We start from the raw sequence: 57,671 nt of genomic DNA, 5'->3' as shown, positions 1-57,671 counted from the left end.
TAGAGTCGCACCAGATCCACCTAGTAACATAAACAGTTGAGCAAATGCTGTATTAACAATATTCGGCAACTCTTGACCCGCTGCGATCGCATCTAAGTTTTCCACACCTAACGGCATCCAAATACTTAAATAAATAGGTAAGATAACAAGCATACCGTGAATTCCAAGTAACCACAGGATGTGAATTACTAATGTCATTGCAATTAATGACCAGAAACCTCCACCTAGATTTTGCATTGGTGTTTGAATAAATGCATAAACAAATTGGTGCATACTTTCAAATGCTGTCATTCTGAAGAGAAAAGCAACAATCGTAAAGAGAACAACAATTAAAATACCTGGAACTAAACCAGTAAACGTTTTGGCAACTGTCGGTGGCACACCATCTGGCATTTTGATTGTAATCCCCTTATTGACAATAAAGACATACAAGCGTGCACTAATCAGACCAACAATAATTGCAACAAACAAACCTTGCGCACCTAAAAATTGAAACGGTAAAACCGTTGCATCTTCCATAACCCCAGTTGGTGTTAATACAAAAAATGACATAAGTGCTATTAATCCAGCTGGTGCGCCATCTTTATCAAATGTACCCGCTAAACGAAAGGCGATAAAGAAGACGGCATAGACTGCTACCATATCGGTGGTATACTGAGCCGGTAATTCCAATAATTCTTTAAGGCCAGTATTTGTAATAAAATTTTGGTAGGCTTCAAATTGCATCCCACTTAATAATGTTGAAAAGGCACCAATAATAAGTGCGGGTAACGCTGACATCAAACCGTCTGAAATGGCTTTTAAATAACGATTTGAGCTAATTTTACCTGCAACAGATTGTAGCTTTTGTTGAAAACCTGTAATAGCCATAATAAATTTCCCCCTTAATTATGTTATAGATTAATTTATTAAATCAAGCGCCCAATCGAGCACTTTTTCACCATTCATTGTGCCGTAGTCTAAACTATTAATGACTTCAACAGGGATACCATTTGCGCCCCCATATTGTTTCGTATAGTCATCTTTTAAATAAGACACTTGTGGACCCAAAAGTAAAACATCTGCATCCTCGATATGTGTCTTAATATCTCCACCTGAGGTAGCCGCAATTTTAATTTCTTCATTTTTTGATTCTGCTGCTTTCTCCATTTTGTTAACTAACATACTTGTTGACATCCCTGCTGCACATACTAATAAAATGTTTTTCATTTTAATTCCCTCCTGAAATTTCATTTATCTTTTTATTTAAATCAATAATTTCTAATGTTAAGTCTCGAACGGTCATCGCATTCATTAAGTGATCTTGTGCATGAACCATTAGCAGTGAAATCTCTGTAGTTTCACCTCTGGATTCTGCTTGAATTAAATCCGTTTGAATCCGATGCGCTTTGTTTAGCTCTTCATTTGCCTCTTCTACTAACTGTTCAGCCTCTTCGAAATTTGCTTTTTTGGCAGCAGCCATTGCTCGCATTGCAGCACTTCTAGCATTGCCTCCATGTATGATTATCCCCATTACCACTTCTTGATTTTCCAACTGCGTATCCTCCCTTGTTAGCTCGTTTATCTATCTTAATTACACTATACAATTAAAACGTTTTCATCTAAAGCGAGTGTTTTTCCACTATAAGAGGAAGTGAGGTAGAGTTAGTCATTTTCCACTATTAGCGGAAGTAAGTTAGGTTAAAGTTAGAAATATTAAATGAATTAAAGCTAACAGCCCTCTCTAAAGATTATTTGATTTAAACCAAACGTTTATATTCGCTATACTTCTTATCTGCTAACATAGCAAAAAAGTAGGCTAGTCATAGACTAACCTACTTATAAGAAAATATTCTTATTGTTCTGCTGCTTTTTCTTCCGCAAGGGCTTGCTTATCAATCACACGGAAAAATGGATAGTAAACTAACGCAGTGACAACAATCATCAAAATTTGCACGATGAGGATAACAAAACCACCTTGCAAAATAGCGTTAAAGAAAGCTGGTGTACCTAGTGGCAAGTGTGCCCCTGCCAATTTCGTAATCATCCCTGATGCCATTAAGAAGTAAGGAATAATGACAGCAGTTAAAGGTGCTAGTACAAATGGAATCGCCAAATATGGGTTTAAGACGATTGGCAAACCAAAGATCAGTGGTTCATTGATTCCAAATATCGAGCCCGGTAAAGCAATCTTACCTAACATTCGATATCGCTTACTTTTCGCCATAAAGGTCATAATTATCGCTAAACCTAGAGTCGCACCAGATCCACCTAGTAACATAAACAGTTGAGCAAATGCTGTATTAACAATATTCGGCAACTCTTGACCCGCTGCCATTGCATCTAAGTTTTCCACACCTAACGGCATCCAAATACTTAAATAAATAGGTAGAATAACTAGCATACCATGGATACCAAGTAACCAAAGGATGTGAATCACTAATGTCATCGCAATTAATGACCAGAAACCACCACCTAGATTTTGCATTGGTGTTTGAATAAAGGAATAGACAAATTGGTGCATACTTTCAAATGCTGTCATTCTGAAAAGAAAGCTGACAATCGTAAAGAGAACAACAATTAAGATCCCTGGTACTAAACCAGTAAATGTTTTGGCAACCGTCGGTGGCACACCATCTGGCATTTTGATTGTAATCCCCTTATTGACAATAAAGACATACAAGCGTGCACTAATTAAACCAACGATAATCGCAACAAACAAACCTTGTGCACCTAAAAATTGAAACGGTAAAACGGATGTATCTTCCATAACCGCAGTTGGTGTTAATACAAAAAATGACATAAGTGCTATTAATCCTGCTGGTGCACCATCTTTATCAAATGCACCTGCTAAACGAAAGGCGATAAAGAAGACGGCATAGACTGCTACCATATCAGTGGTATACTGAGCCGGTAATTCTAATAATTCTTTAAGTCCAGTATTGGTAATAAAATTTTGATAGGCTTCAAATTGCATCCCACTTAATAATGTTGAAAAGGCACCAATAATAAGTGCGGGTAATGCTGACATTAAACCATCTGAAACGGCTTTTAAATACTTATTCGAACTAATTTTACCTGCAACAGACTGTAGCTTTTGTTGAAAACCTGAGATAGCCATAATTTACTTCCTCCTTTTATCATTTATTGATCTATAAGTTCAAGTGCCCAATTCAACACTTTTTCACCATTCATTGTGCCGTAATCTAAACTATTAATCACTTCAACAGGGATACCATTTGCGCCCCCATATTGATTCGTATAGTCATCTTTCAAATAGGAAACTTGTGGGCCCAAAAGTAAGACATCTGCATCACCAATGTAAGATTTAATGTCACCACCTGACGTTGCATTAATGTTAATATCTTCACCTTTTCCTTCAGCTGCTTTTTGCATCTTGTTGACCAACATACTTGTTGACATCCCAGCTGCACAAACTAATAAAATATTTTTCATTTTAGTTTCCTCCTAAAAGTTGATATATTTTTTTATTTAAATTAATGATTTCTAATGCTAAATCTTTAACAGTCATCGCATTCATAAAATGATCTTGTGCGTGAACCATTAAAAGAGATACCTCTGTACTTTCACCTCTAGATTCTGCTTGAATCAAATCCGTCTGAATCCGATGGGCCTTATTCAATTCCTCGTTGACTTGCTCCATCAATTGCTCTGCCTCGCTAAATTTCGCGTTCTTTGCGAGAGCCATTGCTCGCATCGCGTCACTTCTTGCGTTACCTCCATGAATGATTATCCCCATAATAATATCTTGATTCTCCAACGAGAAATCCCTCCTTTTCTTTTCTCCTCTATCTCTTTAACTTAATTTTATTGTATAATGTAAACGCTTACAACTAAAGGGAACAGTTTTCCGCTACAAAGGAAAAAGATAAGGTTGAAATAAAACGCTTACATTAAAACTATATTTTAAATATGGTAGACTTCTATACTAATCAATTTAATGTAATACCTATAGCGACAGCACTTTATTTCAAGCACTAAAGCTATAGGCATTTGCTAAATGATATCTACATCTTTTTAATGATTTTCATGACACTATTTACATCGTTAACTGCTAATACTTCCTCAATAATATGACGATCATCGACAAATCGAATCAAACTTTTATACATCGGTTCAAGACCTTCTTTATTTTCGTCTGCAACATGCAACAAGCAAACAAATTGAACGGGATGACCTTGCCAATCAATTGGCTCGGCTAGTGTTGCTAAGGTCCAAAACGTTCGATCCGATTTTGCTTCTAGGGGGTGTGGAATGGCAACCAAGTTACCATAACTTGTTGAAGCTGCTTTTTCTCTAGCCATAACTGATTCGATAATACCCGCTTTGGCATAACCCTTATTCATTAATTCTTGTCCTAGAAATTCAATCACTTGTTGCGGTGTTTTTAAATCCAAGTTGAGATAAACAAGCTCTTGATCTAAATAACGATCAATGATGGAGTGCGTATTTGAGTCAACCATTTCTTCAATTTTGGCTAATTCACTACCTCCGAGCAGTGTACTAATAACAACATGCGGTATTTGGATGGTGTCAGGGAGTGGTACGGTACTAACAATAAAATCGATGGTGTCTTCGTCATATTGTGACAAATTATGCAATTCAGTTGCCCCAATAATAGTGAGCTGATTCCCAAATTTAGCTCGCATTTTATATAATAAAAGTTGAGAACTGCCTAGACCTGTTGTACAAACAATTAAACAACGTTTTGGTTTTGTTTGTAACTTAGCCCGTTCAATGGCAGCACCAAAGTGTAAAGCAATATAACCAATTTCATTCTCGTCGACTTCTATTTTAAAGGCCTCTTCTATCACTTGACTGGCAATCACACCCGCTTCAAATGCAATCGGATAATTGACTTTAATCGCCTCAAGCATTGGATTACGAATGTTCATATGATGCTTATAGCGGTGAATCGCTGGTTTTAAATGTATAGCGATGGCAGCATGGAGCTCCTGATCATCAAGAATGCCGAATTGCATTTGTTCTTCCACACGTTGGACCATTTGTTGTACAGTGAGCAGAATTTCTTTGTCAAAACTATTTCTCATATCTGTTCCATTCTTATTCAAAAATAATTTTGTACCTAATAAGTGCATCGCTACGTATGAGATTTCTACAGTTGGAAATGTGATATCCAAAGCTTTTTCAATATCTTCGATAATCAATTGAGCGACTTGATATTCTTTCTTATTACGAATATCAGCCTCATCTTGATTAACGAGCTCAACATATTGTTCACTTCTAATCCTCCGACAAGCAATCGCAATGTGGACAACTAAATTATTTAAAGCGATGTCAGATAAATTTAATTGGACGGCCTTTAATCGTTTTAATACAATAGCATGAATAACTTCCATTTGTTCAGCAGGTAATAACCAGCCCTGTTGATGTGGTTCATCGGTTGTCACCGTTGTCCGCCTCAATAACAGTTCAGAAATCGCATAACGAATTTGCTTTTCTTTTCCAGTTAACTTCAATCCATAATTGGGTCGTTTAGCTAGCTGAAGTTGATATTTCTCAAGAATAACTTTCACATCTTTCAAATCATTTTGAAGTGTCGATCGACTAACGAACAATTCATCAGCTAATTGATCAATTTTTAAATATTCGGAACTAAGTAAAAATTTTTTAACAAGATATTGCACACGATCTTCTGGTTCCACGGGGACTGTTTCATCTATCTCAACAACGGTGCGAATAAAATATTTGAACTTGTCCTCGTTATGTACATCAAGTTGATAGCCTTGTCCACGAACAGAGTGAATTGATGCACCCGCATCTTCAGTTGTCAACAATCGGTCAATTTCTTTCAGATCATTGCGTATCGTGCGAGAGGTGACTTGAATCATTTTAGCCAATTGATCACCTGTAATTGGTTTTTGTTCACTGATCAGTTCCTTCAATAGATATTGCTGTCTTGTATTCATTTATCGTCACTCCCCTCTCTTAAATATTACTCTAACTGATTAAGCGGTTTCAAGTCATCATTAATTTATTTCTTTTCCTCTATTAGTGGAAAAAGCTTAATAACTCAATTGATTAGATCGCTAAACATTAAGAAAGCTGGCACCCCAATTAGGTATACCAGCTTAAGCTTGTTCGATCATTTGCAGGGCTTCTTCTAAAACACGGGCGCCATTCATTGTCTGATAATCCTTACTTGAAATAATCTTTATTGGCAACGATAACCGTTCTCCGTAATCCTTTTTTAATTGTCCTTCCACGTAAGCAATCTGAGGTCCAATTAATAACAGGTTAACTTCATCAATAAACTTGTCTATATCGCCCATGCCACATGCATGAACAAGAATATCCTCGTCTTTTTCCGATGCTGCTTTAATCATTCGATTGACAAGAATACTACTAGACATTCCAACAGCACAAACAAGCAAGATATTCTTCATAAGTAGCCCTCCAATAAAACGAATCTTCGATCATTAGATGTTTTACGTTCTCAGCTCACTGATTGCAGGTTCGTTGAATGAATCCGAACATTAGCGTCCGTTGGCACCCACCTCAATCGATTTGCACTACTCTCTATTTTAAGGGGGGTTTACGGACGGTTATCTGTGATAACCGTCGTATTCCTATATATATTATGCCACTTCTTATTAAGAACTAAACCTTTTATTAATCAATGATCACATTTAAATCCTGATGCTGTTCATTAAGTTGAGTTACGATTGCATGCGGTAGGGGTGTATTAACGATTAAATAATCAGCCGTGTTAAGTTCAGACAAAACTGAAAACGCTTGTACCCCTACCTTACTATCATCTAGTAACATAAAGGTTTGTTCACTGGTTTCTAGCATTTTTTGTTTCACTAGGGCTTGTTGTTCATTTGACTCGGTAAAACCGCGTTCTAAGTGCATACCTTTACATGAAATAAAAGCTTTAGTGACATAATATTTTTCCAAGGCCTTAATCGCTAGCGGACCGACAAATGAGGCTGATCGGGTAAGTAACGTTCCCCCTGTACAAATAACTGTAATACGCTCTTTCCTACTTAATTCAGCTGCCACCTTAAGTGAATTCGTCACCACCGTCAAAGGCATGTCTGGAATGATTTGCGCCATATACCAAGCCGTCGAACTTGCATCTAAAATAATTGTATCAGCTTGCTTAACATAACGTATAGCTATTCGTGCCAACCTTTTTTTTGCGTCTATATTCGTAATTTCCCGTTGTTCGAAAGGAATGTCATCTTGTTCTTTTTTTTCATTCAATACTGCTCCACCATGGCTTCTCGTTAAATATCCCTGTTTTTCTAATTTCTCAAGATCACGACGAATCGTCTCTTCTGTTACAGAAAAAAGCTGGCTTAATTCGGCTACTTTAACAATTCGCTTATCCTCTATTTGCTCAACAATCTTTTGATGGCGCTCAGCCACTAGCATAAACATCAACCTCTTTTCTTTTCAAACCGATCTCTTATTCCATTGTATAGTTTTCCTCCTATCATCGCAATCTTTGCTAATCAGTGAAAGTTGAGCTTTCAAAAATTTATAAAACGAATCTTCAATCAGTGTACCATTTCATTGTTCGCCCACTGATTGCAGGTTCGTTAAGTGAATCAGGACATCAGCGTCTGTTATCACCCATCTAAATAGATGCGCCTCTGCTCTCGGCGTTTTACGGACAGTTACTTAAGATAAAGACGCTATAGGGCAACCCTATAACGTCTTAGGATCTAAATATAGTTAGGATTTGGTGTGACATGAAATGCTTCTGCTAAATCAATTAATTCTTGGTCAGTGATCGTTTGCTTGATTCCACCTGGATGCGAAGCTACTAACATATAAACTTGCGCCGCTTTTTCAGCTGTTTCAATTAATCCAAACGCATCATCAATTGACTCCCCAGCACCAAAAATTCCATGATGTGGCCAAACAACAAGGCGATGTGTCTCCATGGCTTGTGCTGTTTCCGTTCCAATTTCATCTGTACCTGGCACCATCCACGGTAGTAAGGCTACGCCTTCCGGAAAGACAACGACACATTCGGTACACATTTGCCATAACGTTTTTGTAAAGGCTTTAGCTGATAAATCGTGTACGAATGTCATCGCAATGACATTCGTGGTGTGCGTATGAATAATGACACGATGCTGCTCATCATTTTCAAGACGTGCAATATGACTCATAAAGTGAGAAGGCAATTCACTGGTTGGGTTTCCGCCATTTGAAAGTCCCCATAACAAATCGACCGATTGTCCATCAGAAGCTACTTTTAAGATCGCTAATGTATCTTCTGGGTCTTTCGCTACATTTTTAAAATATTTACCTGATCCAGTTACAATAAAATAACGATTTGCCAAAGCTTTGACTGGGAATGCTAGTGGAATCGAGCGTTTGACATGATTCAGATCTAAATAGTTTTGTAGTTGTTCTTCTTCTAAAAGATAACTAACATTACCACCATTTCGTTCGTCCCATCCATTACGCCACATGTTCTGTGTCACTTCAATCATATCTTGAACAAATGGTGCATGAATAATCTGTTTTGTTTGTTTCCCCATATTATTTTACCTCATTTCTTTTTGTATATTTTTATTTTAACTTATAAAACCAATTATAACAACATAAACAAAAACAAAACAAGCTTGTAAACTTGTTTTGTTTTTGTTTATCTATTTAATTAATAAGCACTACAAAATTTGCTTAAACATTTTAATTACTTCTTGTTTCGTCGGTGTAAAAGGATTTCCTGGCGCACAAGCATCTTTCATTGCATTCTCCGCTAACTTATCCAGATCAACTTCATCTACCCCTAATTCAGACAACTTAGTCGGGATGCCCACTTGAATAGACAATTGTGTAATCGCATCAATTACCGCATCAGCACATTGTTTCTCTGATTTATTTGCTATATCTAAACCAATCGCTTTAGCAATGGCAGGGAACTTTTTCGGGTCACGTAATGCATTTTCACGCTCAACAATTGGTAATAACATTGCATTGCAGACACCATGTGGTAAGTCATAAACACCACCCAACTGATGCGCCATTGCATGGACATAGCCGAGACCTGCGTTATTAAAAGCTACACCTGCCAAGAACATCACATAGGCCATTTGTTCGCGCGCTTCAATATCATGACCATCTTCAACCACTCGAGGTAAATATGCAAAGATGGTCTCTACTGCTGCCAAAGCTGTTGCATCGGTAATCTTATAAGCGCCCGGTGTCACAATCGCTTCAATCGCATGTGTTAAAGCATCCATTCCAGTTGCAGCTGTTAACGCTTTAGGCTTATCAACCATTAATTCTGGATCATTAACGGATATCTCGACTAAACTATTTTTGTCGACCATTACCATCTTCACTTCACGTTCTTCATCTGTAATCACATAGTTAATCGTATATTCTGCTGATGTACCAGCTGTTGTATTAATAGCAACAGTTGGGATCGATTTTTTCGCTGTTTTATTGACACCTTCGAACGTACGGACATCCCCACCATTTGCAACAACTAAACCGATACCTTTTGCTGCATCTTGGGGCGATCCGCCACCAACTGAGACAATAAAATCACAATTTTCGCGTTTAAATACATCTACCCCATTATGCACATTCGATGTCGTTGGATTGGGTTTAACTTGATCATAAATAACAAAATCCGCATGTGCTTTCTCCAATTGTGCCGTTACCTTTGCAACGATTCCACTTTGATTTAAAAATTGATCGGTTACAACAAGGGCTTTGTTAAAACCTAAATCATCAATAAACGGGGCAAGCTCTTGCAAACAGCCTCTTCCTACTAAATTCGTGCTCGGCACATACAATACAGCCATTTTAAATTCCTCCTTAATAATAATGTTCAACATTTCACATTTTTTTGTAAAACGAACCTCAATCAATGTGCGTTTTCATTCTTTGCTCACTGATTGATAGTGGAGTAAATCAAGATATTAGCGTCTGTTAGCGCCCACCTAAATAGATTCTCCATTTTAAGGTGAGCGTTTTACGGACGGTTATCTGTGAATGAAATATATCTGTATGTAATGACAGATATATTTCATTCAGTTACTAACGGTTTAATAATTCTTGTTTCTCATATTCGCGAACGTCTTGCATCCAATCCATTTCAACCGGCACACCCATCAGTTGGCAATAATAGTCCCAAATCGCACCAAACGGGTAGGTTTTAAATGTTTCTAAAATAGCTAGGCGATCGGTAAAATGACCTTCTTCTTGATAAGCCTTTAATTGCTCATTAGGCATTAATAAGCCATACAGTAATGCTTTTAACATATTGCGTGTACCGATGGTCCATGCCGCAATCCGATTAATACTCGCATCAAAGAAATCAAGTCCAATCATAACTTTGTCGATCGCATCGTTTCGGACAATTTCTAGTCCTATTTCTTTTAGCTCATCGTCAAATGTCACAACATGGTCACTATCCCAACGAACAGGTCTGGACACATGAAGCGCAACCTTATCACTAAATAATAAAAGGGATGAAATCTTATTGGACACCATTTCTGTCGGATGGTAGTGACCGGTATCAAGTAAGCATAATTTATTATTTTTCAAAGCATAGCCGAGATAAAATTCATGTGAACCTACAACATAAGCTTCTGAGCCGATCCCGAATAACTTACTTTCCACTGCATCAATATTGTAGCGCTCATCTATCTCTTCACTAAAAATACGATCAAGTGAAGCTTTCAACCGTTTTCTCGGCGTCAAACGATCAGCGGGCGTATCTTTATAACCATCTGGTATCCAAATATTCGTTAACGTTTGTGATCCTAATTCTTTACCAATATGCTCAGCAATCCGCCGACTCGCTTGGCAATGGCGAATCCAAAAGTCACGTATTTCTTTATTGGGATGGGATAAAGTTAAGCCATCATCCGCTTTTGGGTGTGAAAAGAGGGTTGGGTTAAAATCAAGCCCGAGTTGATGCTTTTTCGCCCAATCTATCCAATTTTGAAAATGTTTTGGTTCTAGCTGATCACGTTCAACTTTCTCCCCATTGGTCTCTGCATAGATCGCATGTAAATTAATACGATGTTTTCCAGGAATAAGTTGTAGTGCTTGTTCGATATCTTTCCGCAATTGCTCTGGTGTGGTTGCTTTACCAGGGTAATTACCGGTCACATCAATCCCACCAGACAGTTCTTGCTGATCAACTTCAAAACCACTAACATCATCACCTTGCCAACAATGAATGGAAATCGGTATTTTCTTTAATGTTTCTAGAGCCGCTTCTACATCTATCCCCCACTTTTGATAGTATTGTTTTGCTAAATGATAACTTTGTTCAATTGACATGGCTCAATTCTCCTTTGGTTGAAATATTTTAATAGGAAAAGATTGCTTAATAAGTTGGCGTGCTTCTGTTAATGTGCTGAGTTGTTTTGCTTCAAGGAGCTGAACAACTACATTTCCTATCGCTGTTGCTTCAATCGGACCAGCATAGACGGTTTTTTTACTAAAATCAGCTAATAACTGATTTAATAATTCATTCTGACAGCCGCCACCAATGATATTGATCTGATTATAGGAACGTGTGGTCAATTTTTCGATTTCCTCTATCGTTTGCTGATAGCTTTTAGCTAAACTGATAAAAATGGTTCGTGCTAATTCACCAGTTGTGGTAGGCTCCGGTTGGCCTGTTTCACGGCAATAACTACGAATCGCTTCAATCATATTTTCTGGACTTAGAAAACGCTGATCATTGACATCAACGATACTATTAAACGACGCAGCTTGTTCTGCCAAACTTACAAAATCAGTAAAACTATAGCGATCATTATATAAACGCTTAACTTCTTGGATCATCCACAATCCCATTATATTTTTCAAAAACCGATAACGATAATCGACGCCACCTTCATTGGTAAAGTTATAAAGTAATGCTTCTTCTGTTGCAATCGGTTCTAATGCTTCAATTCCCATTAATGACCATGTCCCAGAGCTTAGATAAATCGTTTCTTGTTGTTCAGGTAACGCAATAACAGCTGAACCAGTATCATGTGTGGCAGGTAAAACCACTCTAAAATTAACACCCAGCTCTTCAGCTAGACTGTCTTTTATCGAGCCTAATGCTGTTTTTGGCAACTTAATCGGCTGAAATATCTGCTTCGGTAGACCTAACTTATCAATTAAGGCATAATCCCAATCTTTTGTCTCTAGATTGACCAACTGTGTTGATGTTGCATTGGTATATTCATTGGCTTTTTCTCCTGTCAACAAATAATTCAAGTAATCAGGAATCATTAAAAATGTCTGTGCACGTGCTAAAAGATCAGGTTGACTATCTTTCAATGCTTTTAATTGATAAATCGTATTAAAAGGTTGGAATTGAATCCCTGTACGTTGGTAAATATCAGATGGGTCAATTTGTTGGAAAACTTGTTCCATCACGCCATCGGTGCGATGATCACGATAAGCAATCACATCCGTCAGTAAAGCACCATCTTGGTCAAGCAGAACAAAATCGACTGCCCACGTATCAATCGCCAAGCTTACTGGTTTAAACTGTTGCTGCACGGCTTCTTTAACCCCAGTCTTAAGCGATTGATATAGATGATTGATGTCCCAACATAGATGGCCATCTTTTGAAATCATTTGATTCTCAAAACGATACACTTCTTCAAGCTGTAATTTTTCTTGATTGATAAAGCCTGCCATCACTCGTCCACTTGAGGCTCCAATATCGACAGCTAAGTGACATTTTTGCATTTACTACCCTCCCATCATTGAAACCGTTACCTATACATAAATATATTGGAATAACTCATAAAATATAATGACGTGAGTTGTGATAAAACTGTCCTTATTTGCCAGACTAATTGTAAGGTGAAGGTTTTGAAAGAAAGATTGGAAAGAACAATAAAAGAATAAAAAGGTAAGTATTGTAAAGTGAAAAAGCACGTTAATCATAGAAGGTGTAGAGGGAAATTATTGATGTAATCATTATTAGGAGACTTAAAATCTGTAATCATTAAATTATCTTATAGCTGCATTTGGCAAAAAAGAAGATTTGACATGCCATCTACTTGCCAAATACAGTTCTATAAAATTTGCACCCCTAGATTCTCAAATTAACTGGGCACATATTATCATTATTAAACCAGCCATAGCATCCATATCTTTTAGGTTAAATGCGGTACGGTTTCAGCCCATTTCATAAATTTGTCTTTTCCATTTTTATGACCAGTTATATATGGTTATGAAACACCATTACTTCTGAGCATACGCCATTTATAATGATCTTCACCTAACCACATTTCAGCTATTGATGAAAAACTTCGATCTTCTGTTAAAAAACTATCCAACTTGATCATCCTTTTTATTAGATTTAACCGTTTAACTTTAATTTTGTTCTATAATAATAATTTTGATTATAGGCATCCCACAGCCCCCACAAATACATTATGCCAAGCGCTCTATCATAAAAACCATAGCCTGGTCGACAATTTTCATTCCAAATTTGCCTACCATGATCCGGGCGAGCATAACCATGAAATCCGATTTCATGTAAGGTCTTGACGATTTTATTAATATTAAGGTCTCCGTCCTCTGTTCTATGTGACGTTTCAAGGATATCTCCATTTTTGTATCTTCTTAAATTACGAATGTGAACAAAGTGAATTCGCTCAGCAAACGCTTTAATCATTTCTTCTAATTTATTCTCAGGTTTAATTCCCAATGAACCAGTACAAAAGGTAATTCCATTATATTTGTTATCTACTAATTCAACTAATCGGCTAAGATCGTGGCGATCTTTTATAATTCGAGGTAAACCAAATACCGTATACGGTGGATCATCAGGATGAATTGCTAGTTTAATATCATTTTGTTCAGCAATCGGGACCACTTGTTCTAAGAAATACTGTAAATGACTCCATAGATCTTCTTCTGTCACCCCTTCATATAACTTAAAAAGTTCTGCCAAGTGTTTTAATCGCTCAGGTTCCCATCCTGGCATCGAATAACTATTATCATACGAAACCGTTTTAACAAGTTCCATTGGAGCAACACTTTCAATTTGTTGTTTTTCTAAAAACATAGAAGTCGCTCCGTCATTATGGGTTTTGTATAATTCTGTGCGTACCCAGTCAAAGACCGGCATAAAATTATAACAAATGACTTTAACACCATATTTAGCAAGGTTTTTAATGGTTAATTTATAATTTTCAATGTATTGATCTCGTGTTGGCAGACCTAATTTGATATCTTCATGAATATTAACACTTTCAACAACTTCAATATTTAAGTTGTACTGATCAGCATGTTTTTTCACTTCGGCAATTTGATCCAATGGCCAAACATCACCAACTGGCACATCGTGAAGTGCCCAAACTATTCCTTCTAATCCTGGAACTTGTTTAATATGAGTCAATGGAACAGGATCGTTCTCTTTACCAAACCATCTAAACACCATGCGCATTTTTCTTTCTCCTTTCAGCTCATTCATTAAGGGTGGGCTATCCCACCGACTCAACTTTAAATTGCGTAACATAATTTATAATGATCTAAACCGACACTTTAAAACTGGCATCTTATTTATCTTTTTTTACTAGACACAATCAATCACCTCTTAAACACCTGCATAAGCCATAAACCCGCCATCAATGGGGACACTTATACCTGTCACAAAACCACTATAACTGTCATCAGCTAGCCACAATAAGGCCCCATGAAGATCTTCAGGCTTTCCAAGTCGGTCCATTGGCGTTTGTGATAAGATTTTCTTCGTTCTTTCAGTATAAGAACCATCTTCATTCGTTAATAATCGTCGGTTTTGTTCGGTCAAGAAAAAACCTGGCGCCAGCGCATTAACTCTGATTCCTGTCTTACCGAAGTGAACAGCCATCCACTGCGTGAAATTATCAATACCCGCTTTCGCTGCACTATAGGCCGGCACTTTTGTCATCGGAGAAGGGGCACTCATCGATGACATATTAATAATTGAACCTTTGGTTTTTAATAACGCTTTGGTAAATACTTGTGACGGTAAAAGCGTCCCCATCAGATTGAGGTTAAAAACATGATTAAAACCTTCTTGTGTTAAGTCAAAGAAGCTTCGCACTTCTGGGTCCTCAACATCTTCTTGATCGTATACTTCATTTGTCGTAGACCCTTCTGGATGATTACCTCCTGCGCCATTAATTAATAAATCAACACGACCAAATGCCTCTACGACCGCATCCTTTGCCTGTTCAACAATGTCACGCTTAGTTACATCACAAAATATCGAAAGCGCTTCTCCCCCTTTTTCCTTAATAGCCGTTGCGGTCTGATCACCAAATTCCTTAGGATAATTTAAAATCGCAATTTTCATACCATGTTTGGCGAGCTCACGTGCCATCGAACCACAGAGAACACCGCCACCCCCTGTAATCACCGCAACCTTTCCCTTTAGTTGTGGATGTATTGGTCTCATTTTTGTTCCTCCTTCAATTTACTATTAGTCTTTGAATAGCTAATCATAAGTAATTATGACGCATTTAACCATTGTACGGGACCCCTTTACCTAACCTTTCACTGCTCCCGAAACCATTCCTTTAACTACTTGTTCTTGGAATATGATATAAACAATTAAGATCGGAATAATTGAAATAATAATTCCTGCTGATACTAAGCCGTATTGACTCGTGTATGCCGTTTGGAAGTTTGCTAACCCTAACGGTAATGTTGCATTCGCATCAGAAGATAGCAATACAGTAGCAAAAACATATTCATTCCAAGTGGATAAAAAAATTAGAATTCCAGTAGTTGCAAGCATTGGTTTACTTAATGGTAAAATAATCTTCATAAAAATTTGCCAGTAATTACAACCATCCATTAATGCAGATTCTTCCATCTCACGAGGGATGCTTTTCATATAACCAACAAGTAAAAATACTGACCTCGGTAAATTAAGTGCAGTATAAACAATGATGATTCCAAGCAATGAATCACGCAAGCCAAGCTCATGCATTCTGAAAAACATCGGAAAAATTAATGACTGTAACGGAAGGGTAATACCGATTACAAATAAAATGTAAAGAAATTGCCTTCCTTTAAATTGAAAACGTGATAACACATAAGACATCGTCGCACTTAAAGTGAGACAAAACACAATCGTTATCATTGTAACAAGAAAGCTATTCCATAAATATAACGCCATATTCCCTTCTGTTAATACACGAAGGAAATTTTCAAAACTGTACGATTCTGGAAAACCGAATGGACTTGCAAAGATTTCACGATTATCTTTGAATGCAGTCATCAATATCCAAAAAAACAAACCAAAGTTGATCAGAAAAAATCCCCAAACAAAAAAATACTTTATTACTTTTGGCAGTATACGCACCATAAGACTTTTTTTATTTTCTAACATTACTTGTTGCGCCATCTTATAACCTCCCTTATAGTTTTAATCATCAGTTTTGAAAATCTTATTGATAACAAATGCAATGATAACGACAATTACCATCATTGCAACAGCAATAGCATTTCCATACCCGTAATTATTTTCGGAAAAACCTTGGTTATACATATATGAACCAGATACTTCTGTTAAATAAACAGGACCACCACCTGTTAAAAGCAAGACATAGTCAAACTGTTTAAATGCATAAGTAATTGCCAAGATCAAACACATAGATAACACTGGTTTCATAGATGGGAGAATAATATAAATAATCTTTTGCACTGCGTTGACACCATCCACTTCTCCTGCCTCAATTAAATCATCAGGGATGGCTTGTAAACCGGAATATAATATAATCATCATTAACCCTATAAATTGCCAAACAAATGGGATCGCAACAGCTGTTACCGCCGTTGAAGGATTAGATAACCAATCTGTGGTTAAATCACCGAGCCCTATCATATTTAAAAAACTGTTTAAAATCCCAAATTGCGCATTATAAATAAAACTAAAAGCCAACGATATCGCGACACTTGATGTCACTACGGGGACGAAATAAATCGTTCTTAACAAACGAAATCCTTTTACACGTTGGTAAAGAAAATAAGCAAGAAAAAAAGCAATGGGTATTTGAATTAGCACAACTAGAATTACCCAATAAAAAGAATTCCAAAGCGCAGAATAAAAAATCGGATCTTGGAATAACTCAATATAGTTGTTTAAACCAACGAAAAATTGCTCTGAAAGGCCATCCCAATCAAAAAAACTAACATAAAAAGTATTAGCGAGCGGACTTATAAAGAAATAAAAGTAGAATAATAAAGTAGGAATCGCAAAAAACACGAGTGTCCATCGATTTTTTTGTGCCATTTTACTACCTCCTCTATGCACATTTAGGTTAGGAAGTATTAGATTTACTTCCTAACCTATCAAGCGTATTACTCGTCGAATTGTGTATTTGGATGTTCCTCTATAAGTGCATTCATTTCATCCACATATTCTTCCGGTGTTATATTGCCTAATAATAAAGAATCCGTTAACGGCCAATAGTCGCCTTCAACAGCAGAAGCAAATAATTCCTCATCATATGATGGAATAACATTATTTGTTGTTTCGAGATCTTCTAATGCAGCTGCTAATAAAGGACTAATTTCAGATTGATCATAATCAACCTCTAATGCTGAAATATCAGCTACTTCTTCGATAATACGCGTACCAATCTCTGGGCTAGCCATCCATTTCATTAGCTCCCATGCTTTCTCTCGTCTTTCAGGATCTTCATATGCGTCGTTACTCATAAAAATAAATTGACCTGTACCAGAAAGGTTTGTACGTACTGAATCATCATCTCCTAATGGAAATGGGATGATTTCATATTTATCCATCTGCTCACTATCTAAGTGGGCAAGCGTCCAATCTTGTTGATAGAACATTGGTGCCTGTTCAGCATTGAAAATTTCAGCAGATTGTGCTGTTGCCAAGCTCATATAGCCATCTGGAAAAGCACCTAGTGAGGCTAGCTCTTGAACTTTTTCTGCAGCACTTAACATATCATTAGTAAATGGCTCTTCTGCTGTTGCATGAGCGATCATATCCTCTGGTGACTTTTTCTGAGAGAAAAAATTTAATAGCATATAACGTGCACTATGATTATTTGCTGCAAAAGGGACTAACCCATTTTCTTCAAATGTAATCACAGCATCACGTAATTCATCATAAGTTGTAGGAACCTCAACACCATGTTCCTCAAATAATTCCGTATTGACAACAAAAGAATACGTATATGACAATATTGGCAAACCATAAATGCCACCTTGGTAAGTTACTGGATCAAACGAGCCTTCTCGAAACATTTCTTTCATATCTGACTCAGATTCAATAAGTTCGGTAATGTCAGGGATATTACCATTACGAATATAATCTTCTGTTCTTCTCATTCCCCAGTGCGTAAATACATCTGGCGGATCCTCCGCTGACATCTGCACACGTAATACTTGTTCAATATCATTTCCACCGGCCGTTTCAATGCTTAATTGAACATCATCATGTTCCATATCAAAATCTTCAAAAGCTGGCTCAATAACTGGGGCTTGTGGTTGTTCACCAGTAAAACTGTGCAACACGCTTAATGCGATTACATCTTCTAGCACTTCATCTGTTTCATTTCCATTTTCATTATCATCTTGTTGACAACCTAAAATAACTACAGAAAATGTGATCAACGAGATAAATAACCATCTCTTGTTTCTCATAATATGACCTCCAATTTTTTTGAAAACCAAAAACTAGATAAGTATCTAAACACCCTTTTCATCCCTCTGCAAACCATCTTACTCATATTTTAAAGCGCTTACATTAAAGGTGGAAATATAGAGCATAACACCTCCTTTACTGAATAACACATTACATGTCATAAGGGTATAATCACTACATTGGATTTCTAGTATAACTAGTATACTAGTTATTATATAACCATCTTTATAAAAATTCAATAGCTGAACTCGTTTTTTATCTGCTTTTTTATCGATCATAATATCTAGTCATTTACTGAATATAATTTTAATCGTTTTTCTAAAGTAAATAATTTAGTAAAGTAGTGATATACCAGAAAAAATTAGCTGTTAAAACAAGATACATAAAAATAGTTTTATTGAAAATACTTTCTTTATTAGACCTACCTCCATCAATTTCCATAAAAAAACACTCATCAAGTCAAGAAAAACTTACCAGATGAATGTTTTTATTATTAAATATTCTTGAAACAGCTCTTATTTCACTTTAATAAATCATTCGATTATGTTGATCAGAAATACCTGATTTACGATAAAAATAAGTATTGACTTGATCGCGCCATTCAATTGCATTTTGCAACTGTAACTGTAATCGCTCACGCACATTGTTAAATATCGTTTGATCAATTTCACCTTCTAACTTACACCAATTGTCAATAAACCCTTTGACTTGTTCCACTCCATCAAAATGAGTATCATAAATGTGCTGAATAACTGTTTTTCCCGACTGAAGAACATGACGGTATGAGACATGCTGGAAAAACAATAATAGCTCATCGGGACATTTTTCTAAATTATTATAAATCTCAGCATTAGGTGAAAAATATTGACCTGCATAACCCGTTCCTGTATCAACTGTTCGATCAACCCCAATACCATCTCTGTCGGCATAGTGATAAGTTCCCCACTTAGAATATTCGTAGCCATCTATATTCGGGCCATAATGGTGGTTTGGATTAACCATCCAGCCAATTCCCAATGGTGAGCTGTAATTTTCGTAGACTAACCAAGATTTCAACAAAATAGCTTGAATATTCTCAACAACTTGTGAGTTGTGGCCAAACGTTAAGTTAACCCATTCTTGCGTAATTTCTTCAGTGCTTAGATCAGGATCCCAAGTTAAACGACCAAAACCATAGAGGTTAGCTTGCGCTAATGTATGCCCAGTCCAATTCATATTATCTCCAATATTAGATACTGCTGCAATACCACCAAGTCTGTTGCCAAAAACATCACCATTTACTATATCTTTGATTTTCGTTCCTTCACCTTTAGCGTGCGTATCAAAATTTAAAATTTCTTTCCATTGTGGAATTAGATAACACAAATCAATCTGCTGGCCGGTATATTCTTGAGTAATCTGCAATTCTAACATATAATTTGTTTCCTTAAGACCCCCTAGTAAAGGTGAGATCGGTTCACGAACCTGAAAATCCATTGGGCCATTTTTTATTTGCAAAATAACGTTGTCAAGAAATTTACCATCGATTGGCTTAAAGTGATCATAAGCTGCCCGAGCTCGATCTGTTTGACGATCACGCCAATCCTGCAGGTGATTATAAACAAAGCAACGCCAAACGACAATTCCATTAAATGGTTTTAGAACTTGAGCTAACATATTAGCTCCATCAGCATGATCACGATTATAACTAAAAGGACCTGATCTTCCCTCTGAATCGGCTTTTACTACAAAACCACCAAAGTTAGGGATATAGCGATAGATATCTCTTACCTTTTCTTCCCACCAGACCTTCACTCTCTTGTCTAAAGGATCAGCCGTATCAAGTTCGCCCATCGTAATGGGACTTGCATAATTAATGCTAAGGAACATTGAGATGCCATATCGGTTGAAAATATCACTTACTTGACGTACCTTTGGTAAGTATTCTCGTGTAATTAAATTTGTCTCAATATCCCATACATTAACATTGTTAATTGATATAGCATTAATTCCTACCGACGCAAGTAAACGTGCATAGTCCTTGATTCGTTGTATGTTTTCCCTAAAGGTATTATCTTTGAAAAAAATCGAACACCCTGCATAACCTCGCTCGATCGTTCCATCTATATTATCCCATTGATTAATCATCCGAAGTCGGTTTTTCGGTGTCTCAATCGTTGCCCATCGATCTACTGGACGGTGCAATTGCAATGAACGCAGCAGGCTAAAAACCGCATATAAAACACCTTTTTCTGATTGACCAGCTAAAAAAATCTGTGTTTTTTCACTAAAGTTATGATGCACTATGATTTCAAAACCATCTTCTCCTACCTGTGAGAACCTATCTCTATCATCAACTTCAATATCTGTAATCGTTTCCAAAATTATTGTTGCTTCTGCTGGGGATTTCTCTATTGTTGGTCGGCGACCAAGCATTGCTTCTATACCAAGCAAAAGTTCTTTAACTGCTGAATCAACAATATTTGAGTTCGAAACAATATGAATGGATTTTAACATCTTCAGATAAGTGGCTTTTAGAGGTTCATTCGTAATTTGCTTATACTGTAACCACGCTTTATAACTGGATAAATCTTCTTCACTGATCATCATATCCGTGTTTTCTTCTATCATATCCAATTTCCTCCTATATATTTTCATTGCTTAATTATTAAGACTTAGCCCTTATTTCCGGCTTAACTTTACTGAATATCACTATAATACTTCTGATAATTCCATTGCCATATCCACCTTATATAGAGACGTATAGATGCTTAATCTACTAACATACTAAACAATGTCATACGACTATGCTTCTCAAAATTAAGTTTACTAGTATACTAGACAACAGAATTATATCTTGTTTTAAGTTTTTTTTCAACTCAAAGAACTAAAAAAATGACCTATTCAAATTACTCTAATTTACCTACAAAGTGTAAACTAAAGATCTTAAGAATAAGTCACTGACTTGTGGAACACTTTTCAAACACCCAATAGTAATTATTATTGAAGAAAAAATAACACCAGCTCATCGAAACCAAAGTCGGAATGATTAACTACCGATTGTTGTGAACTACTCCCACCACTTATCATCCTTATTTCTTTGGCATAGCCTGAAATGGTATCATCTGTTACTTTCCTTCGATACTTCACAACTAATATGGTAATACATCTAGAATATGAGTGGTTATTACTATCTAATTTCATTGTTATATCAACTCTTCTACTTTATAAGACTGATGATAATGCATTGAGGCAAAAGACAAAATAATGAACCTTTGGTCTATTGCCCAACCGAAATTCATCTTCCCCTTACCGCTGGGCTACATCCTTTACACGCTTGAAGAAGGGAATTATTTCCGGAAGTACGTTAAAATTTTCACATATAAAAGTGCCTACTTAATAAACAATAAAGCAAGCATTTTATTCAAAGCCTATTGTTTAAAATAATCTGGATACCGCTTTTTTAAATCTTCTTTTTCATAGTTGACTAAGTTCAAGTGTCTAACCATTAACTCTTCGGCTCTCTGCTTCTCTTGTTGTTCAATATGCTGGAGCAGTGCTTCGTGTTGACTAACTACCACTTCCCAATCGAGGTTTAATGCTAAACGAAGCACACGCAAGCGATCGAAGTGACTATTCATCTGGCGAATCATATTCCATGTTCGTAACTTACCACAACCTTGAAACAATAAAAAATGAAATTCTTCATCAAGCTCAAATAAACGTTGATATGATCCTTTATTTAGACATAACTTTTGCATTGCAATATTGCTTTCGATACGAAACAGTTGCTCTCCATCCAACATACTACATGCTTGATTAACAATCGCTCGCTCAATATTTTCTCGAACAAAACGACCTTCCTCAACAATATCAAGATCAATTTCAGAAATTATTGTTCCTTTTTGCGGATAAATACCTATCAATTCTTCTTGGGCTAACATTAAAAAAGCTTCTCGTACAGGCGTACGACTTACATTTAATTCTTTTGCAATCTCTGTTTCAGATATTTTTGTTTTTGGTTTTAATTCTAAATCTATAATCTTTTTCTTTACTTGTTGATAGACAACTTCTCGCGTTGAACCGTTATACTTAGGGTTAATTGACATCATAAAATCGCATGACCCCATTTCCTTTTTATTTGGTTATTCTTCTAAGAATATCATGTGAATTAGAAAGACACAAGTTTTGTTAGTATTTGTATTATGTTTCCATTTATTGAAAATCACCTAAAGTAATATGGTATTACTTGGGATGTTTGTATTTCATTAATTGATTTGCCTTAGAGCACTTTTTAACTCATCTAGGTTCTCCTTAGATAAAACGAACCTGCATCAATGGGCGGTTTCGTTCTTCGCCCACTGATTGCAGGTTCGTTGAGGGAATCAAAACTTGTCCGTTATCAATCACCTCAATCGATTGACCTCTGTTCTCTATTTTAAGGGAGGGTTTTACAGACGGGTATCTGTGATAAAGTGAGTTGAATTTTATTATCAAGACCTTCTATAGATAAGATAACCCCATTAGTTATCAAACCTTTTTCGATAGCCACATTTTCTACAAAGCTCTTCAACAGCAACCCTCCGTGAAAATCCATCAACTAAAGCGACCGCTCGTTCACTCGCGACAATCTCTGAAAAGCTCTGCTCATTAATATTACCAAGGTTGATCACGCCTTCGCCATCCAAACAACACGGGACTACCGTTCCATCTGCTAGTATCCCTGCTTGATTGCGAAGACCATAACAAAACCCTTTACCATCACCCTCTACTTCAGCTAGCGATGGCCATTGAAATGCATAATCTTGATTAATGTAAATACGATCTGCTATCTTTATCCCGCTTCCAGGCTTACTCTTTTCTTCAATTTTATAGGTTAAACCAAATTCAGATTCAATCATTTCCAATATATCACGGTTCTTAGATACCTCCACATCTGTCATATTCGCTTGTGAAAGATTCCATAATCTTAATGATACAATTAAATTCGATAAGCAAGTTGCCTCTTTAATAAAAGCGAATACATTTTTTAGATAGCCCTCGTTATTTAGTGGTTCTGCTTGCCCTTGATAACTATGTAAAGAAAAATTAATTTGCCTCAATGCCTGTTTGTTTAATAACTGTTGTTTCTTTTTCGTAATTAACGTTCCATTTGTTGTTATATTGACATAAAATCCTTTTTCAGCACTAATGTCCAATAACTGACCAAGCTTTGGATGAAGAAGTGGCTCACCCTTGACATGTAAATTAATATAGTCTGTATATGGTTTAATTTGATCAAGTCGCTTAGCAAAATCTTCAGGAGAAATAAACTGTTTAGGCCGAAGCGTGGGAGGACAAAAGCTACAAGCAAGGTTACAAGCACTCGTTATTTCTAAATAAAACTTTTTAAATTTCTTCATCGTCTTTCCTCATTTCCAAACTAACTCTATAGTCATTAGAGCACAAAGAAGATAAAAAGAAAATAGGGATTCTATATTTCACTCAATTTTCTCATCTGAAATTTCAGGCTCAGCCAAGCCAGCATAAGGGTAGCGACCGCACGAAAAATGGAGAAATCGCATTCCCGTCTAAGTGGAGATAAGCAAGGGGGGGAAACTTCTGCGGGAATAGGATGAGCTGAAGCCAGCCCCGCGAAAAGCGAATCCATTGCTTTTCGGAACAAATAATGTTCTAAACGTATCAGAAGGTTGGATGACTATTTTCAATGTGCGAAAGTTGAGTTATATAAAGTGAGCGGTGTGGGGACGGTTATCTGTGGTAAAGCGATCCTCATCAGCAACATATAAAACTTCAATTTTAAACTACCTTTCTTTTTTAAAATCTAGTAAAATGAAAAAGAATCACAAAAAAAGGAGCTAAACATCAATGTCATATAAAATGATCGTTCTAGATTTAGATGATACGTTACTTAGAGATGATCATACCATCTCACCACGCACCAAAAAAGCGCTGCTAACCGCTCAGGAAAAAGGGATAAAAGTGGTCTTAGCTTCAGGCCGACCTACATATGCGATGAAAGCAATTGCTGATGAGCTCTGTTTAGCCCAATATGGTAGCTTTATTCTCTCATTTAATGGTGGGAAAATTATCGATTACCAATCCGGTCAAGATATATTTAGCAGTACCTTATCACTAGCTGAAGTAGAAAGCCTTTATCAGCTTAGTCAACGAGAAGATGTTTATATCCATACTTACGTAGGGGATGAAATCATAACCGAGCAATCTAATCCTTATACCGATATTGAATCAGAAATTACCGGACTGCCGATTAAGTTAGTCGATCACTTCACGGAAAATGTAACAGAAGCTCCTGTAAAAGTGCTTATGGTTGATCAACCTGATCATTTGAAAGTTGTCGAAGCAAAGCTTCAAGCTGAACTAGCTGAACAATTTAGTGTGATGCGTTCAAAACCTTACTTCCTTGAATTTACTGAAAAAGGGGTAACGAAAGGGACCAGTTTAAATCATTTAATTCAAATTTGTCAGATAGCTCGTGAAGAGGTGATTGCGATTGGCGATAGTTATAATGACCAAGAAATGATTGAATTTGCCGGTCTCGGTGTGGCTATGGGTAATGCCCCTGATGATATTAAACAAGTCGCCGACCTCGTTACAGATAGCAATATGAATGATGGTGTGGCAAAAGTAGTAGAAGATTACTTGTTGAACGCCACTTCTGTTAATTGTTAAATACGATTTTGGGCAACGATTCTCACCAGACGCTTATAGTTTTTTATTGTTAAGTAGATAATAAAATAGAGGGTTGAGCGATGCTATTGCTCAACCCTCTATTTATTTTTGGATTATTAATCTCTTGGCACAGCTTTCACTTTCGTTTTATACCCCCAAAAGTAAGTCAATACAAAAGCTATAACAAACCCTATTGGCATTTGTCCTACATAACCCCAAAATCCCGTATCGATACCAGCTGGATTGATCGCACCCGGTATAGCAAAAAATCCTGAAGCAGTAAATGCGTATACTCTCGCCTGCAAGAGACCACCAAATACACCTCCAATACTACCAGCAATTATAGCCATAATTAACGGCTTTTTCCTTGGTAATAATATCCCATAGAGTGCAGGTTCGCTTATACCTAATAAACATGTTAATCCAGTAGAATAGGCTAAGCTCTTTTCCTTCTTGGAAGTCATTCTTACACCTACCGCAAAAGCTGCTGCTGCCATCGCAAACTGATTTGCTGCTAATAACCCCATGACATCATCATACCCACCAGTTATCATATTGTTTATAAATAACGGGATGAACGCCCAATGGAGACCGAACATAACCATAACAATCCATGGCCCACCTAAAATTAAACCAGCAATTGCCGGACTAAAATTATATATTGTAAATGTCAAATCAGCTAACATATTACTTAATGTTTGGATAACTGGTCCAACTATGAATAATGTAGTTGGTATAACAACCATAAATAACACAAATGGCAACAAGAAATACTTAAAAGCTTGAGGAATGAGTTTCTGTAATTGCCTCTCAATGAGTGAAGCAAGCCACACTGCGACTATAATCGGAAACACAGTCTGGGTATAATTCATTAAATTCATTGGAATTCCTAAAAAAGCAAACGATTCTCCTGCTTCTGCTGCGCTTACTATATCCGGATAAATAATAACAGTAGCTATTAAAATCCCATAAAAATGATTCATTCCAAAATATTTAGCGGCTGATGAGCCTAGAAAGATAGGAAAAAAGTAAAATAAAGCATCACCAAGAGCATTAAGGACAATATAAGTATCTGAACCTTCACTTAAAAGATTAGTAACACTTAAGATAGCCACAAGTCCTTTCATTAAACCTGAGGCGACTAAAATACCTAGCATAGGTGTAAATACACCCGAAATCATCGTTGAAAATCGATCAAACAATTTCTGATTTTTGTTTTCTTCATTATCTAGCTTAACAGCTTGATCACCGACTAATTTCTCTACTTCCTTAAAAACAGGTTCAACCTCATTCCCAATAACCACTTGGTATTGACCACCTTGTTCAATAACAGATATAACACCTTCAATAGCCTCAACTTTTGCTTTCTCTGGTTTTGTATTGTCTTTTAATTTAAAGCGCAGCCGTGTAATACAATGAAAAACACTATTAACATTTGCTTGGCCACCAATCGTCTCTACAATTTCTTTGGCAACTTTTTTATGATCCATCTAAATCACTCCTACTAAATATATTTAAAATAAAGCGCTTTATTTTTCACCGATGGACGAACTGCTTAAATGCAGTTCGAAGCTTATTTTGCTACTATAGTTATCTTTCCTGTAATGCCTGTCCCTTCAAGCAATAAATACTGAGATAGAAAATCTTTTTGCTGATTAACTAATGTATTGGTTACTTCAATAACTAACCTATTCCTTCCAGTTTCTAAGGCTTTGGAAATATCAAATTGGTACGGTGGAGCGATTGCAACACCTATATTGTTATCATTTAGCCATACTTGACCTATTTCATATAATTCTTCAATTATTAATTGTGTCGCACTAGTAATCTCTCTATCATAAATAAATGTTGTTTCATATCGTATCGTCCCAGAAAAATCAGGAAATTGATCCGGTTGAGCAAGGTCAATTAATTCTGTGATGTTTATTGCATTAGTGAAATTCGGATATGCTTCAGCTGTAGCAAACGAAACCGTCCACTCTCCCATAATTTCAAACGGTTTCAACCCAGTATATTCGTTTTCTGTTTTTATCTCTCCTAAATGGTTGTCAGTAAAAATGTATATCACTGATTGATAAGGTGATAGTGTTAAATCGATTATTTGTTGATCATTGTCTAGGCGCTTAGTTAATGCATAAATTGTATTATTATAAGCATTATAGATATAAGGTTGCGACAATTGATTAAAGGTTACTTTTGTTTCAATTGATTTAGTAGGGTCTTCATTAAAGAACATATAAATATCCAACTCTTTATGTTGATAGTGGTAGTAACGTAGATATGGTTGGCTTTCACTAACTCGAATATCATAAATAGTATGCTCAAATAAATCGGTAACAAGTTGATTTAGCTTAACGCAAATGGTTGAAGTCGACTTCACTAATTGCTCGATCAACCCCCTAACATCTTCCCCTTCGCTCGAACGTATAGGGAACCCATCAATGAAATATATTGAAAAACCGTTTCTAACAGCGTTTGCCAGTTTTTCTAATAAAGCTTTTGGTAACGATTCAGAATAAGGAACAACAAGTGTCTTAAAAGTTTCTTCATTAATTTTTAGCTTATCTTGGTCCAATTGACTATCAATGATAAAATCGCTTGGTACAACATCAAAGTCGATTTGACTTTGCATCAGCTCTCTCGCCACTTTCTGAAATAACATGTATTGTCCTGACCATTCTGCTTCACCGTGATAAAGAATTGCTACTGGAGCTATGTGCTGACCACCGGTTAATAAATGACTCATCCTATTCATATAATGAATTAAATGACTCATATAACGATATTGCGGATTGTGACCACGTCCATAGAAATGTGGTGGGCAGTCATCGTCTGGAAATGCCTTTGGTGAGAAGGCATGAGGAACAAAGTGATTAACTCCTCTAACAAACATATGGTCTGTAAGCCACTTCATTAACTTTAACCCTTCTCCCCAGCCATATGCCCCATACATTTCACACATTGTTCGACCTTGTTTTTTAGGATCAAGATGACCTAGCGAAGCCCCTAGCTTAGCTAAACCATAATGAAAAAATTCCCCGTCCCACCCTGTTGAAGTGAATGATTTGTTATAACCTTTGTCCATACCTGGTAATATTTGATGCAAAACGACATCTATACCGGCCATATCTTGGCCAGCCATACTCCTGAAAAAATGACCTGGGCCATAACCTAGCCGTGCATGAGCATTATTATCCTCAATAATATGACCGATATATTCGACACCGTGATCGTTACACCATTTCCCAATTCGACCTGAGAAGTTTTCATTATATAAATTAGTAATCAAATTCATATATTGATAACGAACCTCATGAGCACGAATTCCCCCATTGACCCATAACAAAGGCAATTCTTGAATGCTAATTTTTGCTTCTGTTTCAAGTAAATTTAACATCCCTTCCTTCCATGGCAATACCATTTCTAGACGTCCTATCGAAGCTTCTGGTCCTTTCACATTACCAAAACGAGGTTCATCTGAGAAAAAGCCTTCAATTGTTTTGCCAAATTCGTCTTTATAACGTTCGAAATGCGCTTGATAAACTTTGTTAATAAGGATATCTGTTGCTTCTGGTATCATTGGATTTAAATAACCTTCTGTTGCTTTCTCTCCACCATTAATGGATTGAACAATAGTGAAGATTCTCCATTCACCCTCCGGAAAATCCCAATACACAATACCATCAGTTAATTGGTCTGTGATATCAATCAAAGAATGTGGATCAATCATTTTAAAGTCTATTTTTTTGGCAGCAACCACTGCAATGACTTGATCTAAACTGTGGCTGCTATGGTCCCGCCTATCTGCTGTTGGGTCCACTCCTACTTGCATTACATGTTCTCTACTCTGTCCAGATATAGCCCATGAAACCATAACTCGACCATTGCTTTTCGGCCCTACAAAATCTTGTTGATGTAATTTTAAAAATTTTTTCCTAAAATGTGGGTAATGCTTTTCAATTTCTCCAACAGCATATCCTGTTGGAAAGTGTGAATCATCTAATATCCAAATTTTCATATCAACTTTTTTTGCTTCACTAATAATAATATCGAGATCACGCCACCAACTCTCTCCAATAAAATCTGGATGTGGTCTTGACTCAACACAGATCGCTTTAATTCCAGTTTGATAAATTTTCTGTACGTAATCACGAAGAATAGCTTCTTCTTCCCCATGTTGCCAAAAAAACGGAAGAACATAGTTAGCTTCTTTTTTGTCAAGCACTTCTGTAATTCTACTCATCAACTCACCCCAATAACAAAATATTATTTCAAAAAACAAATATAAAACAATTATTATTCAAATAATATTATGGTTTACTTTGTTTTTTTGTTGATTTATACTTTATTTAACGCTTACAATCTTATATTAACGTGAAAATATATTTATCGAAATATCAAAACTGTTGATCATAACTAACAAAATATTAGATGGAGAGGATTACATGGACCCTAATCAGTTAGAAAACTATATAAGACCATTAAATGAAAAAGAAATCTATTATAAACAAAATCCGACTTTATCTAAAAAATATCAAGAACTTGATCAAGTTGATCATAATGGAGAAATGGTTTATCTATTTGATACTGAATTAATGCCAAATGAGAACATATTAATTTTCAAACAGAATCGCTTTGCTCCTGTTCCCACGCATATACATAGTTACCTTGAATTGATCTATGTTTACTCAGGTAAATGCGATCAGATCATTAACGGGAGAAAAGTTAGGTTAAAAAAAGGGCAAATATGTATTATTGATACCGAGGTTCCTCACTCAATTCAATATACAGATCAGGATGATATCCTAATAAATTTTCTGATTAGACAGGATTTTTTCACCAGCTCTTTTTTAAGTAAATTGAATAACAAAGGTATTATTACTAACTTTCTAATTAACGCCATTTCAAATTCAAAAGACCATGATCAATATATAATTTTTCATTCTGAACAGAATAAAAATATTCAGTTGTTGGCTCGCCAGATCATGTGTGAATTCTTTGATCGAACGATTTGTTCAGATGAAATGATTGATGCCTATATGCTGTTAATTTTCTCTGAATTAATCCGTGTTTTCCATTACGATACCAATCAAACAACCACACCGTTAAAGGATCAAATAAACATTATTGATATTCTTCAATTTATAGAAGAAAATTATCAACATTGCACACTTAATCATGTTGCCGAAAAGTTCAATTACAACCCTAATTATTTAAGCACGTTAATAAAAAAGCGCACAGGTAAGTCTTTCAAAGAATTAATTCAACTTCAACGACTAACCTATTCTTCCTTTCTATTAATTAATACAGAAATACCTATCTATCAAATTGCAGACGAAACAGGATATAGTAATCTAACTTATTTTTACAGTAAATTCAAAAATTATTTTGGCATGACGCCACAACAATATCGTGACAATTGTTAGAAAGTGTCGTGAATTGTCGGAAAAATATAACAATAGAACTATTTATTTTAACATTTACCATTTGTATACTAAATATATGTACTCTATTGGCCAATAGAAGACAAACACCTGGGGCTTTTCATACATCTTATTTGTTTATGCACTTTACTAAGTTAAATAGCTATAACACTCAGATGATGATTTACACGATTAAGCATTATATCTTCACAACAAGGCGATCTGACATAGAAAAATCAGATCGCCTTGTCTATTAATCTACCAAGCTACTAGGGAGGAGTCTAAAATGAAAAACGGTCAAACGAAAAAACGTTTTCTTCTATCGATTATTTTCACTTTACTGCTATTACCTTTTACTTCGGCTCATTTTGCTGTGAAAGCAACAGACTCAAATGAGAAACAGTTAGACATACCTGAAAAAATAACTGAATCTTTAGAAGATTATGTGACTGAAGAAACCGAGGATGATTATTACAAGCCGACTGATAAAGTTAGAATTATTGTCGAACTTGATGAAGAACCGGCCATTTCTTATGCGACTGAACAAGGTGTGCTTTATAAGGAATTAGATGATCAAGTTCAAGAACAACTTCAAGATGAACGATTGTCTGCACAAGACGCGATTATCTCCGACATCTCAAGAATGGGTATCACTTTTGATGTCGAACATCAGTTTACGACGGTCGTCAATGGTTTCAGTACAGAAGTTACCTATAAAGAATACGATGTAATTCAAAGTATCGATGGCATTGAAGACGTTCACATTTCAAATGTTTATCATCTTCCAGAAGAACAAGAGCCAGATATGAATTATAGTATTGATATTATTCAAGCAGGACAAGTCTGGGAAGATTACGGTCTTGATGGAGAAGGCATGATTATTGGTATCATCGATACAGGTATTGATCCTACCCATCAAGACATGGCACTCGATAGTCCTGAAACGATCACTTTAAATGAAGATATCATTAACCAAATGAAAGATGATCATGAATTAGATGGGATTTATTTTACTGATAAAGTTCCTTATGGCTATAATTATATGGATAAGAACACACAAATTATCGAACAAGGTCCCGCTGTCAGTAACCATGGTATCCATGTCGCCGGTTCTGCTGCTGCCAACGGAGAAATTAAAGGTGTCGCACCGAATGCACAATTATTGGCATTGCGTGTCTTTGGTGATGATCCACAATATACGTCCACTTATGGTGATATTTATGTTAAAGCGATTGATGATGCTATTTTACTAGGTGCAGACGTTATCAACTTAAGTTTAGGTTCAGTAGCTGGATTTGTTAGACCGACAGATCCTGAACAAGAAGCGATTAGTCGTGCCGTTGATAATGGCATTATTGCCTCCATTTCGGCTGGTAATTCCGCCTATTATGCAAATGCCATTACGGCAAACTACCCATTAGCAACAAATCCTGATATCGGCTTAACCGGCTCACCAAGTGTATCCTATGATTCTATTGGTGTTGCTTCCATTGAAAATACATTTATTGAAATGGAAGGCTTTAGCTGGTCTTCAGATCAGGAAGAAGGCACAGCTGCTTTCCTTGCGTCAAACCGTTATCATGAAGATGTTGATCAACCACTAGAATTGATTCACATCGTGCATAACAACAGTTTAGATCAGCTTGTTGAGGCACTAGCTGAAAAAGATGTAGAAGGAAAAATTGTCTTATTGCAACGCGGCTTAAATTTTATCGATAAGGCGATTGCCGTGCAAGAAGCTGGAGGAGCTGGTGTTATGGTTTACAACCATTCTGCTGGTTATACAAGTATGGCGACCAACTCATCGATTGTCATCCCACAACTGTTTATTTCCAAAACAGATGGTGAACACTTTGCTCAATTATTAGACAACGACGAAGCTGTCTCCATTGTATTTAGTGATGGTGAACCTATTGTGACAGCGAACCCTGAAGCAGGACGCTTGTCATCCTTTACATCTTGGGGTGTTGCACCTAACCTTGATTTCAAACCTGAGCTTACGGCCCCTGGTGGCAATATCTTATCCACATTACAAGATAACGAATACGGCTTAAAAAGCGGAACATCAATGGCTGCACCTCATGTCTCAGGAGGATCGGCACTCGTATTACAACACGTAGATGAACATTTTGATTTATCTGGTTATGATCGATCGATTGCCGTTAAAAACCTTTTACTTAATACATCAACGATTATTGAAGATAAAAACTTATATAACGATCATTATGCATTAGGAAATCCATATTCACCACGACGCCAAGGCTCAGGCGTTATGGATTTACACGCTGCACTAGCGACCCCTGTTGTCGTGACTGAAGTAAATACAGGCGAAGCGAAAGTGAGCTTACAAGAAGTTGGTGATTCATTTACCTTTACACTAGCTGCTGAAAACTTCTCAAACCAAGATGTCACTTACGAACTTGATGGCAATGTCCAAACCGACCTTGTTGTCTCTGGACAAAACTTAATTGAAGCACAAGGGGTGTTTGAAGATGGGACGATTGCGCCTACCTCTCCTTGGTTAGGTGAATATCCGATTGCTTTTTCTGACGATACCCTTACCATTCCAGCAGGTCAAACGGTCGAATTTACGGTAACAGTAGACTTAACCAATGCAATCGACTGGTTCTATGAACAACCGTTAGAAAATCAATTCCCGAATGGTACGTTTATTGAGGGTTTTGTCACATTAACGAATGAAAGTTTTCCAACGTTGGCTGTTCCCTATGTAGGCTTCTACGGTAGTTGGGATGATGCACCTATTCTTGATGGCAAGCGCTATGAAGAAGATTTCTTCCTCCCTCACACTGGACTAGTCAATGAAAACGGCAGCTATTTAGCTCCAATTGATGAAATAGATGGCTTTGACGAAACGAATATTATTGCATTTTCACCTAACAAAAATGATATTCACAATAAAGTAACACCAGTCCTAACCTTTTTAAGAAATGCTGAATCGGTGCAATATAATGTCCTTGATCACACAGGTGATCGGTTAAGAACGATTAAACGTGAACGGGATATCCGAAAAACACATGATTTACCGGGCTATTCATATTTGACCGATCGAACATGGGACGGAACAGTTAATCGCAAGCAAGTCGATGATGGTCTATACTATTACGAAGTCAGAGCTAAAATTGATTTCGACGATGCCAAATGGCAAAGCTTTACGTTCCCTGTCCTCGTCGATACAACAGACCCTGAGCTATCCGTTCGTTACCACACGAAGGAAGATGAAGTTAAATGGCAGGCAACGGATCAAGGATCGGGTCTCCAACAACTACAAGTCATTTTAGACGATGAAGTTGTTGAAACAATAACAATCTCAGAAGATCATCAAGAACAAAGTGGCACCATTGATGCAAGTGAGTGGGAAGATGGCACAGTCGTCGAAGTTGTTGCCTTTGACCGTGCGGGAAATTCGATAAGTGAAACAGCTGAAGTTAATCATGATACAGTGGTCCCTTACATTTACATCACGACACCAGAAGTGTTAAGTGTTCATGACACCCATGATATTGCAGTAAAAGGGTATATCGAAGAAGATAGTGGATTAGCATCCTTTACCATCAATGAGCAAGCCATTGAATTTGAATATAACGAATCAGAAGACCACTACACATTTGATGCTGTTATCAGCTTTGAATCAGATGGGGCACCCGATTTATTCTTTGATGCCGTAGATTCAAGAGGCAACCAAAGCTCAATTAAACGACAAATCATTATTGATACGACACCACCAGAATTAACGATTGAAGTCCCTGATCAAATCGATCAAGATGCCACTGAAGTGACACTAAATGTTTCAGTCGCTGATAACTTTAATGGTTTAAAATTATACGTGAACGACAGTCATGAATATGAACAACCGTTTAAAGCACCTTATCAAGAGTCATTTTTCGAAGATGAATTTGAATTAACCGTCAAATTAGATGATGGGGATACAGACTTATACTTTGAACTGGTTGATGTAGCTGGTAACACAGCAGAAGAAGAAATCACGATTACACGCTCAAAAGATGATGATGAAGCTGAAGATGACCCTAACGACGGAGATAAGCGTGGCAAACGATTATCATTAGGTTCTCTTCTTAAAAATTTATTTACTAAATTATTCTCGTTTATACGCTTTTAGTAGAACTTAGATGGCCAGGATAACATAAAAAAGTGAGCAGGAAGTGGCTGATCATGCTACTTCCTGCTTTTTAAGACTTATATAATGCTTTACGATAAACGCTTGGGGTACAGCCAAACTTCAATTTGAATAAACGATAGAAGTAACTTAAATTATCATAACCTATTTCAGTAGCAATGTGTTCTACCGCCAGATCAGTATAATTCAACAATGACTTTGCCTCTTCTAACCGTCTTTCTTGCAAAATAACTTTAAACGTCTTCCCCGTCGTCTTCTTGATATATTTACTCAAATTATAGCTATTCATATTAAGTTTCTCGGCGATTGTTTCTAACTTAGCAGTCTTAAAATGTTGATCAATGTAGCGCATCACCGCTAACGCTAATTGATGATCGTAAATTCGATTAGATGGTGTATATGCCTTATCCGCGTGCTTCATTAATTGAATCATTAACAAACCCATTTGAAATTTAACGGTAACTTCTGACCATACTGTTGGATTCATCATTTCTTCAATCATACTCGCAATAATCGATTGGATTACTTCAATATCAGAAACTTGATAATATAAATAGCTGCCAGCTTTATTTTGGTTAAATAGACCACTGATCAAAAAATTAACAATTGACTGCTCTGCTCCTTCAATGTCAAGACTATCAAACATATGCTCGAAGAAATAAGGATCGATAATAAAATTAATCACCAAATCTTCTTCTCCACAAGGTTCAAGCGCATGTTCAATATGTTGATTCAGGAAAAGTAATTCTCCTTGCTTAAGTTCAAAACGCTGATTGTCGATCATTTGTATCAGCGATCCGTGATAAACATAGTTAATCTCAATATAGTCATGGCGATGAGCGGGAAATGCAATAAAACGCGGGTGCTTACGTGTGACAATTAATTTTTTATCAGAAAGAAATTTGGCCCGCTCAATAATAAAATCACGTTGACTCGTGTAAACATCTTTTTCAATCTTTTTCGACTTTTGCTTTAAGATTATTTCTTCTTCTTCTGTTAACATCAGCAGTTTTTGATAAAGAGATGACATGATTTAAACGCCTCATTTCCTAATTCTAATGAGCAGTGACCTATAAAACGAACCTTCAATCATTGGTCATTGTCGTTGTTCTCTCACTGATTGCAGGTTCGTTGAGTGAATCTCGACATTAGCGTCCGTTATCACCCACCTCAATCGATTTGCTCTACTCTCTATTTTGAGGGGATTTTACGGTCGGTTATCTGTGATAAAAGTCAATGTCCACCTGTTACAATTAATGTATACTTCAAAACACGAGGTGAAGAAATCGTGATAAATAAAAAAATCATAGTACAATTTACGATACTAACATTTTGCATAGCCTATATTATGTCAGGTGCTTTGATTGCTCTTGGGCAATTCGGATTTTCGGTTCACTCTTCGGTACAAGAATCGTTACAGCACTTAGGGATGAATATTCCTTTTGCAATCTATATTTTATCGCCCGCTATTGCTTCATTTATCGTTCTAAAGAAAAATAACAAAATAGCAAACTTTAAGGAATGGTTGAAAACTGTTTTTTACACCAAAAATAACATATTTCTTTATTTGTTCGTTGTTGCAGGGCTTGCACTGTATTTTCTGATACATCTCTCAGTTTCAGGTCGCACCGAAATAGTACTTCCATTTTATATGTTCTTCCTTGCTCTGCCTGGCAATCTTATTATCGGTGGCTTGGAGGAAGCTGGCTGGATGTACATATTGCAACCTGAGCTTGACAAAAAATATGGTTTTGTTTTATCTTCCGTTTATGTTGGCATCATCTGGCTTTTGTGGCATATCCCTCTCTTCTTTATTCCAGGAACGGGTCACTATGAGGACCTCATTGACTTTTGGATGTTTGCAGTTCAAATCATTGCATTTCGATTTTTATACGGGGCAATCTACAAAATATCAGGCAAAGGCCGTGTGTTTATGTGCGTATTATGCCACACCATGTTCAATGCGGCAAGCTACGCCTTTGGCATCCCTCCTACGACTTGGGCGGGAACCATTGCCGCAAATGCTATGATTGTTCTTGTTTCAATTGTAATCGTTGTGATATACGACAAAAAGAACAGAGAAACCCAAAGTCTGTCAATGGGATTATAGAATAGCAGACGGAGCAGAGCGAAGGAGCATATGCCGCAAAAGCCCATTGACATAAGCCGAAGTTCACACTAAATTTACCAAATATACGATTAATACACGCTTTCTCTTCACCTCAGCCTAAAACTGTTGTTCTATGACATTTCCCCGTTGGATCACCATTAAGCGTTGTCCATTGGAAATGACTTCTTTATCGTGAGTCACAAGGATGATGCTTTTACCTTCCGCATTCAATTCACTTAAAATACCAATAATATGATCTCTATTTTTCTCGTCTAAATTACCTGTCGGTTCATCACAAACCAACAGATCTGGGTCGTTGATTAACGCTCTAGCGATCGCTACCCTTTGTTTTTCCCCACCGGATAACTGCTGTGGCATATGATGAATCCGTTCGGAAAGATGCACCTTTTCTAGCAGGTCTCTCCCCTTTTTATTCAAAGATTCTTTTTCTTCATATGGGGCTAGAGGAAGAATAACATTTGTTAACGCGTCAAATTGATCAAATAACTTGTAATCTTGATAAATAAAGCCGATTCGATGTCGACGAAAGGTAAGAACCTCCTCACTGGAAGCAGACTGAATGTCAAGGTTATTTAAACGAATCGAACTTCCTGGATCGACGGAAGTGATGCCAACGATACATTGCAAAAGCGTCGATTTCCCAGATCCAGATGGTCCGATAATGGTTAACCATTCGCCTTGGTCCATTGCAAAATTGACATTTTTAAGTATATTTAATTGTTCCGCTGTGGTTTCATACGTCTTATCCAAATTTTCTACAACAATCTTCATGGCGTCACCTTCCGATCCCAATAGTTTGTAAATTGTTTCATAATATAAGTTAACACAAAGGCAGACACAATGACAGCCATCACCAACAAGCTAAGCATGATAACAGCAACGGTTGACCATTCAGTCAACATGCTTTCCATTAAGACTCGATAAGCGATAACGCTCATACCGGCACCACTGAAAATAGCCACAGTTGACCAAACACAGACTTCGCGAAGATAAAACATGTAGAGTTTGCTTCTTCCCCAACCAACATGATAAAACAACGTCATTTCCTCGCCCCGCTCTCGCCATAACGATACAAGTGCTTCTGCAATCGTAAGAAACGAGAGGAGATAGAGGAAAGCAATTAGTAAATAATAAAATACTTCCATTTGCCCATGAATGTATATCCCTAGATTCGTTTGAACGGTCCGTTGCTCTTCTTGTTGCAGTAAAAAGGTAAGAAAGATGGAGATAAAGGTTAATAGAAATAATTGAATAGCTGCCGCAATAATCCGTTTATGATGATACCACGTGTTTTGTAATGCGATCGATTCATGTCTTTGCTGGACTTTCCTAGATTTTTCCCTTTGTCTAGAGAATGAAAAAGAGACACGTACGAGCACGCAAATCAAGACGAAAACAAGCAACTGTGCAAAGATAATCATCATGGAAGCATTATAGTAGGCGTAGCCCACAGCAACAGGAAACGTTACAACTAAAGGGATACCGACAAGTCTCGCCCACTCCATATTGCGTAGTTTTTTAATATATTTATCAGACCAACCGAAAAGACGAAGCTTATCTTCACTCTGTCTCCGTTCATTCATTAGATTAATGCAACTAAACAAAATATAAACAAGACTGACGAACGAAAATAACAGTACAAGTACAATCTTCACTAAATCCCAGCTCTCGATGATCGTATCAACCGCCCCTAAAGTTGTCCACGGTTGCATAACAGTTCCGAGCCCTTCTACATCTATATCCATCCATTGGTGGGAGGCTCCAGCTACAATATCTACGGTATAACCCAGTTCTGAAAACTGTCGGGCAATCTCTTTTATTTTTGCTGCACTCGCTTCATCATAGCCATCAATACCGGCAACCTTTACTCGAATGGCATCAATCGGAGCATCCCCCTTTAAACGTTCCGCCCATTCCAATGAAATAATGCCATGTGCCGGTGTCGAGATAAAACTGCCGGGTACAGCCGTCGGGTACACTTGCTTATTCTTATCGTGCTTTAAATGAGTTTCTTGCAAACCGTAAATACCTAAAGGAGACGCAGCAAGCGCTTCACGATCTTCCCACAATTTAAAATCACCTGCATGATGAAAATAAATCCCTTCCCCAGCAATAACTTCTCCGACGTCATTGCTCATAAAGTGGTCAATTTTTTCTAATGACCGGTAGATCGGAACGCCCGTTTGCTCATCTGTCGTTATTTGTTGGACGGTAACGTTGTCTCCCTCAATCTTATACTCAACTGGTGATAAATAGTAAGAGGATTCCTGACTGTGATAACTAATTCCACCAAATAAATCAAAGTCAAAATCATCTCTATTTTCAAATGTATGGAGACGATACGCTTCATCGGTAAATAAAAAGTTATCATAGAAGGGAGAAATTAATTCAGAAAAGTCCAGCTCATAATGTTCAGATCCCTCGACTTCGATTGTCGCCAATTCCTTCTCGACTTGGGCATGGAGATCAAGATCTCGATATGAGAGGCTTCCCAACTGGGCTAAATCGGTTTGATTAAAGGGGGGCAAGTAAGTCGCGTAACTCTGCTTCATTGATCCGCAACTGGTCGATTGAAATGGATGCTGTAAGTGGAATGGTCTGATCGAGCAGACTTAAAATTGGAATTTCTACAAATTGTTCCGGTTCAAGACCAGATCCTCCCCCGGCTAATGCTTGAAAATCAATTGCTGTCAATGCCGCTTCTTGAGCAGTATCGACCGCTATCACTTGATGATAAGATGGTGGTAAGGGAAATGACGGAAATTCACTTTGAAATGTATTGACCAAGGAATCTTCTAAAAAGAGTGCATAACCATCGGAAATCCCTTCGACTGGAAAAAAACTATAGGCATATTCGTGATCACTCATGACATACTTATCAACACCATCGGTGGTTGTCACCGTGTTCTCATAACGAAGCGATTCCGTCCTTTCAGGTAGCTGATAGGTAATCTCTGTTGCGGTAAATAGACCAATAGATGCCACTGGTGCTGCCACTTCGATATCTTCGCGTGCCAACACGGTTTCCCACTCTGCGATTGAAATGCCCCCATCCCCAATCCCTAAATAATTTTCCTCCACTAAACCGAGCCTCTCCTCGACTTCAGTACGACTGTCTGCAGGACGGAGTAAAATATCATAGCTCCCCCGTGCAAAATCATAGATTTCCTGGGTAATCGTTTCCGATGCGTCTGACAAGGAAACAGCAGAAATGGGCAACAATAAAAGTAGACAGAAAAAGATCACCATCAGCTGACGCTTTAGCTTTTTTTTCATTAATGGGTAATAAAACATTTGCTAACCTCCTTTACTTTAAAAATGAAGTATGACTCACATGGTTTTTTCCATTAGAGTCATACTTACTCCATTCAATAACATACGTCTTAAAACTTGACTATCTCGATCGGTTTAAAACTAAAAAGCTCTCACTGTAACCGTTCGCGTTCTTTCTGGGGAAATATTAAGTTGATCGGCAGTCCTATATCTTTGGGTGTACGATTGCGCATAATTATATCCTCGATAACTATAAGAAAAAGCTCTACTAACTGCTTGTCCCCGACCATCTAATCTTTGTCGACCTGTACCATCTCCGGGATTAAAATAAAACGTGTGTGGTCCATGGCTTGAAGTGGTGCCTACAGTCCAGGTATATGACTGTCCTGCATTAACGGTTGTAGGTCCACTAATCGTTGCAGTTGGAACAGATTGCACCTCCACCTCACCACCCGTCTCTATCTTAGAAGATTCTGCAACAACAATTTGATGAAAAAAGAAACACTACTCCAATACTCATTAACTCAACTTTCTTATCTAAATTTTAGGTTCAGCCAAGATAGCATAAGGGTACCCTAATATTAAATATAAGCGTTGACTTTGAATATAGATTTTCGATTGATTATAAACCTTTCGTTTTAGACACGCAGGTGAGCTATGTTCCGCTTTCACTCTCCCAAGCACAAGGGAAACATCTTGGTAAACGCAGTGTCTCCCTAGCCGTGGGCGTGGCTTGAGCTAACTTTGCCCAGTCAAAACCACTAGGCAAAGTGGATCTCAAGCTCACGCTACACCCACAGGAGTCTACACATCTCTCACCTGCTAAATAGCAACATCTATCTTAATAATGGTTGTCTTTCAAGAGCTCATCAAACGCCATTTCAATCCGTGGACGTTAGATTTACAACATGTAGATCATGAAGACATCGGCATTGAGTCTCAGAAATAAGAAACTTCTTATTCTAGTCGTGTCACATCTTCTTCACTTTATTTCGTGCGGTTGGGCTTACGCATTCCGTATGAACCTCCAGTCTAAGTGGAGATAAGCAAGGGGGGAGACTTCTGCGGGAATAGGATGAGCTGAAGATCCACTTGAGGAGTGATCTTTGCGACTCAAGTTAGCTGAAGCCATCCCCGCGAAAAGCGAATCCCTTGCTTTTCGGAACGAAATAACGTGCTAAACGTATGAGAAGGTCCCATGCGTTACATCCATGCAGAAGTAAAGGCAACAAGCCTATTGAAAACCGCGTCTATTGTACACGATCAAGGTTGAATGACTATTTTCAGTGTGCGAAAGTTGAGTCAGTAACAATGAAACTACTTTTTTCATTTGTTCCCTACCTTTTTCCATAGATTTGTATTACCATTTAATAATATAATAATATCAAATAAATGTAAATTTGATTTAAGTAAATTTTCAAAAAAAACAAATATTTTGTATAATATAATAATTTATTGTTTTGCAGATGGATAGAACTTCTTCTTGTCTCAACACGTTGTCCCATTTGTGTTTACATCCGATATCGATAATTATGAAACGGACTCAAATACGAATCTTTTCATATAATGAACCCTCCAGCGGGCGTTTTATAAAATTTTTTATACTCACTAAAATGTGAACATATGATACATTAAGTCATCTGAAGTCACGCTTACAGTATGCATAATCCAAAATCCGGTTACTTTAATATTTGAAATACTACAAGGTCATTAACATCTACTCTTTTAATAATCCCTCACCCTTTGACAACTGTCCTATTTTAATGTATATTACGTATTGGTCGAACAATTATTATTAAATACAACGAAAATATTCGTATTTAGAGGTGTTATAAATGGAAAATGTATTCGATTATGAAGATATTCAATTAATTCCCGCAAAATGTGTCGTTAATAGCCGTTCAGAATGTGATACATCGATAACGCTTGGTGGTCATACGTTCAAGTTACCGGTCGTTCCTGCCAACATGCAAACGATTATTGATGAAAAAATAGCGATCTATTTAGCAGAACATCAATATTTTTATATTATGCATCGCTTTAATCCAGAAACACGTATCCAGTTTATTAAAGATATGCACCATCGTGGTTTGATCGCTTCAATTAGTGTCGGTGTCAAAGCCGAAGAATATGACTTTATTTCAGAATTAGCTAAGCAAAACTTAGTTCCAGAATTTATTACAATCGATATTGCTCACGGACATTCCAATGCAGTGATTGAAGTGATCCAGTTTATTAAGAAAAAATTACCGAAAAGCTTTGTTATCGCTGGAAATGTTGGGACACCTGAAGCCGTTCGTGAACTTGAAAATGCCGGAGCGGACGCAACAAAAGTAGGGATTGGCCCGGGAAAAGTTTGTATAACAAAAATTAAAACAGGATTTGGCACGGGCGGATGGCAGTTGGCTGCGCTAAGATGGTGTGCTAAAGCGGCTAGTAAGCCAATTATTGCTGATGGTGGGATTCGTACCCATGGCGATATTGCCAAGTCGATACGATTTGGCGCTTCCATGGTGATGATCGGATCACTATTCGCTGGTCATGAAGAATCGCCAGGTGAAACAGTTGAGCGTGATGGTCAATTGTTCAAAGAGTATTTCGGTTCAGCATCTGAATTTCAAAAAGGTGAAAAACGGAATGTAGAAGGCAAAAAAATGCACGTTGAGTATCGTGGCAAACTGCAAGACACCTTAACAGAAATGGAACAAGATTTGCAGTCTTCGATCTCTTACGCTGGTGGAAATAATCTGATGTCAATTCGTAATGTCGATTATGTTGTTGTAAAAAATTCAATTTTCAACGGTGATAAAGTCTATTAATAAGATGAATGAACACTAGCCTCTATTTTGCAGCTGGCGTTTTACGGAAGGTTACCTGTGATACCCTGAAGAAAAAACTTGTGATATAACCGTAACGGCTTGTAAGCCTCGGTTATATCACTTTTTTGTTAAACAAGAAATGTTCTTAAATACGTACATTGCCCGGGAAATATTTAACTAACTCAACTTTTGCACACTGAAAATAATCATTCAACCTTGATCGTGTTCAATAGACACAGTATTCAATAGGCTTGTTGACATTACTTCTGCATAGATGTGCTGTATACGTTTAGAAGTTATTTCGTTCCGAAAAGCAATGGATTCGCTTTTCGCGGGGATGGCTTCAGCTAACTTGAGTCACAAAGATCACGCCTCAAGTGGATCTTCAGCTCATCCTATTCCCGCAGAAGTCTCACCCCTTGCTTATCTCCACTTAGACTGGGGATACTTCAGCGATTTCTCCATTCTGCGTGCGATCGCAACTAGCTTTCATGCGAATTTCTCACTAGAAAGTTGAGTAACTTATTAAAACGATTTTAACTTTAACAGATGATCAAAAAATTTCAAGTTCTCGTCGTGTTAAACTTTTTTTACTGTCTGTATTATTTTTTATAAGCAACGACAGCGATAAAACCTAAGCTAGCTTTATTTTCCCTAAAAAAACGATACATCTTTTTAAAATAGCGATAGTTATCTTTTTTAAAAGCATTTCGGGTGATTTTTAATGTTCTGAATATCCCTTCATCTCTAATCATACCGATTGGACTTAACAGTGACATCGGTCCAGTTAAGGTATCCAGTTCGTTAAATCCAGCTGTTTCAAACAATTCCGTCCACCCCAATTTATCATATGGGTTTGCCGGTACGTGTATCGCCTGTTGTAAATTTTTAATGATTTCGTTCGATGTACCATCTACTAAATGAACATCATGGGTAAGCAAGATGCCACCCGGCTTCAATACGCGATAATACTCTGATAAGGCTTTTTGCTTTTGCTTATCCCCGAGCATGGTGAGCATCGCTTCATTAATAATGATATCAAAGGATTGGGCAGGATAAGAAAGGTTAAGCGCATTGCCCCGTTCAACCTGGATCGATTTCGTTAAACCGGCATCACGCACACGTTGTTTCGCTATCTCGACAACATTTGGATCAAGATCTACAGCGATCATCGAACAACCCGTTTTCTTAACTAATTCAATGGCATTGGTACACTGATTACAAGCAACTTCTAATATATCTTTATCTGGGTTAATATCGACGTGATCAAACAACCAATGGGTCGCCTGTTTACCACCAGGGCGCAAACGGGTTTTACCTAATCGTGCTAAAAAAGAATGACCCGCTTCCGTCACTTTATTCACCTTCCTTTACAACAGTTAATAACATTTTATAAGCAGTAATCGCCTCTAAGGCATGTGGAATTTCAGCTGGCAATACAATACTCTCACCCGCCTTGACGTTATATGCTGTTTGATCAATGGTGATTAACGCTTCGCCTTCTAATATTTGTACAAGTGCATCGCCATTTGATGTATGTCTCGCTATCTGTTGTCCTCCGTCTATCGCAAATAATGTTAACGTCAAATCTTTGCGTTGGACGAGCGCTTTACTCACTTTCTTATTTGGAACATACTCAATTTGCTCGGCTAAAACGATCGTTTGATTGTGTGGAATTTTATTAATCATCTGCTTACACTCCTCTATATTGTAGATATAATATTGTTGGAAAATCGACGGTTCTTGTGCTAAAATTGAATGATACGTTTGATCATCTAAGATGATCAAACGCTCGGCTTTTAACGTCGTTTGGTGATCGTTGAAAATGATGTGAAGCTCCCCTTTCACACAATAAATGAGCTTTTCACCATGAACGATTTCTGTACTAACTGATTCTGACTCTCCTAAGCCAAACGCTGTAATATCATAGCAATCGGTCTCTGCTATCGCTGTACTTGTTATGGAATCAGCTAATGTTATCGCGACCTCTTCCCATTTAAATACGCTACTTTTTGGTAAATCCCTCAATGTCTTCCCTCCCTCTTGTTATTTATGAAAGATTTTACTATACTTAATGATAATGATTCTCACTCATGTATTTTACTTTATCACAGTCAGTAAATAATTACGGTTGCATAGGCAACAAAGAGGTGAAGATATGAAAGCAACACCACTACAGTTGAAAAAACTCCCTTTCTTTCAATCATTAACAGATGAAGAATTAACAAAAGCGATTCACTGTCTTGATCTCAATACTATGGATGTGAAAGGGAAAAAACAGCTACAATTATCGCTATTTAAAGATAAAATAGCGCTACTGCTTACCGGTCAACTCTTTATCGAAAAGACCAGTGCTGAGGGCGACTTATTTATTGTTTCAACATTAGCACCAGGTGATTTAATTTGGAACGAACAGCTTGGATTGAGTGATGACCATATTATTCAAGTAAAATCCGATACCAAACTTCTTGTATTTGAGCAAGCGATTTTCCCAGAAGGATGTGGATTACGGACATATATTTATCAGCAATTATTAAAATACGTACTTGAACAGCACCAAAGGTTGTTTGAACGTGTTGACTTATTAGGAAATAGACGCTTACGCGAGCGAATTCTTTCATTTTTAGAAAAAGAAGGGGCTGAAGCAGGGAAAACGATAACGATTCCTTATTCAAGGCATGAGCTTGCCCATTATTTACATGTTGATCGAAGCGCTCTATCCCGGGAATTAACAGCGATGAAACGTGATGGCTTACTAGACTACCACCTTAACAGCTTTACGCTATCCGACTGAATCCATAGAAATATTGAATTCAGCCGGATTTTTTATTGACTTTCATCACAAAGAAAGGTATCTTAACTTGTAGTCGTTCCACAAAGAAATAGTATCGGATAAAACGAAACTTCAATCAGAGGGGCGTCCTTTTCCAATGATTGGTCGTTGAGTGGATCAAGACATTAACGTCCGATCTCGTCCACCTAAATAGATTGAACACTGCTCTCTATTTTGAGGTGGGTGGTTTACGGACAGTTATCTGTGATAAAGGGGGTCATCGCTTGGCAACACAAAAGCAATTGGCTGTAATCGGATTAGGTCAATTCGGTTCAGGAGTAAGTAAATCCTTAATAGAGCTAGGGCATGATGTATTAGTCATTGATCGAAAAGAGCGACTTGTTAATGACTTCAGTACCATTGCTACCCACGCCGTAGTAGCCGACGCAACGGATGAAGGAATTTTAAAATCACTTGGCTTAACAAATTTTGACTATGTTATTGTAGCTATCGGGGAAGATATCCAGGCGAGTATCTTAACCACATTAATCTTAAAAGATTTAAATATTAAAAATGTTTGGGTCAAGTCAATCAATGATTATCACACAAAAATATTAGATAAAATCGGAGCCGATTTAATTATTCATCCAGAAAAAGACATTGCAAAGCGATTTGCTCAACAAGTTATTAATGGGCATCTGCTTGATTATATTGAGCTTTCTGATGAATATAGTATTGTCGAAATGAAAGCTCCTGATAAAATGGTCGGAAAGTCAATTACAACCATAGATTTACGGGGGACCTATGGCATTAGTTTACTCGGGATTAAATATGCCGGGCAAATCGACATTAATCCGTCTCCTGATTATCGATTAAGTGAAGGGAATATCTTAATTATAATAGGTAGTAATAAGGATATTGCACGTTTTAAAAAGGTGGAAATGTAAATGAATTTCTTAATAAAATTACGAGAACGCGAACTCTCTCCACCACAAATTTTAGCTATCGGTTTCTTTATCATTATATCAATCGGTACTATATTACTTAAATTACCTTGGAGCACCATAGAACCGATCTCATGGCTAGATGCAGCTTTCACAGCTACTTCAGCTGTTACCGTGACAGGCTTGATCGTCGTTGATACCGGGACAGCTTTTACCTTATTTGGACAAATCATCTTAATTTTTTTAATCCAATTAGGCGGGCTAGGGTTAATGACATTTGCTGTAATGAGCGTCTTATTACTAGGTAAAAAGATTGGCTTAAAGGAACGTTTATTAATTCAAGAATCATTAAATCAGAATTCAATGGGTGGCGTTGTTCGCTTAATTCGTACCCTGTTCTTTTTTGCTATAATACTAGAATTGATAGCTACTTTTTTATTGGCACTAAGGTGGGTACCGGAATACGGGCTTGGTTATGGTCTATTTACTAGCTTATTTCACGCTGTTTCTTCATTTAATAATGCTGGATTTAGTTTATGGTCAGACAGTTTATCAGGCTATGTAGGTGACCCTATTGTTAACATTGTCATTACCGGGTTATTTATTACTGGTGGTTTGGGGTTTACTGTCATCTTTGAATTAATGAGACGTAAAAAATTTAGACGCTATTCATTACACACGAAAGTCATGGTAGTCGGTACATTGATGGTTAATATCGTCGCTATGCTATTATTCTTTTTATTAGAGTATCAAAACCCTGCTACACTTGGACATTTGTCATTTGGCGAACAACTATGGGGTAGTTTTTTCCAAGCGGTCACACCGAGAACTGCAGGTTTTAACAGTTTGGACTATAGTGCAATGAATGAAGGCTCTCTCCTCTTAACTGTATTGTTAATGTTTATTGGGGCAGGGAGTGCCTCAACAGGTAGTGGTGTCAAATTGACCACTTTTATCATTATTATTTTTGCTGTTTTTTCTTATTTACGTGGTAGAAATGAAGTTCATTTATTTCGTTGTCGAATTCCACTTGATATTGTACACCGTTCACTATCGATTATTATCATTAGTTTATTCTTTATATTCGGGGCTATCTTTACTTTATCTATCACTGAGAATTTACCAACATTTGCGATTGTATTTGAGGCGTTTTCTGCCTTTGGTACTGTTGGGTTATCGGTAGGGATTACTGATCAATTATCTAGTATCGGTAAACCCATCATTATGTTGTTAATGTTTATTGGAAGGGTTGGTCCGCTTACAATTGCCTTTGCATTAGCACGATCATCAAAACCACGTATATCTTATCCTAAAGGAGAAATATTTACAGGATAATCACATAAAACCACGAACAAGTTGCGCTTGCTCGTGGTTTTTAAAATTAGAGATTTCTACTTTTCATTTAATTGATCTAAATATTCTGGTTTAAGCCAATTGATTAAATAATCTTCATGATAAATGTCATCCGGATACTCAACATTTCCTGTATTCCCCTCTTGATATAACCATTGTAAAAAGTCATTAAGCGCTTCGAAGTATGGCTGATATAAAAATTCAAAGCTTACCGTCTCCTCTGGCATGCGATTTGACTTACAAATCTCAGGATCCATATAATTAACATATGTTCGACATGGAATCGGCCTTACTTGATAAGCCATACATGCATTTGTCTCTAAATTCAACAACGGGCAAGGTAAATCAAGTTCCCGATATTGCTTTTTAAAGTCTATACCCTCATAAAAATCAAGCGCTCGAGCTTTCTTTAATTTTTCAGCATAAACAGATTGATAGGTAAGCAAGTGTTGATATATTTGCTGATAGCGCGCTTTTGGTAACTGACTAAGGGCTTGCTTGATCAATTTAGCTTCTAATTCTGTAACAATAATCGGGAAATAACAACAAAATGCACAGCCCATCTGACAGGTGGGTTTTAACCCGATCACTTCATCTATCTTATCCATTTCGATACTGACTTGATCAAGCAAACCTTGAAATGACCTTGATAGTTTTTCTTCATTAGAAAGATTACTGTCATGCCAATGTTCAACAATTTGATAAAACAAAGCATCATCAATTTGATAATGTTTCGCCATATGTTCGCACCGTTCTTGTATCTCTTCTAAGCTTGGATAAATAATCGCAAATCCCCCCTTACCACTTTTAACTTGATAAAAGGAACCTTCTATCAGCTGGCGTTATATGGACAATTATCTATGATAAACCTTTTATTTGGGTCGATTAATCGAAAACACCTCTCCTATATTAGCATATTTATCTCCAGCTAAGCGACTGACAGCTTGTAATTTTGTTTCATCGATGCGCCCATTAGCGTATAATGCTTCATCAATATGGTAACAGATGATTTCACCTAAAATTAAATCCGTCGTCGGTAATTCAATATGCTTATACAGTCGACATTCCATTCTTATTTTCGCTTCATCAATCCCCGGTGTCTCAATGTAATCGCTATTCACTGCGGTCAAGTCCGCAAAAGTCACTTCGCTCGTTTTTGCATCGAGGGTCGCAGCCGTTTGATTAACTTGTTCCACCGTTTGTTGATCTACAATGTGGACGACAAATTCGTTCCGTTCAAGTATATTTTGAGCGGTATGTTTTCTTTGTCCATCTTTTTGTTGGGCAGCTATTGATATCATAGGTGGTTCTGATGATACCACGTTAAAAAAGCTGTAAGGGGCACCATTTAAAGTATCATCTTTTCCCAGAGACGTAACAAAAGCGATCGGTCTTGGAATAACACTACCGATTAGAAATTTATAATTATCTTTTGCTGTTAAGGTTTTTGGATCAATTGCTTTCATCTTATCATTCCTTTCCACCCTAATGATAGCATAGTTTTATCTACTTTCTGCCAGAAGCGCTTGCGAATGATTGCCATAGTGTACCTTAGTTACTTTGCTAACACCCACATTTTGGGATTAATTTTAACGTATGAATGCTTTTTCTCTTTGTGCAAGAGCATCTTTTAACCATCTAGGGTGCATTTTCATCAAATGATCAGGTAATACTTCTTGTCCAAAAAACTTAATTTCAAGTGATTCATTTGAATTACATTTTAATTCTCCTCCTATAATTTCAGCAAGAAAACAAGTGGTTATAAAGTGTATGGTTTTACCATTTGGATAGACAAACGTTTGCGAATCCGGATCAGAATAAACGCCAATTAACTTGTTAATTCTTATATCTAAATTGGTTTCCTCTTTTATTTCTCTAATCGCGGCTTCTGAAACCGTTTCTCCTATTTCTACATGCCCCGATGGAATACCCCATAGCCCTACATCAGCTCTTTTCTGTAATAAAACTTGGTTTTCCTCATTCAAAATAATAACAGCAATACCAGGTTTTAATTCATCAATTCTATCCATAAAATTAAACCTCCTTTTAAAATGAAAAAGTCCGAATAGAAAGAAAATCAACGCACAACAAATACGTTGAACCTTTCCCCTCGGACCTTTTATGTCAATAGGTGCCTTTTACGTTACATTGTAAAAGATGTAGCCCTCGGTCACAGACCTAAGAAAAGCGGAACCCTAGCTACAATTTTCCAGTTCATCATTGAATTTTACTACTAAATGCCGTTAAAAACTCACATTCTCTTGACAATAATTATATTCTACACCATCTACTAAATTCCTTCATTAATCAACGAATAGATTTTTAATTGAATGCCAACTAGTTAAAATGACAGTTCTCCTATTCAAATTGAATCCATTCGCATCAAACACTTGATTGGTGAGCGCAAGGCTTATATCCCCCATGCTTGGCATATCTTTAAAAACTACCGAGAATAAAACGAAACTTTAATCAGCGGGCGGAGGGCTACAGGACGTAGGTCATGCAGACGATGCCACAGGACATGGCGATCTTAGTCTGTCATCCTTCTTAAAGATGTTGCGGTTTTAGTCAACGATCTTACCCACCCACTGATTGGTCGTTGAGTGAATCAGGACATTAGTGTCCATTACCTCCCGCCTAACCTGCTCTCTATTTTGTCGTGGCGGTTTACGGACGGTTATTTGTGATAAATCCCGACAGCTTTATTAAGTTTATTATAAATTAAACTTTTGAATCAAGTCATTCAATTGGTTTGAGATGCTTGATAAGTTTTCACTAGACGACGAAATTTCTTTGGCGCTAGCCTCTTGTTCTTCAATAGCAGAAGCCGCTTCTTCAGTTGAAGCAGCATTTTCCTCGGCGATGGCTGCTAAGTTCTCAACAACGGTTAGTGTCGATTCTTTATTTGTATTTAATGAAGCAGAAATACGGTTTAGCTTATCCACTGCCTGCTCTGTTTGATTAATCGCTTCGGCAATCTGATCGAAAATATTGGAAGTATCACTAACATAAACCGCTTGTTGATCCATCATTTCTTTCATGCTTTCCATTTTATTAACGGCTTGATTTGAATTCCCCTTCAACTCAGTAATAATCATTAAGATATCTTGTGTAAATTGATTAGATTGGTCCGAAAGTTTACGGATTTCATCAGCTACAACGGCAAAACCTTTCCCTTGTTCACCGGCACGTGCAGCTTCAATCGCGGCATTCAAAGCAAGCAAACCGGTTTGGTCAGCAATATTTTGTATCATTTCACTTGCTTCTTCAATTTTATTAGCACTTTGATTATTTGCTAAAATATTCTGATAAACATAATCAGTTTCAGCTGTATTTTCTTTCGTCTGATTAACGAGTTGCTCTAAAATACTGAAACCTTTTGCTTTTCGATCATCAATCGCTTTAGAAGACTCAACAACCGTGGTAATAGCTTGACTATTCTCTTCCAATAACTGTCCGATCTCTGCAACATGTTGGGTCGCTTGTTCGGTATCTGAAGCTTGTGAACTTGCCCCATCAGCTAATGATTCCATTGTGTTGGCAACTTCTCCAGCGATTGATGCTGACTGTTGTGAAATAGCGGTTAATTGCTCAGAAGAACTTGCTACTTCTTCTGCACTCCTATGTATGGTTGTCAACAATTCCCTAATATTACCCATCATATCATCAAAAGCTTTTGCCAATGAACCTAATTCATCTTTTGTCTTTATCTGAACAGGATCAAGGTTAAAGTTTCCATTAGCAAGTTCCTTTGCCATCTTATTAAGCTTGTTAATCGGCTTCGTCATCGAACGGTCAATATAGGTTAAGCCAACGATAACAATGACTATCGCTAAAACCAAGGCGACAATTGAAACAATTTGTGTCGTCATAAAGATAACGGCTGATTGGTCATCCGCTTCAGCAGCACGTTCAGTTTTGAGATCAACAATCTGTTGGACTTCTTCTTCAATCCGTTCGATCATTGATGTACTGCGATTACGAAATGCATAAGCTTGATTGACACTATCATTTAGTGCTAAATCAATAATCATGGCTTCACTTTCTTCTAGTTCTGTGATTAATGAACGAATATTGCCAATTCGCTCTGATTCCGCTGTTGATGAAAGCATCTCTTCAACCTGATCAATAGCCTCTGTAAATGCTGCTTGATGTTCGATCATCTCGTCAGCATGAATCTCTCGCTCACTTTGATGATTGGTCATTAACATGTCGTTACGAGCACGTTCAATAGAAAGTAATTGTACTTCTGCTTCTTTAACCATCTCAATCCCTAATACATGACTTTCATACATTTCATTGAGTTGATTATTTACTCTACCTAATCCTAATAAAGCAATGGTACCTGAACCTGCAATTAATAAAATAATAATTCCAAATATGATACTCATTTTCTTTCTAATTGTGAGTGTCATTGTCTTGCTAAATGCGAGCTTCATGTTTTACATCCCTTCTTCTGTCTGTGGTTATTTCTACGGTAGACAAATATCCTAAATTAATGTTTTTACCAAAATAATAAGTCAATATAATTAGGATTTCCATCTGACATTAATGTTAAAATTATAACAGACTCGCCAATTTTTTCAATAGATATATTTTCTAATGTTAACTTCTTTAACATGATTTTGATTAATAAAAGAAGAGCTTATTAAATGGTGCTAAGACTTATCCATTTAAATTATGAAATGTAGGGGGTTTTAAATTAGGAACTTGATCCATCATCAGGTGTTAAGTGTTGAAATTAGAAATGACACTTCCTATAGCTTAGAACACGATTGACGATTAGGCATATAGTATAGCAGACCAATTTATCTAAGAGAGGGTTTTATATATGCCATATATTTGGGGTGTAGATTCTGCCAACGAAGTAACAAAAGATTTATACGATTGCGTATTAACACAGTTTGGTAAGCCTGAGTATTGGGGACGTTATTTAACACGTGTTGAAGGCGCTTCGGAAGGGATATCGGACGAAGAAGTTCAATTATTGCACAATAGCAATACAAAAATCATGCCGATTTATAATGATTTTTTAGAAGCGGTTGGAGAACGGGAAGGGCGCATTGTCGCCCAAAATGCTATCTTTCACGCACGACGATTAGGAATCCCGAAGGGGAAAATACTAATTGCTAATATTGAGAATTTCTTCAATATTGATGCAGCATTTATCTCTGGTTTTGTTGAAGCCATGTATATTAGTGATTACAAACCTGGCTTGTATCATGATCCTGATCAGGGACAATTTAATCGTGCTTATTGTGAGGCTGTTGAACTTAATGAGCGTGTAGCTGAACAAATCGTACTATGGAGTGCTGAACCTGAATATGGTGTGACCGGACGACGCGATGCCCCACCTTTTCAACCAAGTGAACCCAATTGCCGTTCAAACGTGTGGGGCTGGCAATATGGTCGCGATGCTGAAGCTTGCCCAATTGACACCAATCTCATTGAGCAACGATTTTATAATATGTTATGGTAGTTTCAGTTTATTGCTCTTACTTCATTATTAACAAATAGAAAACTCATATTAGCTCGTTTTACGATGGTGTTAGCTTTTATGATGTTTGTCACCGTTAAAATTTGTCTTCGTCGCTTTTCATTGCTTTGTTACCAGTAGACGATACAACTAAAAAACCAGCCTCCCGTTGGAGACTGGTTTTATCACTTAATCCTGGATAAGTGATATGAAGTTTGCGGCGCAACACCGTTGCCACATTCAACGTTTGACGTGTGCGGCTTACGCAAATTAGCTCATCGCTCTCATACTATATCATGCTATCCTTTAAAGCGCAACACTATTTTTATCGTTTGAGGGCGTGATACATCCCGCTAAATCCACCAAATAGCAACCCGGTTACGGGGAATATAATCCAATTAATATGCCACTGATGATACACAAGCCCACTTATTAAAAAAATAACGATCGCTAATGGCCAAACGAGAGCTGCGACAGCACCTACAATACGGTCATGCTCATCACTTTCTTGTCTTTTGGCAAATGCGTCTGTTTTAAGAAGCTTATCATAGGCTTCTTTCTGCTTACCATAAACAATAAAAATATAGACAGCTATAGTAACTATCATTAGTAAAAAAACCGTGCCCAGCTGAGAATATGATCCTCCTAATAATATAGAAAAGACAATTAAGGTAGGGATTGCAAGCACACATAACCCTACACCAATAATAATCGCTGTCGTATACACTTTAGCAAATGATTGTTGACCCATCTCTAAACGATGACGTTGAGCTGATGTTAACTCGAAACCATGCTCAAACTTTTTATATTGGTCAAGCCGACTACCTGTGTAAATAAATAATCCAATCGCTACGGTTAAAAGAATAAACAGTGGGATAAGCCCCAATATATCTGTTAACTCCGTAGGTAAGCCTAGGATCATTTGTCCGCCTACATATAAATTCATAAAAATCAATAAAGCCACACCTAAAATAATCATTGATACGCCTAAACCAATTTTTTTGCCAGCTTTACGGTTTTCAATGATAAATTGTTCAATCTCTTGATCTGTAAAAGGCGGTAGCGCATCCTGAGATTGACTTTGTTGATAACCTAATTCCTCAATAATTTCATCAATATTTCCAAATTCAGCGATAACAATACCAATGGCTTCATTCTCTGTGCTTCCTTCTCTCATAAGGGCTTCGTATTTATCTTGCATATTGACTAACAAATCCTGTCTCACCTGTTCCAATTCTGGTGTTTTCGGTAATCTTGAAAACATATTGTCTAAATAAGAAATAATGGTCTCCATAAAAGATGCTCCTTTCTTAGTTATAATAAAAATGTCCTAACATTCTTTTTGACTTCCATAATGACTTGCTCTTGTTAATACGAGATAAAACGAATATTCAATCAATCGGTGGTTTACGAACGATTATCTGTGATAAATTGATTAACAACCTCTTGAGTCAAGAGCCATTCCTGATGTTTTTGATCGAAATACTCACGTCCCTTTGCTGTTATTTCATAGTAAGTTCGTCGTCTTCCCATTGTTTTATCTTGCTGAAACGATCGGATATAGTCCTGTTTTTCTAATCGTGTAAACGCAGAATAGAGTGTCGTTTCCTTCATAACGTATTTATTATTTGATCGTTCTTTAATCCTTTTAGCAATTTCATAACCGTATGATGGCCACTCTAATAATAAAGAAAGGATAATTGTATCATTATAGCCACGCATCGTATCACTTGATAACAATCGATCACCCCTCTTTTACTCCATCTGTCGTAGTAATTTTATTATACACATAATTACTACGACAGGTAAAGTAATTTTAGGAAAAAATTCTTTCTAATTGATTAATAATATAATCATGATCAGTAAATAGGAGATCAAGAATTGCCCCTTTATCTTCCATCCATTGCTTTTTTAAACTTGCATCTATTCTTTTTTTTCCTAAGATAAGCTGTATGTAAACTTTTAATCTAAGAATATCTTTTGTTAAATGCATGATGTCACCTGATGTGTGGCTATAGACTTCAGATATCGAATATAGCAAATACTCTCCTCTATACTTGCCGGTTAGCATACGTATAACACCAAGCCCCATTCCAACCGCCTTCTGTACAGAAAGTGGTAGAGATAATTTGTAAAAGTACAATCTGTTATCTTCCTTTTTCATTGGTGTTGGAACAATATAAGGTTGTGGCTTTGTGGTTGGATATTCAATTAAATAACGCAATGTTGCCGTTGCGCTGCGAAAGCGAATAATATCTTCTATTTTAACGCCTAAAAAACGATCGACTGAACTTAAAGATTGATCTGGCGTTAATGCGAAAAATGAAACTACTTCGAAATCTTTTGACAAAGTTAAATGTGAAGCCATAAAATAGTCATCCAAATATTTGAATGTTCTCTTTCTCATTAAATACACCTCATCTTTACTTAATTAAAGCATAGATAAACATAACCGTTTTTATACTTAGTCCTAAAAATTTCGCCTACGTCGATTGGCTACTTGGCTGAAATTTTATCTTGACGTAAGGTACAAAAAAAACTACTTAAATAATCAGGTTAGCGAAACCTTTATTATTTCAGCAGCTCAGTCATCTTGTTATTTATCTCATCTTTTTTATTAGCTAATTCATATGTCATGGTCAAATCCTCATCATAAAGGTAAATAACTTAACTTCATGCATTTGTGTTGTAAAGAGCTTTACTGGCAAACTAATCATTGCTGCTTAATTTATTTATCGTTCACTTTTCATTGGTTAAATAACGACACTACCATTAGGCGGACTAAATAGACTAACTCAAAAGGGAACGCAATTATTATGTCATGCTATCTCATTTGATAAGGTACGTCGTCTCAACTGTTTGACTTAACCAATCTACACATCATTTGGTATTCTAAAACCTTTTAAGTTCCATACATATAAAAACGGGTATACTTTTAATCATGCTCACATAATTATTCGAAATCTCTTATTTCTTTTATTATCGACATGCTGTATATCCGTTCTAGTTATAATTTTTTCCATTCGTTCATCTGCCAGTATATATAGTTAAAAGAAATTGATTGATTCTATAGCATCCCTCCGAACTTTCTTCACAATCCTTTTTGCCTATACCCTTTTTTACAATGTTTGAAAATACCTTTGATAAAAATTCCCTTAATGACATATTTAATAGCATTTTATCATTTATGCCTTAGTTTGAGGTTTATTCTTAAGAATTCCACTTAACTTTAATCTAATATTTAATAATTTCGCATAGGTTTATAAACCTAAATCTTAAGACTTAAAAAACTCAGTACAATAACGTACTGAGTTTTTTACTAACTAGTTTATTCAATTAGCTCTGACAATAAATAGTGGTAAATGAGCTTTTCTGTTTCTTCTAAAGAATCAAGGTGTGTACGTTCATAAGCATGTGAAGCATCAATACCTGGGCCAATTAAGCCATGAATAATATCGTGCCCTGACCGAATTGCTGCCGACGCGTCAGATCCATAGTATGGGTATATATCAAGTTGATAGCCAATTTGATTCGTTTGTGCCAGTTCAACCAAATGCTTTCGCAAACCATAATGGTACGGACCACTCGCATCTTTAACACATATGGAAACCGTGTATTCATCCGTTGATTGCCCGTCTCCCATAGCGCCCATATCTACAGCAACATACTCAACCGTTTCATCAGTTATATTTGAGTTCCCACCATAACCAATCTCTTCATTATTAGAAATAAGGAAATGTGTCGTATAAGGCAAGCTCACGTCTTCCTCTTTAATACGTCGAATCACTTCCATAAGTATCCCAACACTCGCCTTATCATCTAAATGTCTTGATTTTAAAAAGCCATTATCAAGTTCCTCCACACGTGGATCAAATGAAATAAAGTCCCCGACTTCAATACCTAAAGCACGAACATCTTCAGCATTCTCAACTTTTTCATCAATTCTAATTTCCATATTCGCTTGATTCCGTTCAGCTGAACCCGCATCTTTATAGACATGCACGGATGTTTGATGCATTA

General features: G+C 36.9%; 48 protein-coding genes and 1 pseudogene (2 of these 49 only partly in view). 9 read left to right on the top strand and 40 right to left on the bottom strand.

The features are described from left to right. The 23 genes and pseudogenes from JOE23_RS02785 to JOE23_RS02675 form a co-directional block, all read right to left on the bottom strand. On the bottom strand, positions 1-870 hold the 5' portion of the coding sequence (locus tag JOE23_RS02785; protein ID WP_204435761.1) for a PTS sugar transporter subunit IIC. The gene continues 399 nt to the left of window position 1, outside the view; only the first 870 of its 1,269 coding nucleotides appear in the window; the start codon lies at positions 868-870; the stop codon falls past the left edge of the window. Between the two features lie 30 nt (positions 871-900). Further along, positions 901-1,209 (bottom strand): PTS sugar transporter subunit IIB, encoded by a 309-nt coding sequence (locus tag JOE23_RS02780; RefSeq protein WP_204435760.1) that lies wholly within the window; start codon positions 1,207-1,209, stop codon positions 901-903. A 1-nt stretch (position 1,210) separates the two neighbouring features. Next, positions 1,211-1,534 carry a PTS lactose/cellobiose transporter subunit IIA gene (locus tag JOE23_RS02775; protein WP_204435759.1) on the bottom strand — a complete coding sequence of 108 codons (324 nt, stop codon included), beginning with the start codon at positions 1,532-1,534 and terminating at the stop codon, positions 1,211-1,213. A gap of 300 nt (positions 1,535-1,834) precedes the next feature. After that, positions 1,835-3,100 carry a PTS sugar transporter subunit IIC gene (locus tag JOE23_RS02770; protein ID WP_204435758.1) on the bottom strand — a complete coding sequence of 422 codons (1,266 nt, stop codon included), beginning with the start codon at positions 3,098-3,100 and terminating at the stop codon, positions 1,835-1,837. A 23-nt stretch (positions 3,101-3,123) separates the two neighbouring features. Further along, complete coding sequence (locus JOE23_RS02765) at positions 3,124-3,435, bottom strand: PTS sugar transporter subunit IIB (protein WP_204435757.1); 312 nt, start codon at positions 3,433-3,435, stop codon at positions 3,124-3,126. A 1-nt stretch (position 3,436) separates the two neighbouring features. Continuing rightward, complete coding sequence (locus JOE23_RS02760) at positions 3,437-3,760, bottom strand: PTS lactose/cellobiose transporter subunit IIA (RefSeq protein WP_204435756.1); 324 nt, start codon at positions 3,758-3,760, stop codon at positions 3,437-3,439. A gap of 247 nt (positions 3,761-4,007) precedes the next feature. Then, a complete protein-coding gene (locus tag JOE23_RS02755; protein WP_204435755.1) occupies positions 4,008-5,930 on the bottom strand; it encodes a BglG family transcription antiterminator in 1,923 nt (640 codons plus the stop codon). A 162-nt stretch (positions 5,931-6,092) separates the two neighbouring features. Then, positions 6,093-6,407, bottom strand: a complete 315-nt coding sequence (locus JOE23_RS02750; RefSeq protein ID WP_204435754.1) for a PTS sugar transporter subunit IIB — start codon at positions 6,405-6,407, stop codon at positions 6,093-6,095. A gap of 226 nt (positions 6,408-6,633) precedes the next feature. Further along, entirely contained in the window at positions 6,634-7,401 is a 768-nt protein-coding gene (locus JOE23_RS02745) for a DeoR/GlpR family DNA-binding transcription regulator (RefSeq protein WP_204435753.1), read from the bottom strand. 293 nt (positions 7,402-7,694) lie between these two features. Next, positions 7,695-8,522 (bottom strand): rhamnulose-1-phosphate aldolase, encoded by an 828-nt coding sequence (gene rhaD, locus JOE23_RS02740; protein WP_204435752.1) that lies wholly within the window; start codon positions 8,520-8,522, stop codon positions 7,695-7,697. A 129-nt stretch (positions 8,523-8,651) separates the two neighbouring features. Next, entirely contained in the window at positions 8,652-9,797 is a 1,146-nt protein-coding gene (locus tag JOE23_RS02735) for an iron-containing alcohol dehydrogenase (RefSeq protein WP_204435751.1), read from the bottom strand. A 235-nt stretch (positions 9,798-10,032) separates the two neighbouring features. Then, positions 10,033-11,286, bottom strand: a complete 1,254-nt coding sequence (gene rhaA, locus JOE23_RS02730) for an L-rhamnose isomerase (protein ID WP_204435750.1) — start codon at positions 11,284-11,286, stop codon at positions 10,033-10,035. Between the two features lie 3 nt (positions 11,287-11,289). After that, positions 11,290-12,699 (bottom strand): rhamnulokinase, encoded by a 1,410-nt coding sequence (rhaB, locus tag JOE23_RS02725; protein WP_204435749.1) that lies wholly within the window; start codon positions 12,697-12,699, stop codon positions 11,290-11,292. Between the two features lie 488 nt (positions 12,700-13,187). After that, complete coding sequence (locus tag JOE23_RS02720; protein ID WP_204435748.1) at positions 13,188-13,295, bottom strand: glucuronate isomerase; 108 nt, start codon at positions 13,293-13,295, stop codon at positions 13,188-13,190. Between the two features lie 23 nt (positions 13,296-13,318). Continuing rightward, positions 13,319-14,410 carry a mannonate dehydratase gene (gene uxuA, locus JOE23_RS02715; protein ID WP_204435747.1) on the bottom strand — a complete coding sequence of 364 codons (1,092 nt, stop codon included), beginning with the start codon at positions 14,408-14,410 and terminating at the stop codon, positions 13,319-13,321. Between the two features lie 150 nt (positions 14,411-14,560). Then, a complete protein-coding gene (locus tag JOE23_RS02710) occupies positions 14,561-15,406 on the bottom strand; it encodes an SDR family oxidoreductase (protein ID WP_204435746.1) in 846 nt (281 codons plus the stop codon). A 90-nt stretch (positions 15,407-15,496) separates the two neighbouring features. Further along, positions 15,497-16,360 carry a carbohydrate ABC transporter permease gene (locus JOE23_RS02705; RefSeq protein ID WP_204435745.1) on the bottom strand — a complete coding sequence of 288 codons (864 nt, stop codon included), beginning with the start codon at positions 16,358-16,360 and terminating at the stop codon, positions 15,497-15,499. A gap of 21 nt (positions 16,361-16,381) precedes the next feature. After that, positions 16,382-17,248, bottom strand: a complete 867-nt coding sequence (locus JOE23_RS02700) for a carbohydrate ABC transporter permease (RefSeq protein ID WP_204435744.1) — start codon at positions 17,246-17,248, stop codon at positions 16,382-16,384. 68 nt (positions 17,249-17,316) lie between these two features. Continuing rightward, positions 17,317-18,630, bottom strand: coding sequence for an ABC transporter substrate-binding protein (locus JOE23_RS02695; protein WP_204435743.1), 1,314 nt, complete (start codon positions 18,628-18,630; stop codon positions 17,317-17,319). Positions 18,631-19,156: 526 nt separating this feature from the next. Beyond that, entirely contained in the window at positions 19,157-21,241 is a 2,085-nt protein-coding gene (locus tag JOE23_RS02690; protein ID WP_239585207.1) for an alpha-glucuronidase family glycosyl hydrolase, read from the bottom strand. Between the two features lie 462 nt (positions 21,242-21,703). After that, positions 21,704-21,814, bottom strand: a pseudogene (locus tag JOE23_RS17810) (IS200/IS605 family transposase); the annotation flags it as partial. A gap of 227 nt (positions 21,815-22,041) precedes the next feature. Further along, entirely contained in the window at positions 22,042-22,719 is a 678-nt protein-coding gene (locus tag JOE23_RS02680) for a GntR family transcriptional regulator (RefSeq protein ID WP_420827528.1), read from the bottom strand. Positions 22,720-23,133: 414 nt separating this feature from the next. Next, complete coding sequence (locus tag JOE23_RS02675) at positions 23,134-24,012, bottom strand: radical SAM/SPASM domain-containing protein (protein ID WP_204435740.1); 879 nt, start codon at positions 24,010-24,012, stop codon at positions 23,134-23,136. A 466-nt stretch (positions 24,013-24,478) separates the two neighbouring features. Between JOE23_RS02675 and JOE23_RS02670 the strand changes: the two genes are divergently transcribed. After that, positions 24,479-25,303, top strand: coding sequence for a Cof-type HAD-IIB family hydrolase (locus tag JOE23_RS02670; RefSeq protein WP_204435739.1), 825 nt, complete (start codon positions 24,479-24,481; stop codon positions 25,301-25,303). A gap of 116 nt (positions 25,304-25,419) precedes the next feature. On the opposite strand, the gene JOE23_RS02665 is transcribed toward JOE23_RS02670, so the two are convergent. Both JOE23_RS02665 and JOE23_RS02660 read right to left on the bottom strand, forming a co-directional pair. Further along, a complete protein-coding gene (locus tag JOE23_RS02665) occupies positions 25,420-26,793 on the bottom strand; it encodes a PTS transporter subunit EIIC (RefSeq protein WP_204435738.1) in 1,374 nt (457 codons plus the stop codon). Between the two features lie 83 nt (positions 26,794-26,876). Continuing rightward, positions 26,877-29,546, bottom strand: coding sequence for a glycosyl hydrolase (locus JOE23_RS02660; RefSeq protein WP_204435737.1), 2,670 nt, complete (start codon positions 29,544-29,546; stop codon positions 26,877-26,879). A gap of 202 nt (positions 29,547-29,748) precedes the next feature. Between JOE23_RS02660 and JOE23_RS02655 the strand changes: the two genes are divergently transcribed. Further along, the gene (locus tag JOE23_RS02655) at positions 29,749-30,729 is read left to right on the top strand and encodes an AraC family transcriptional regulator (protein WP_204435736.1); all 981 of its coding nucleotides are present in this window, start codon (positions 29,749-29,751) and stop codon (positions 30,727-30,729) included. 283 nt (positions 30,730-31,012) lie between these two features. Beyond that, positions 31,013-34,864: a S8 family serine peptidase gene (locus tag JOE23_RS02650; RefSeq protein ID WP_204435735.1), complete on the top strand. Its 3,852-nt coding sequence runs from the start codon at positions 31,013-31,015 to the stop codon at positions 34,862-34,864. Between the two features lie 70 nt (positions 34,865-34,934). On the opposite strand, the gene JOE23_RS02645 is transcribed toward JOE23_RS02650, so the two are convergent. Next, positions 34,935-35,912: an AraC family transcriptional regulator gene (locus JOE23_RS02645; RefSeq protein ID WP_204435734.1), complete on the bottom strand. Its 978-nt coding sequence runs from the start codon at positions 35,910-35,912 to the stop codon at positions 34,935-34,937. Between the two features lie 258 nt (positions 35,913-36,170). Here JOE23_RS02645 and JOE23_RS02640 point away from each other — a divergent pair, with 258 nt between their 5' ends. Further along, complete coding sequence (locus JOE23_RS02640) at positions 36,171-36,992, top strand: CPBP family glutamic-type intramembrane protease (protein ID WP_204435733.1); 822 nt, start codon at positions 36,171-36,173, stop codon at positions 36,990-36,992. 117 nt (positions 36,993-37,109) lie between these two features. On the opposite strand, the gene JOE23_RS02635 is transcribed toward JOE23_RS02640, so the two are convergent. The 4 genes from JOE23_RS02635 to JOE23_RS02620 form a co-directional block, all read right to left on the bottom strand. Continuing rightward, positions 37,110-37,784, bottom strand: coding sequence for an ABC transporter ATP-binding protein (locus tag JOE23_RS02635; protein WP_204435732.1), 675 nt, complete (start codon positions 37,782-37,784; stop codon positions 37,110-37,112). Further along, on the bottom strand, positions 37,781-39,565 hold the full coding sequence (locus JOE23_RS02630; RefSeq protein ID WP_204435731.1) for a hypothetical protein: 1,785 nt from the start codon (positions 39,563-39,565) through the stop codon (positions 37,781-37,783). Before JOE23_RS02630 ends, JOE23_RS02635 begins: the two co-directional genes overlap by 4 nt. Then, positions 39,528-40,307, bottom strand: coding sequence for a hypothetical protein (locus JOE23_RS02625; RefSeq protein ID WP_204435730.1), 780 nt, complete (start codon positions 40,305-40,307; stop codon positions 39,528-39,530). The genes JOE23_RS02630 and JOE23_RS02625 overlap by 38 nt, the downstream gene beginning before the upstream one ends. A gap of 120 nt (positions 40,308-40,427) precedes the next feature. Next, positions 40,428-40,724, bottom strand: a complete 297-nt coding sequence (locus JOE23_RS02620) for a hypothetical protein (protein WP_204435729.1) — start codon at positions 40,722-40,724, stop codon at positions 40,428-40,430. A gap of 1,397 nt (positions 40,725-42,121) precedes the next feature. Here JOE23_RS02620 and guaC point away from each other — a divergent pair. Next, a complete protein-coding gene (guaC, locus tag JOE23_RS02615; protein ID WP_204435728.1) occupies positions 42,122-43,105 on the top strand; it encodes a GMP reductase in 984 nt (327 codons plus the stop codon). Between the two features lie 602 nt (positions 43,106-43,707). Here the strand turns inward: guaC and JOE23_RS02610 are convergent. After that, positions 43,708-44,460 (bottom strand): methyltransferase domain-containing protein, encoded by a 753-nt coding sequence (locus JOE23_RS02610; RefSeq protein ID WP_204435727.1) that lies wholly within the window; start codon positions 44,458-44,460, stop codon positions 43,708-43,710. A 1-nt stretch (position 44,461) separates the two neighbouring features. Next, on the bottom strand, positions 44,462-45,133 hold the full coding sequence (locus JOE23_RS17805) for a cupin domain-containing protein (RefSeq protein ID WP_239585206.1): 672 nt from the start codon (positions 45,131-45,133) through the stop codon (positions 44,462-44,464). Between the two features lie 130 nt (positions 45,134-45,263). On the opposite strand from JOE23_RS17805, the gene JOE23_RS02600 reads away from it, so the two are divergent. From JOE23_RS02600 to JOE23_RS02590, 3 genes are all read left to right on the top strand, one after another. Continuing rightward, on the top strand, positions 45,264-45,899 hold the full coding sequence (locus tag JOE23_RS02600) for a Crp/Fnr family transcriptional regulator (RefSeq protein ID WP_204435726.1): 636 nt from the start codon (positions 45,264-45,266) through the stop codon (positions 45,897-45,899). Positions 45,900-46,162: 263 nt separating this feature from the next. Next, positions 46,163-46,825, top strand: coding sequence for a potassium channel family protein (locus tag JOE23_RS02595; RefSeq protein ID WP_204435725.1), 663 nt, complete (start codon positions 46,163-46,165; stop codon positions 46,823-46,825). Further along, a complete protein-coding gene (locus tag JOE23_RS02590) occupies positions 46,826-48,157 on the top strand; it encodes a TrkH family potassium uptake protein (RefSeq protein WP_204435724.1) in 1,332 nt (443 codons plus the stop codon). A 56-nt stretch (positions 48,158-48,213) separates the two neighbouring features. Here the strand turns inward: JOE23_RS02590 and JOE23_RS02585 are convergent, their stop codons facing one another. The 4 genes from JOE23_RS02585 to JOE23_RS02570 form a co-directional block, all read right to left on the bottom strand. Next, positions 48,214-48,915: a YkgJ family cysteine cluster protein gene (locus tag JOE23_RS02585; protein ID WP_204435723.1), complete on the bottom strand. Its 702-nt coding sequence runs from the start codon at positions 48,913-48,915 to the stop codon at positions 48,214-48,216. 132 nt (positions 48,916-49,047) lie between these two features. Continuing rightward, positions 49,048-49,641 (bottom strand): flavin reductase family protein, encoded by a 594-nt coding sequence (locus JOE23_RS02580; protein WP_204435722.1) that lies wholly within the window; start codon positions 49,639-49,641, stop codon positions 49,048-49,050. A 123-nt stretch (positions 49,642-49,764) separates the two neighbouring features. Continuing rightward, positions 49,765-50,205, bottom strand: coding sequence for an NUDIX domain-containing protein (locus tag JOE23_RS02575; protein ID WP_204435721.1), 441 nt, complete (start codon positions 50,203-50,205; stop codon positions 49,765-49,767). Between the two features lie 684 nt (positions 50,206-50,889). Continuing rightward, on the bottom strand, positions 50,890-52,614 hold the full coding sequence (locus JOE23_RS02570; RefSeq protein ID WP_204435720.1) for a methyl-accepting chemotaxis protein: 1,725 nt from the start codon (positions 52,612-52,614) through the stop codon (positions 50,890-50,892). Positions 52,615-53,006: 392 nt separating this feature from the next. Between JOE23_RS02570 and JOE23_RS02565 the strand changes: the two genes are divergently transcribed. Further along, complete coding sequence (locus tag JOE23_RS02565; RefSeq protein ID WP_204435719.1) at positions 53,007-53,654, top strand: glycoside hydrolase family 25 domain-containing protein; 648 nt, start codon at positions 53,007-53,009, stop codon at positions 53,652-53,654. 322 nt (positions 53,655-53,976) lie between these two features. Here JOE23_RS02565 and JOE23_RS02560 read toward each other — a convergent pair whose 3' ends face one another. The 4 genes from JOE23_RS02560 to JOE23_RS02545 form a co-directional block, all read right to left on the bottom strand. Next, positions 53,977-54,945, bottom strand: a complete 969-nt coding sequence (locus JOE23_RS02560; protein WP_204435718.1) for a permease prefix domain 1-containing protein — start codon at positions 54,943-54,945, stop codon at positions 53,977-53,979. 113 nt (positions 54,946-55,058) lie between these two features. Beyond that, complete coding sequence (locus JOE23_RS02555; protein ID WP_204435717.1) at positions 55,059-55,391, bottom strand: PadR family transcriptional regulator; 333 nt, start codon at positions 55,389-55,391, stop codon at positions 55,059-55,061. Positions 55,392-55,467: 76 nt separating this feature from the next. Continuing rightward, positions 55,468-56,058, bottom strand: coding sequence for a hypothetical protein (locus tag JOE23_RS02550; protein ID WP_204435716.1), 591 nt, complete (start codon positions 56,056-56,058; stop codon positions 55,468-55,470). Between the two features lie 921 nt (positions 56,059-56,979). Next, on the bottom strand, positions 56,980-57,671 hold the 3' portion of the coding sequence (locus JOE23_RS02545; RefSeq protein ID WP_204435715.1) for a M42 family metallopeptidase. 346 nt of this gene lie beyond the right edge of the window; 692 of the gene's 1,038 nt are visible here — the last part of the coding sequence; its start codon lies off the right edge, out of view — the gene reads right to left on this strand; its stop codon occupies positions 56,980-56,982.

Source organism: Amphibacillus cookii (assembly GCF_016908375.1).
Taxonomy (GTDB): Bacteria; Bacillota; Bacilli; order Bacillales; family Amphibacillaceae; genus Amphibacillus_C; species Amphibacillus_C cookii.
This window is presented reverse-complemented; position numbering and strand designations above follow the sequence as displayed.

Coding starts and splice junctions, on each gene's coding strand:
- JOE23_RS02780 (WP_204435760.1), bottom strand. CDS start 1,209: ATGAAAAACATTTTATTAGTATGTGCAGCAGGGATGTCAACAAGTATG.
- rhaD (WP_204435752.1), bottom strand. CDS start 8,522: ATGGGGAAACAAACAAAACAGATTATTCATGCACCATTTGTTCAAGAT.
- JOE23_RS02650 (WP_204435735.1), top strand. CDS start 31,013: ATGAAAAACGGTCAAACGAAAAAACGTTTTCTTCTATCGATTATTTTC.
- JOE23_RS02600 (WP_204435726.1), top strand. CDS start 45,264: ATGAAAGCAACACCACTACAGTTGAAAAAACTCCCTTTCTTTCAATCA.
- JOE23_RS02625 (WP_204435730.1), bottom strand. CDS start 40,307: ATGTTTTATTACCCATTAATGAAAAAAAAGCTAAAGCGTCAGCTGATG.
- JOE23_RS02745 (WP_204435753.1), bottom strand. CDS start 7,401: ATGCTAGTGGCTGAGCGCCATCAAAAGATTGTTGAGCAAATAGAGGAT.
- JOE23_RS02560 (WP_204435718.1), bottom strand. CDS start 54,945: ATGGAGACCATTATTTCTTATTTAGACAATATGTTTTCAAGATTACCG.
- JOE23_RS02770 (WP_204435758.1), bottom strand. CDS start 3,100: ATGGCTATCTCAGGTTTTCAACAAAAGCTACAGTCTGTTGCAGGTAAA.
- JOE23_RS02645 (WP_204435734.1), bottom strand. CDS start 35,912: ATGTCATCTCTTTATCAAAAACTGCTGATGTTAACAGAAGAAGAAGAA.
- JOE23_RS02660 (WP_204435737.1), bottom strand. CDS start 29,546: ATGAGTAGAATTACAGAAGTGCTTGACAAAAAAGAAGCTAACTATGTT.
- JOE23_RS02735 (WP_204435751.1), bottom strand. CDS start 9,797: ATGGCTGTATTGTATGTGCCGAGCACGAATTTAGTAGGAAGAGGCTGT.
- uxuA (WP_204435747.1), bottom strand. CDS start 14,410: ATGCGCATGGTGTTTAGATGGTTTGGTAAAGAGAACGATCCTGTTCCA.
- JOE23_RS02655 (WP_204435736.1), top strand. CDS start 29,749: ATGGACCCTAATCAGTTAGAAAACTATATAAGACCATTAAATGAAAAA.
- JOE23_RS02665 (WP_204435738.1), bottom strand. CDS start 26,793: ATGGATCATAAAAAAGTTGCCAAAGAAATTGTAGAGACGATTGGTGGC.
- JOE23_RS02710 (WP_204435746.1), bottom strand. CDS start 15,406: ATGAGACCAATACATCCACAACTAAAGGGAAAGGTTGCGGTGATTACA.
- JOE23_RS02635 (WP_204435732.1), bottom strand. CDS start 37,784: ATGAAGATTGTTGTAGAAAATTTGGATAAGACGTATGAAACCACAGCG.
- JOE23_RS02690 (WP_239585207.1), bottom strand. CDS start 21,241: ATGATAGAAGAAAACACGGATATGATGATCAGTGAAGAAGATTTATCC.
- JOE23_RS02570 (WP_204435720.1), bottom strand. CDS start 52,614: ATGAAGCTCGCATTTAGCAAGACAATGACACTCACAATTAGAAAGAAA.
- JOE23_RS02565 (WP_204435719.1), top strand. CDS start 53,007: ATGCCATATATTTGGGGTGTAGATTCTGCCAACGAAGTAACAAAAGAT.
- JOE23_RS02670 (WP_204435739.1), top strand. CDS start 24,479: ATGTCATATAAAATGATCGTTCTAGATTTAGATGATACGTTACTTAGA.
- JOE23_RS02580 (WP_204435722.1), bottom strand. CDS start 49,641: ATGAAAGCAATTGATCCAAAAACCTTAACAGCAAAAGATAATTATAAA.
- JOE23_RS02550 (WP_204435716.1), bottom strand. CDS start 56,058: ATGAGAAAGAGAACATTCAAATATTTGGATGACTATTTTATGGCTTCA.
- JOE23_RS02750 (WP_204435754.1), bottom strand. CDS start 6,407: ATGAAGAATATCTTGCTTGTTTGTGCTGTTGGAATGTCTAGTAGTATT.
- JOE23_RS02590 (WP_204435724.1), top strand. CDS start 46,826: ATGAATTTCTTAATAAAATTACGAGAACGCGAACTCTCTCCACCACAA.
- JOE23_RS02705 (WP_204435745.1), bottom strand. CDS start 16,360: ATGGCGCAACAAGTAATGTTAGAAAATAAAAAAAGTCTTATGGTGCGT.
- rhaA (WP_204435750.1), bottom strand. CDS start 11,286: ATGTCAATTGAACAAAGTTATCATTTAGCAAAACAATACTATCAAAAG.
- JOE23_RS02765 (WP_204435757.1), bottom strand. CDS start 3,435: ATGAAAAATATTTTATTAGTTTGTGCAGCTGGGATGTCAACAAGTATG.
- JOE23_RS02585 (WP_204435723.1), bottom strand. CDS start 48,915: ATGGCGAAACATTATCAAATTGATGATGCTTTGTTTTATCAAATTGTT.
- JOE23_RS02680 (WP_420827528.1), bottom strand. CDS start 22,719: ATGTCAATTAACCCTAAGTATAACGGTTCAACGCGAGAAGTTGTCTAT.
- JOE23_RS02630 (WP_204435731.1), bottom strand. CDS start 39,565: ATGAAGCAGAGTTACGCGACTTACTTGCCCCCCTTTAATCAAACCGAT.
- JOE23_RS02675 (WP_204435740.1), bottom strand. CDS start 24,012: ATGAAGAAATTTAAAAAGTTTTATTTAGAAATAACGAGTGCTTGTAAC.
- rhaB (WP_204435749.1), bottom strand. CDS start 12,699: ATGCAAAAATGTCACTTAGCTGTCGATATTGGAGCCTCAAGTGGACGA.
- JOE23_RS02755 (WP_204435755.1), bottom strand. CDS start 5,930: ATGAATACAAGACAGCAATATCTATTGAAGGAACTGATCAGTGAACAA.
- guaC (WP_204435728.1), top strand. CDS start 42,122: ATGGAAAATGTATTCGATTATGAAGATATTCAATTAATTCCCGCAAAA.
- JOE23_RS02575 (WP_204435721.1), bottom strand. CDS start 50,205: ATGGATAGAATTGATGAATTAAAACCTGGTATTGCTGTTATTATTTTG.
- JOE23_RS02695 (WP_204435743.1), bottom strand. CDS start 18,630: ATGAGAAACAAGAGATGGTTATTTATCTCGTTGATCACATTTTCTGTA.
- JOE23_RS02700 (WP_204435744.1), bottom strand. CDS start 17,248: ATGGCACAAAAAAATCGATGGACACTCGTGTTTTTTGCGATTCCTACT.